Annotated in this window: 53 protein-coding genes (1 of these 53 cut by a window edge); 15 read left to right on the forward strand and 38 right to left on the reverse strand. The window is 68.9% G+C overall.

Going from position 1 to position 57671, the window contains the following annotated elements; genetic code table 11:
• From mraY to rsmH, 6 genes are all read right to left on the reverse strand, one after another.
• Positions 1–653, reverse strand: the 5' portion of a protein-coding gene (gene mraY, locus BLQ75_RS07820) for a phospho-N-acetylmuramoyl-pentapeptide-transferase (RefSeq protein ID WP_092600074.1). Its footprint begins 424 nt before the window's first position; only the first 653 of its 1077 coding nucleotides appear in the window; it begins with the start codon at positions 651–653; its stop codon lies off the left edge, out of view.
• Positions 650–2158, reverse strand: a complete 1509-nt coding sequence (locus tag BLQ75_RS07825) for a UDP-N-acetylmuramoyl-tripeptide--D-alanyl-D-alanine ligase (RefSeq protein ID WP_092600077.1) — start codon at positions 2156–2158, stop codon at positions 650–652. The genes mraY and BLQ75_RS07825 overlap by 4 nt, the downstream gene beginning before the upstream one ends.
• Positions 2155–3783 (reverse strand): UDP-N-acetylmuramoyl-L-alanyl-D-glutamate--2,6-diaminopimelate ligase, encoded by a 1629-nt coding sequence (locus BLQ75_RS07830; protein ID WP_244515319.1) that lies wholly within the window; start codon positions 3781–3783, stop codon positions 2155–2157. Before BLQ75_RS07830 ends, BLQ75_RS07825 begins: the two co-directional genes overlap by 4 nt.
• Positions 3784–4044: 261 nt before the next feature.
• Positions 4045–6006 carry a peptidoglycan D,D-transpeptidase FtsI family protein gene (locus tag BLQ75_RS07835; protein ID WP_170837390.1) on the reverse strand — a complete coding sequence of 654 codons (1962 nt, stop codon included), beginning with the start codon at positions 6004–6006 and terminating at the stop codon, positions 4045–4047.
• A gap of 6 nt (positions 6007–6012) precedes the next feature.
• Entirely contained in the window at positions 6013–6792 is a 780-nt protein-coding gene (gene ftsL / locus BLQ75_RS07840; protein ID WP_092600083.1) for a cell division protein FtsL, read from the reverse strand.
• On the reverse strand, positions 6789–7811 hold the full coding sequence (rsmH, locus tag BLQ75_RS24160) for a 16S rRNA (cytosine(1402)-N(4))-methyltransferase RsmH (RefSeq protein ID WP_244515320.1): 1023 nt from the start codon (positions 7809–7811) through the stop codon (positions 6789–6791). The genes ftsL and rsmH overlap by 4 nt, the downstream gene beginning before the upstream one ends.
• A gap of 936 nt (positions 7812–8747) precedes the next feature.
• Here rsmH and BLQ75_RS07850 point away from each other — a divergent pair.
• The 3 genes from BLQ75_RS07850 to BLQ75_RS07860 are packed head-to-tail and all read left to right on the forward strand — an operon-like array spanning position 8748 to position 13302.
• Positions 8748–9803: an AAA family ATPase gene (locus tag BLQ75_RS07850; RefSeq protein ID WP_211481231.1), complete on the forward strand. Its 1056-nt coding sequence runs from the start codon at positions 8748–8750 to the stop codon at positions 9801–9803.
• A 2-nt stretch (positions 9804–9805) separates the two neighbouring features.
• On the forward strand, positions 9806–11068 hold the full coding sequence (locus BLQ75_RS07855) for a DUF58 domain-containing protein (RefSeq protein WP_092600502.1): 1263 nt from the start codon (positions 9806–9808) through the stop codon (positions 11066–11068).
• Entirely contained in the window at positions 11065–13302 is a 2238-nt protein-coding gene (locus BLQ75_RS07860) for a transglutaminase TgpA family protein (RefSeq protein ID WP_092600089.1), read from the forward strand. Before BLQ75_RS07855 ends, BLQ75_RS07860 begins: the two co-directional genes overlap by 4 nt.
• Before the next feature lie 138 nt (positions 13303–13440).
• Here the strand turns inward: BLQ75_RS07860 and BLQ75_RS07865 are convergent, their stop codons facing one another.
• Together BLQ75_RS07865 and BLQ75_RS07870 are read right to left on the reverse strand one after the other, a co-directional pair.
• A complete protein-coding gene (locus tag BLQ75_RS07865) occupies positions 13441–13851 on the reverse strand; it encodes a DUF3040 domain-containing protein (RefSeq protein WP_092600092.1) in 411 nt (136 codons plus the stop codon).
• A 182-nt stretch (positions 13852–14033) separates the two neighbouring features.
• Complete coding sequence (locus BLQ75_RS07870; RefSeq protein WP_092600095.1) at positions 14034–14780, reverse strand: class I SAM-dependent methyltransferase; 747 nt, start codon at positions 14778–14780, stop codon at positions 14034–14036.
• Between the two features lie 98 nt (positions 14781–14878).
• Between BLQ75_RS07870 and BLQ75_RS07875 the strand changes: the two genes are divergently transcribed.
• Positions 14879–15727, forward strand: coding sequence for a ParA family protein (locus BLQ75_RS07875; protein ID WP_092600098.1), 849 nt, complete (start codon positions 14879–14881; stop codon positions 15725–15727).
• An 84-nt stretch (positions 15728–15811) separates the two neighbouring features.
• Here BLQ75_RS07875 and BLQ75_RS07880 read toward each other — a convergent pair whose 3' ends face one another.
• From BLQ75_RS07880 to pgsA, 6 genes are all read right to left on the reverse strand, one after another.
• Positions 15812–17119: a uracil-xanthine permease family protein gene (locus BLQ75_RS07880; RefSeq protein WP_092600101.1), complete on the reverse strand. Its 1308-nt coding sequence runs from the start codon at positions 17117–17119 to the stop codon at positions 15812–15814.
• A gap of 276 nt (positions 17120–17395) precedes the next feature.
• Positions 17396–18280: a phage shock envelope stress response protein PspM gene (gene pspM, locus BLQ75_RS07885; protein WP_092600104.1), complete on the reverse strand. Its 885-nt coding sequence runs from the start codon at positions 18278–18280 to the stop codon at positions 17396–17398.
• Between the two features lie 6 nt (positions 18281–18286).
• Positions 18287–19117: a PspA/IM30 family protein gene (locus BLQ75_RS07890; protein WP_092600107.1), complete on the reverse strand. Its 831-nt coding sequence runs from the start codon at positions 19115–19117 to the stop codon at positions 18287–18289.
• Positions 19118–19375: 258 nt separating this feature from the next.
• Positions 19376–19882, reverse strand: coding sequence for a helix-turn-helix domain-containing protein (locus tag BLQ75_RS07895; protein WP_092600110.1), 507 nt, complete (start codon positions 19880–19882; stop codon positions 19376–19378).
• Between the two features lie 206 nt (positions 19883–20088).
• On the reverse strand, positions 20089–20586 hold the full coding sequence (locus tag BLQ75_RS07900; RefSeq protein WP_244515322.1) for a CinA family protein: 498 nt from the start codon (positions 20584–20586) through the stop codon (positions 20089–20091).
• Positions 20583–21221 (reverse strand): CDP-diacylglycerol--glycerol-3-phosphate 3-phosphatidyltransferase, encoded by a 639-nt coding sequence (pgsA, locus tag BLQ75_RS07905; RefSeq protein ID WP_092600116.1) that lies wholly within the window; start codon positions 21219–21221, stop codon positions 20583–20585. The genes BLQ75_RS07900 and pgsA overlap by 4 nt, the downstream gene beginning before the upstream one ends.
• Positions 21222–21545: 324 nt before the next feature.
• Between pgsA and BLQ75_RS07910 the strand changes: the two genes are divergently transcribed.
• Both BLQ75_RS07910 and BLQ75_RS07915 read left to right on the forward strand, forming a co-directional pair.
• Positions 21546–22082 (forward strand): amino-acid N-acetyltransferase, encoded by a 537-nt coding sequence (locus tag BLQ75_RS07910; protein WP_092600119.1) that lies wholly within the window; start codon positions 21546–21548, stop codon positions 22080–22082.
• Positions 22083–22214: 132 nt separating this feature from the next.
• Positions 22215–22733: a phospholipase gene (locus tag BLQ75_RS07915; RefSeq protein WP_092600122.1), complete on the forward strand. Its 519-nt coding sequence runs from the start codon at positions 22215–22217 to the stop codon at positions 22731–22733.
• Positions 22734–22858: 125 nt separating this feature from the next.
• Here the strand turns inward: BLQ75_RS07915 and BLQ75_RS07920 are convergent, their stop codons facing one another.
• Entirely contained in the window at positions 22859–25492 is a 2634-nt protein-coding gene (locus tag BLQ75_RS07920) for a DNA translocase FtsK (RefSeq protein WP_170837391.1), read from the reverse strand.
• 438 nt (positions 25493–25930) lie between these two features.
• Between BLQ75_RS07920 and BLQ75_RS07925 the strand changes: the two genes are divergently transcribed.
• Positions 25931–27517 carry an alpha/beta hydrolase gene (locus BLQ75_RS07925; protein WP_211481233.1) on the forward strand — a complete coding sequence of 529 codons (1587 nt, stop codon included), beginning with the start codon at positions 25931–25933 and terminating at the stop codon, positions 27515–27517.
• A gap of 299 nt (positions 27518–27816) precedes the next feature.
• Here the strand turns inward: BLQ75_RS07925 and BLQ75_RS07930 are convergent, their stop codons facing one another.
• From BLQ75_RS07930 to thyX, 5 genes are all read right to left on the reverse strand, one after another.
• Positions 27817–28065: a hypothetical protein gene (locus tag BLQ75_RS07930; RefSeq protein WP_342028291.1), complete on the reverse strand. Its 249-nt coding sequence runs from the start codon at positions 28063–28065 to the stop codon at positions 27817–27819.
• 448 nt (positions 28066–28513) lie between these two features.
• The gene (locus tag BLQ75_RS07935) at positions 28514–30205 is read right to left on the reverse strand and encodes a ribonuclease J (RefSeq protein ID WP_170837400.1); all 1692 of its coding nucleotides are present in this window, start codon (positions 30203–30205) and stop codon (positions 28514–28516) included.
• A gap of 32 nt (positions 30206–30237) precedes the next feature.
• A complete protein-coding gene (gene dapA / locus BLQ75_RS07940) occupies positions 30238–31182 on the reverse strand; it encodes a 4-hydroxy-tetrahydrodipicolinate synthase (RefSeq protein WP_092600131.1) in 945 nt (314 codons plus the stop codon).
• A gap of 305 nt (positions 31183–31487) precedes the next feature.
• On the reverse strand, positions 31488–32114 hold the full coding sequence (locus BLQ75_RS07945) for a TIGR03085 family metal-binding protein (protein ID WP_092600134.1): 627 nt from the start codon (positions 32112–32114) through the stop codon (positions 31488–31490).
• Between the two features lie 89 nt (positions 32115–32203).
• A complete protein-coding gene (gene thyX / locus BLQ75_RS07950) occupies positions 32204–32956 on the reverse strand; it encodes an FAD-dependent thymidylate synthase (RefSeq protein WP_092600137.1) in 753 nt (250 codons plus the stop codon).
• Positions 32957–33220: 264 nt separating this feature from the next.
• Between thyX and BLQ75_RS07955 the strand changes: the two genes are divergently transcribed.
• Both BLQ75_RS07955 and BLQ75_RS07960 read left to right on the forward strand, forming a co-directional pair.
• Positions 33221–33766, forward strand: a complete 546-nt coding sequence (locus BLQ75_RS07955) for a toxin-antitoxin system HicB family antitoxin (protein WP_092600140.1) — start codon at positions 33221–33223, stop codon at positions 33764–33766.
• A gap of 47 nt (positions 33767–33813) precedes the next feature.
• Positions 33814–34767, forward strand: a complete 954-nt coding sequence (locus BLQ75_RS07960; protein WP_092600143.1) for a DUF4097 family beta strand repeat-containing protein — start codon at positions 33814–33816, stop codon at positions 34765–34767.
• 30 nt (positions 34768–34797) lie between these two features.
• Here the strand turns inward: BLQ75_RS07960 and BLQ75_RS07965 are convergent, their stop codons facing one another.
• Positions 34798–36009, reverse strand: coding sequence for a winged helix-turn-helix domain-containing protein (locus tag BLQ75_RS07965; RefSeq protein ID WP_092600146.1), 1212 nt, complete (start codon positions 36007–36009; stop codon positions 34798–34800).
• Between the two features lie 105 nt (positions 36010–36114).
• Here BLQ75_RS07965 and BLQ75_RS07970 point away from each other — a divergent pair, with 105 nt between their 5' ends.
• Positions 36115–36672, forward strand: coding sequence for a GNAT family N-acetyltransferase (locus tag BLQ75_RS07970; RefSeq protein ID WP_092600149.1), 558 nt, complete (start codon positions 36115–36117; stop codon positions 36670–36672).
• Positions 36673–36779: 107 nt separating this feature from the next.
• Here the strand turns inward: BLQ75_RS07970 and BLQ75_RS07975 are convergent, their stop codons facing one another.
• The 8 genes from BLQ75_RS07975 to truB all read right to left on the reverse strand — a co-directional run bounded on the left by BLQ75_RS07975 (position 36780) and on the right by truB (position 44721).
• Positions 36780–37262 carry a hypothetical protein gene (locus BLQ75_RS07975; RefSeq protein ID WP_092600507.1) on the reverse strand — a complete coding sequence of 161 codons (483 nt, stop codon included), beginning with the start codon at positions 37260–37262 and terminating at the stop codon, positions 36780–36782.
• Positions 37262–38011 carry a 4-hydroxy-tetrahydrodipicolinate reductase gene (dapB, locus tag BLQ75_RS07980; protein WP_244515323.1) on the reverse strand — a complete coding sequence of 250 codons (750 nt, stop codon included), beginning with the start codon at positions 38009–38011 and terminating at the stop codon, positions 37262–37264. The genes BLQ75_RS07975 and dapB overlap by 1 nt, the downstream gene beginning before the upstream one ends.
• A 311-nt stretch (positions 38012–38322) precedes the next feature.
• The gene (locus BLQ75_RS07985) at positions 38323–40578 is read right to left on the reverse strand and encodes a polyribonucleotide nucleotidyltransferase (RefSeq protein ID WP_092600152.1); all 2256 of its coding nucleotides are present in this window, start codon (positions 40576–40578) and stop codon (positions 38323–38325) included.
• A 284-nt stretch (positions 40579–40862) separates the two neighbouring features.
• Complete coding sequence (gene rpsO / locus BLQ75_RS07990; protein ID WP_092600154.1) at positions 40863–41132, reverse strand: 30S ribosomal protein S15; 270 nt, start codon at positions 41130–41132, stop codon at positions 40863–40865.
• A gap of 213 nt (positions 41133–41345) precedes the next feature.
• A complete protein-coding gene (locus BLQ75_RS07995) occupies positions 41346–41921 on the reverse strand; it encodes a 2'-5' RNA ligase family protein (RefSeq protein WP_092600157.1) in 576 nt (191 codons plus the stop codon).
• A 98-nt stretch (positions 41922–42019) separates the two neighbouring features.
• Entirely contained in the window at positions 42020–42529 is a 510-nt protein-coding gene (locus BLQ75_RS08000; protein WP_092600159.1) for a helix-turn-helix domain-containing protein, read from the reverse strand.
• A gap of 136 nt (positions 42530–42665) precedes the next feature.
• A complete protein-coding gene (locus tag BLQ75_RS08005) occupies positions 42666–43646 on the reverse strand; it encodes a bifunctional riboflavin kinase/FAD synthetase (protein WP_092600162.1) in 981 nt (326 codons plus the stop codon).
• A gap of 163 nt (positions 43647–43809) precedes the next feature.
• Positions 43810–44721, reverse strand: coding sequence for a tRNA pseudouridine(55) synthase TruB (truB, locus tag BLQ75_RS08010; RefSeq protein ID WP_244515324.1), 912 nt, complete (start codon positions 44719–44721; stop codon positions 43810–43812).
• A gap of 130 nt (positions 44722–44851) precedes the next feature.
• Between truB and def the strand changes: the two genes are divergently transcribed.
• A complete protein-coding gene (def, locus tag BLQ75_RS08015; protein ID WP_092600168.1) occupies positions 44852–45352 on the forward strand; it encodes a peptide deformylase in 501 nt (166 codons plus the stop codon).
• Between the two features lie 46 nt (positions 45353–45398).
• On the opposite strand, the gene BLQ75_RS08020 is transcribed toward def, so the two are convergent.
• Positions 45399–46736 (reverse strand): MATE family efflux transporter, encoded by a 1338-nt coding sequence (locus BLQ75_RS08020; protein WP_092600171.1) that lies wholly within the window; start codon positions 46734–46736, stop codon positions 45399–45401.
• Positions 46737–46800: 64 nt separating this feature from the next.
• Here BLQ75_RS08020 and BLQ75_RS08025 point away from each other — a divergent pair, with 64 nt between their 5' ends.
• Positions 46801–47313: a CGNR zinc finger domain-containing protein gene (locus tag BLQ75_RS08025; protein WP_092600174.1), complete on the forward strand. Its 513-nt coding sequence runs from the start codon at positions 46801–46803 to the stop codon at positions 47311–47313.
• A gap of 131 nt (positions 47314–47444) precedes the next feature.
• Here BLQ75_RS08025 and rbfA read toward each other — a convergent pair whose 3' ends face one another.
• From rbfA to rimP, 6 genes are all read right to left on the reverse strand, one after another.
• Positions 47445–47933, reverse strand: a complete 489-nt coding sequence (gene rbfA / locus BLQ75_RS08030) for a 30S ribosome-binding factor RbfA (protein ID WP_092600177.1) — start codon at positions 47931–47933, stop codon at positions 47445–47447.
• Between the two features lie 143 nt (positions 47934–48076).
• Positions 48077–48370, reverse strand: a complete 294-nt coding sequence (locus BLQ75_RS08035) for a DUF503 domain-containing protein (RefSeq protein ID WP_092600511.1) — start codon at positions 48368–48370, stop codon at positions 48077–48079.
• Positions 48371–48442: 72 nt separating this feature from the next.
• Complete coding sequence (gene infB, locus BLQ75_RS08040; protein WP_092600180.1) at positions 48443–51655, reverse strand: translation initiation factor IF-2; 3213 nt, start codon at positions 51653–51655, stop codon at positions 48443–48445.
• Positions 51656–51735: 80 nt separating this feature from the next.
• Entirely contained in the window at positions 51736–51999 is a 264-nt protein-coding gene (locus tag BLQ75_RS08045; protein WP_244515325.1) for a YlxR family protein, read from the reverse strand.
• Between the two features lie 149 nt (positions 52000–52148).
• Complete coding sequence (gene nusA / locus BLQ75_RS08050; protein WP_092600183.1) at positions 52149–53228, reverse strand: transcription termination factor NusA; 1080 nt, start codon at positions 53226–53228, stop codon at positions 52149–52151.
• Positions 53225–53782, reverse strand: coding sequence for a ribosome maturation factor RimP (rimP, locus tag BLQ75_RS08055; protein ID WP_092600186.1), 558 nt, complete (start codon positions 53780–53782; stop codon positions 53225–53227). Before rimP ends, nusA begins: the two co-directional genes overlap by 4 nt.
• Positions 53783–54035: 253 nt before the next feature.
• On the opposite strand from rimP, the gene BLQ75_RS08060 reads away from it, so the two are divergent.
• Complete coding sequence (locus BLQ75_RS08060; protein ID WP_139182942.1) at positions 54036–54527, forward strand: hypothetical protein; 492 nt, start codon at positions 54036–54038, stop codon at positions 54525–54527.
• Complete coding sequence (locus BLQ75_RS08065; RefSeq protein ID WP_092600192.1) at positions 54524–54976, forward strand: ferritin-like domain-containing protein; 453 nt, start codon at positions 54524–54526, stop codon at positions 54974–54976. Before BLQ75_RS08060 ends, BLQ75_RS08065 begins: the two co-directional genes overlap by 4 nt.
• A gap of 54 nt (positions 54977–55030) precedes the next feature.
• Here BLQ75_RS08065 and BLQ75_RS08070 read toward each other — a convergent pair whose 3' ends face one another.
• Both BLQ75_RS08070 and BLQ75_RS08075 read right to left on the reverse strand, forming a co-directional pair.
• Complete coding sequence (locus tag BLQ75_RS08070) at positions 55031–55768, reverse strand: hypothetical protein (protein ID WP_244515326.1); 738 nt, start codon at positions 55766–55768, stop codon at positions 55031–55033.
• A gap of 332 nt (positions 55769–56100) precedes the next feature.
• Positions 56101–57129 carry an aminotransferase class V-fold PLP-dependent enzyme gene (locus tag BLQ75_RS08075; protein ID WP_092600513.1) on the reverse strand — a complete coding sequence of 343 codons (1029 nt, stop codon included), beginning with the start codon at positions 57127–57129 and terminating at the stop codon, positions 56101–56103.
• 131 nt (positions 57130–57260) lie between these two features.
• Here BLQ75_RS08075 and BLQ75_RS08080 point away from each other — a divergent pair, with 131 nt between their 5' ends.
• Positions 57261–57671 (forward strand): YjbQ family protein, encoded by a 411-nt coding sequence (locus tag BLQ75_RS08080; RefSeq protein WP_092600198.1) that lies wholly within the window; start codon positions 57261–57263, stop codon positions 57669–57671.

Here is a 57671-nt window from a genome sequence, read left to right on the forward strand (position 1 = left end):
CCCGCGTCTTCCAGCAGGGCGCAGGAGTTGCGGAACTGCCAGAACCCGATCAACACGTAACTGGCCAGCACCATCGCCGCCGTTCCCCCCGCGAGACCGTCCATCCCGTCGGTGAAGTTCACCGCGTTGGACCACCCGCTGATGGCGATGTAGGCGAAGATGATGAAACCGATGACCCCGAACGAGACCACGCTGATGTCACGGATGAACGACAGGTGCGCCGATGCGGGCGTGATGCCGTTGCGGTCCTTGAACTGCAGGGCCAGAATCGCGAACAGTACCGAACCCAGCATCTGGCCCACCAGTTTGGCCGTCTTGTTGAGACCGAGGTTGCGGCGTTTGCGGATCTTGATGAAGTCGTCCAGGAAGCCGACGATGCCGAGCACCGTGGTCAGCCCCAGCACCAGCAGGGCCGTCACGCTGGGGAGGGTCTCGGAAACCGTGAGGTGGGTGGCCAGGTAACCGGCCCACATGGCGACGAGGATCGCCATCCCGCCCATGGTGGGGGTTCCTCGCTTCGCCGAATGGGACTTCTGCACCTCCTCGCGGATCTCCTGACCGAAGCCCTGCTTGGAGAAGACCCGGATGAGGTACGGGGTGAAGAGGATGGAGACGACCAACCCCACGGCGGCCGCGATCAGGATGTGCTTCACGCCGTACCACCGTCCCGTCCGGTGGCGTCCTCGGCCGAGTCCGGCTCCGCGGAGCGCGTGAGCTCCTCGGCGACGCGCCACAGCGCGGCCGCGTTGGACGCCTTGACCAGCACCACGTCATCCGCCCGCAGTTCCTCGCGCAGCAGCGCGAGAGCGGAGTCCACATCGGGCACCAGGACCGATTCCTCGCCCCAGGAGCCCTCCAGCGCGGCACCCTGGTGCATGGCGCGTGCCTGGTCACCCACCACCACGAGACGGTCGATGTTCAGCCGCACGGCCAAGCGGCCTATCTCGTCGTGCGCCTCGACGCTCTCGTCCCCCAGCTCTCCGATGGCGCCGAGCACCGCCCAACCCCTGCCGGGCCTGTCGTGGGTCATGGCGGCGAGCGCCTTCAACCCGGCACGCACCGACTCGGGGTTGGCGTTGTAGGAATCGTTGACCACGGTCACCCCTCCGGGGGTGGTGGTGACCTCCATCCGCTTGCCGGACAGCTGCTCGACTCCGCCGAGCCACTCGGCGACGTCCTCGGTGGTGGCACCGAGTTCGAACGCCACGGCGGCGGCCGCGAGTGCGTTGCCGACGTGGTGCTCGCCGTGCAGCGGCAGCCGCACGGGGGCGTGCCCACCAGGGGTGACCAGTGTGAAGCGCGGGCGGGCCAGTTCGTCCACCTCGACGTCCTCGGCGCGAACCTCCGCGTTGGGGTGTTGCCCGAAGCGAACCACCCGTGCCTCGGTGCGCTCGGACATGGCGGCGACGACGGGGTCGTCGGCGTTGAGTATCGCCACACCTCCCGCCGCGGCGCTCGGCAGCGCTTCGACGAGCTCGCCCTTGGCCCTGGCCACCGCTTCCCTGGAACCGAACTCACCGAGGTGGGCACTGCCGACGTTGAGCACCGCCCCGACACGGGGCGGCGCCGACTCGCACAGCTCGGCGATGTGTCCCGTCCCGCGAGCGGAGAGCTCCAGCACCAGGTGCCTGGTCAGCTCGTCGGCACGCAGGACGGTCCACGGATGACCGAGCTCGTTGTTGAACGAACCGGGTGGGGCCACGGTGGGCCCCATCCTTTCGAGCAGCTGTGCGATCAGGTCCTTGGTGGAGGTCTTGCCCGAGGAACCGGTCACTCCCACGACCGTCAGCCCTTCGAGCTTGTCGACGACCGAACGGGCGAGCCGGGCCATGGCCACCAGCACGGCGGCTCCGGAGCCGTCCGAGTCGGCGGCCAACGCCATCGCACGGGACCGCTCCGTCGCCTCGATCGGAGGAACGATCACCGCCGGAGCGTCCACCTCCCTCGCTGCCAACACCGCGACGGCGCCGTCGGCGACCGCCTGCTCCGCGAACCGGTGACCATCGACCTGCTCGCCCGGCATCGCCACGAACAGCCCACCGGGTCGTATCTTCCTGGAATCGAACTCGACGGCCGCGGTGACGACCTCGCTACCGTCGGCGCGGTGCAGTCTGCCGCCGACCGCCCCAGCTACCTCGTCGAGGCTGAGCCGGATCACCTTGCCTCCTCGTTACTTCCCCGCTGGTTGTCGGGGGTTCGACCAGTGGGGACGGTTTCCGTTCGTTGCGGACTCCCGAGTCGTCCACGCAGTGCCGCGGCCACTTCGTCACGGTCGGAGAAGGGGTGAACCACACCGGCCACTTCCTGACCGGTCTCGTGTCCCTTTCCCGCGACCACCACGACGTCACCGCTCCCGGCTCGCCGTATCGCCTCCGCTATGGCCGCACGCCGGTCACCGATCTCGTAGGACTCGGCGCGTTCGGAAGGCGGGACCCGCGTGGCCCCCTCCAACACGGCGGCGCGGATCCGGGCGGGGTCCTCACCGCGCGGGTTGTCATCGGTCACTATCAAAACGTCTGCCCGACGCGCGGCCGTGGCGCCCATTACGGGACGTTTGGCCGTGTCCCTGTCACCACCGCAACCGAGTACGACGAGCACCTTCCCGGCCGCCTGGGCACGTGCCGCCTCCAGAACCGCACCGACGGCGCCCGGTTTGTGAGAGTAGTCGACCACCGCCGTGAAGTCCTGCCCCAGCGCCACCCGTTCCATCCGTCCCGGAACATCGACCTCTCCGAGTCCACGGGCGATGTCGGCGCACTCCACGCCGACGGCGCGCGACATCGCGACGGCCAGCAGGGCGTTGGCGACGTTGAAGGCACCGGGAAGTCGCAGTTCGACTTCGGTGCGGACACCCTCCGGCCCCGCCGCGGTGAAGCGCTGCGCACCGGTAGGGCTGGTGAGCACGTCGGTGGCCGTCCAGTCGGCGGTTCCCTCGGTGGCCACCGTGACGGTGCCGGAGCCGACCAGCCGCCTTCCCCACTCGGTGTCGGTGCACACCACTTCCCGGGCGCAACGGCCGTCGAACAGCATCGCCTTGGCGGCGAAGTAGTCCTCCATGTCCCGGTGGAAGTCCAGGTGCTCGCTGGAGAGGTTGGTGAAGCCTCCCACCGCGAAGCGGACTCCGGACACCCTGCCCAGCACGAGCGCGTGACTGGAGACCTCCATGACCACGTGGGTGACTCCCCGCTCGACCATCACCGCCAGCAGCGCCTGCAGGTCGGGAGCTTCGGGGGTGGTGAACGCGCTCTCCAGTCGAGAGCCCGCCACCCGCGTCTCGACAGTCCCGATCAGGCCGGTTACGAGCCCCGCCGAGCGCAGCGCCGAATCGAGCAGGTAGCTGGTGGTGGTCTTGCCGGAGGTGCCGGTCACTCCGAGCACCGACAGCCTGTCGGAGGGATGGCCGTAGATCTCGGCCGCGAGCTCACCCAGCACACCGCGCGGGTCCGGGTGCACCAGCAGCGCGACCTCACCGCGTGCCACGGCCGGGTGTTCGAGCAGCGAGGGGTGAGCCGCCCCCGTTTCGTCCGTGAGAACGGCGACGGCCCCCGCGTCCAGGGCGGTGGCGGAATGCTCGGCGCCGTGAGTTCTCGCGCCGCGCAACGCGGCGAAGAGATCACCCGGCCGGACGTGCTGAGCACGCAGTGTCACACCGGTGATGTCGAGGTGAGCGCGGGAGTCGGCGAGGCGAACGAGACGGGCACCGATCGACTGGGCCAGCTCCTCGATCCGCACCGGCTCGACGGACGAGGGACGCGGCGGAGAACTCGCAACCGGGGAAGGCACGGCGGAAAGGTTACCGGTACCGCTCGCCGGAGCAGCTTTACGGTAGGCAGGTGCGTCGCGAAGCGGGCTCGCCTGCTCGAACGTTTTCCACCCGTTCGAGTGAGACACTGCTCATCACACGAACGGCGGTTCCGCCCGGGAAGGAACGGGCTCCGAGGAGGACGGAGCAGCCGAGTCGGCCGGGCACTCCGACAGGCGGCCACCTCACCACTACCGCACCGCCACGGCTTCCCGTCACCACTCGCGAGGAACGCGGCCGGGCTATCTCACCCGCAGCGTCATCTCGGGGGCCCGCTCGGAGGACAGCGGGATGTCGTAACGACGTGTCAGGTCAGCGGCGACGTCGTGGAACAACGGGGCGGCGGTCAGCTGCCCACCGTCGGGATCGTCGATCATGATTCCGATCACGTACCGCGGACTGTCGGCCGGAACCATCCCCGCGAAGGTCGCCCAGTGCTGGGAATTGCTGTAACAACCGCAGGAGGGGTCGGGTTGCTGTGCGGTGCCGGTCTTGCCCGAGACCTGGTAGCCGGCCAGCGCGGCCTGCGGAGCGGTGCCGCGCTGGCCCTCCTCGTCCTGCACGACGGCGCGCAGCATGTTCTTGACCGTGTCCGCGGTGCTCTCACTGACCACGCGAACTCCCTCCGGGCGGGGAGCCTCGTGGACCTCACCGTCCGGGCCGGTGGTGGACTCGACCACCCGGGGCGGAATCCGCACCCCGTCGTTGGCGATGGCCTGGTACATCCCGGCCATCTGCAGCACTGTCATGGACAGTCCCTGACCGATGGGCAGGTTGGCGAACCTGGTGTCCGACCACTGGTTGGAGGGAGGCACCACTCCGGAACTCTCCCCGGGCAGGGCGATGCCGGTCCTGCTGCCCAGTCCGAACTTGTCCACCAACTCGGCGAAACGCTCCTTGCCCAGTCGTTTCGCCGTCATCAGGGTTCCGACGTTGGACGACTTGGCGAGCACCCCCGTGAACGTGAGCGGCACGGTGCCGTGCTCCCAGGCGTCGTTGACCACCGCCCCGCCCATCTCGATGCTGGACGGCACGCGCAGCACGGTGTCGGGTTCCACGATCCCGTGCTCGATGGCCCCGGCGGCCGTGATGATCTTGTTCACCGAGCCGGGCTCGTACGGTGTGGTGATGGCGGGATTGCTCAGATGCCGGGAGGCACGGTTGCCCTCCGAGGGGCCGGCCGAGGGCGAGGAGTTGGCCAGCGCGCGAACCTTGCCGGTCCGTGCGTCCAACACCACCGCGCTACCGCCTTCGGCGCCGACCTCCTCGACGTAGGAGTCCAGTTTCCGGTCGAGCACGAACTGCAGGTCCGAGTCGATGGTCAGCCGCACGTCCGAACCCGACCGCGCGGGCCGAATGGTGCGCTTGGTTCCGGGAATGACCAGGCCGGTGCTGCCGAGCGCGGTGTGGGAGAACCTGAGGCCGTCCTCACCGGAGAGCGTGTCGTTCAGCGAGCTCTCCAGACCGACGTTTCCCAGGATCTTGTTCTCACCCTTGCGCCAGGAGGCCGAGCCGACGATCCCGGCCCCCACGTCTCCGGAGGGATACTGGCGCACGGCCCGGTACTCGGAGCCGATCCTGTTGTACTTGTCGTGGATCTGGCGAGCCTTGGCGGGCTCGATCAACGGACCGAAGTACAGGAACTGCTCGTCGGAGAACAGCGCCTCCAGGGTTTCCCGCTCGCTGACCTGCCCGTTGGTCACCTCGTCGATGTAGGCCGCGATCCGGCGCTTCTTCACCGCGGCGGTCGGCAGATCGGGATTGTTCTTTCTGGCTTTGCGCTGCTGCTCGTCGAACAGCGCGGGATTGGCGAAGAGCTGGCGGGACTCGCTGCTGAACGCCAACACCCTGCCGTTGCGGTCCAGTATGGAGCCCCGCTGGGCGGGAATCCTGGTCTTGGTCAACAGCTGGTCGTCGGCCTGCTCGGACAGTGCGCTGGCCTCGAACCCCTGCACCACGACCAGCTTGACCCCGGCGGCCACCAGCGCGAGCACCAGCACCATCCGACCGAGGCCGAACCGCCGCCTGCTGGCGGCCAGCCCCGACCGGGTGCGCCACGAACCGCGCTTCCGGGCACCACCGCCCGCCGAGCCGCGAGCGAGTCCGGCACCACCCCGGGAGGTGGTGGTCTCGCGCCCCTTCGTCCGGCGCGGCTGATCGCCACGTGGGCGGGAGCTGCCGCGTTGCCTGCCACGAGAAGCCATGTTCAGTCACCCCACCGAGGGTTCGTTCGACTCGGGTCGGTCGGGATCGGCCGAGGACTCGCTCCCGTGCTCCGGCGGGGGCTGGTTCGACCGCTGCTCCTGCCCATTCCCGCCGTTCTCGCCCTCCGGAGGGCCGGTGTCGCGCTCGTCGGGAGGCGCTTCCGCCGGTCGCGGCTCACCGACCACTCGTACCGAGCCGTCCGGCTGCGGCACCAGACGAGCCACCTCGGAGACCGGAACCATGTTCATCTCCACGGCCCGGCGACGTATCTCGGGGATCGAGCTCATCCTGCTGACCGACCGCAGCAGGTCTTCCTTGCGCTCGGACAACGCCTGGACCCGCTGCTTGGACTCCTGCATGCGGTAGGAGTTGCCCACCGCGGCGATGGAAAGCCACAGCGTGGCCACTATTCCCGTCACGAGCACGACGACCACCGTGCCCACGAAGGGGACCCGGGAGGTGGCGATCGTGTTCGTCAGCGCCCGGAAGGCCTCCCTGCCGGAACGCAGCGCCCCGGAACCGAGCAGGACCTCACGCGCGGATGGTTCCCGCGACCTCGCGTCGACACCACGTCCCTTCGACCGCTTCGCCTCACCGGACGACGGTGCCCCCTCCGAGGAACGACGACCGCGCTCGCGCTTGCGCTCGTAGGCACGTTCCCCGGAGGAGGAACGCACCCGGCGGTTCGTGCGGGTGTTCGCCCCGGCCTGAGGGCGCCCGTCGGCACGCTGCCGCTTCCTGCCGCTGTTCTCGGACCGGTCACTACCGGTCGCGGATGCCGTCATCGCCTCTCCTCGATCCGTTCGGCCGCGCGTAGTCGCACCGAACTCGCCCTCGGATTGGCCGCAGCCTCCGACTCGTCGGCGAACTCGGCACCACGAGTGAGCAGCCGCAGCTGTGGTCCATGCCCCGGCAACTCGACCGGCAGATCGACCGGGGTCCGTGACTTCGACCGCTCGGAGAACGTGCGCTTGACCGTCCGGTCCTCCAACGAGTGGTAGGACAGCACCACGGCACGGCCACCTGGGTTCAGCGCGTCGATCGCCTGGGGAAGGGCCCTGCGCAGCACCTCGAGCTCCCCGTTGACCTCGATGCGCAGTGCCTGGAACGTGCGCTTTGCGGGGTGGCCACCGGTCCTTCTGCTCGCGGCGGGAACGCTGTCGTAGATCAGCCGCACCAACCGCTCGCTGGTCACGAACGGCTCCCGGTCACGCGCTCGCACGATTTCCGAAGCGATTCTGGCGGCGAACTTCTCCTCACCGTACTCGCGGAGAATCCGGATCAACTCGGCTCGCGAGTAGGTGTTGAGCACATCAGCGGCGGTTCTCCCTCCGGTGCTGTCCATACGCATGTCCAGCGGTGCGTCCCTGGCGTAGGAGAATCCCCGTTCGGACTCGTCGAGCTGCAACGAGGACACCCCGAGATCGAACAACGCGCCGTCGATCCCGGTCACGCCCTGTTCATCGAGGATCTCGTCGAGCTGATCGTCCACGCCGTGCACCAACCGCACACGTCCCTCGAAATCCGCCAGGCGTCGCCGAGCCAGCCGGAGCGCTTCCGGATCCCGGTCCACCCCGATGACGGTCACGTCGGGGAAAGCACGCAACAGCGCCTCGGCGTGCCCTCCCATGCCGAGGGTGGCGTCGAGGACCGTGGCACGCCGATCGCGCAGCGCGGGCTCGAACAACTCCACGGTCCGTTCCAACAGAACCGGGAGATGCCGCTGCCGTGCCGTTTCCGGATCGGACTTCCCCGCGGCCGAGTCCCACTCGGGTTCGGCGGTGGGGTCCGGGTTCTCTGGCACGCTGGCCTTCCCTTCCTGTTCGAATCGAGTCGTGCCGTGGACAACGGCGATTCCGAGAGCCCTCAACCAGCCGGACGGCGCGGCCGGTCCGAGCGCGGCGAGCCCTCCCCCTGGGATGTGACGGAAGCGGTGCGCGGCGAACCCCGACGAGATGGCGCGCCGAGCGGCGTCGGCTCCCGAGCGAAGGAACTCTCCCGGCCCCGGGCTCAGCGCACCGGAGTCCGGTCGGCCGGAGACGTCGCGAGCTCTCGGAGAGCTCGGCGCTCCCCTTCCCCGGCGTGCACCGCGCCGCGTCGGGGCTCGGGGCCGTCTCCCACCCGAAGGGACGCCGAGTCGTATCGCGAGGGCTGTCCGAGTCGGACGGACACCGATGACCTTCGTCTCCGGGACCGTGACCGGTGAAACCCATAGGAAAACCACCCCCTGCCGACGAGGACCGGGGGCGATACGGTCAGCTCCCCCGGAAAACCACCCCTGGCGAGATCGCTCCCGCGAGGCCGTCCGCGCGAATCCGCCACCCCGCGTGTCCGATTCCGCCGACACGGCGACACCGAACTCCCCACTCGGGCTCACATTACCCCACCGCCTTTCGACGTCAACCGGAAACGCCGGGACCGCGTGGGGCCCGCAGAAACCGTTCGACGTGATCTCCCCGAACCGGAGCGGGACGAGCACGGCCGGACTCCGCGCGGAGCTCCGCCGCGGGATCATTCATCTCGGTGGTGGATATCGCCACGACAAGGGACCACGAAGGAGCGAAAGAACGCCGCCGACGAGACGTGCACACACACTCGCCACTCACGTCGAGTTTGAGAGACTTCCCGCGAATCGGGTGACAGTAGGCGAAGCTCCACGGAGAGCCAGCCGGGACGACTGGTTCACCCGTGACAGCACGTCCGGCTGTGACGTCCGGGCGGGACGGTATCTGGAGGTTGCGTGACGCCCGAGACCAACTCCGCGAACAGCGCCGCGTCCACCACGGTCGGCGACGGGACGGCGGGCGGGGGCACGACGACCGCGTTGGACGACATCCCGATCCAGTGGATGCACGACACCCTGCGGCGCGTCAGCACCAACGTGGAAAGCGTGCTGGTCGGCAAACCCGAGGTGGTCCGCCTGGCCATGGTGACCCTGCTGGCGCGAGGACACCTGCTCGTCGAGGACGTTCCCGGGGTCGGCAAGACCTCGTTGGCCAAGGCGCTCGCCCGTTCGGTCGACTGTACCGCCAGCCGGATCCAGTTCACCCCCGACCTGCTGCCCAGCGACGTGACGGGGGTGTCGATCTACAACCGCGGCCGCGAGGCGTTCGAATTCCGGGAAGGACCGGTGTTCGCCAACATCGTGGTCGGCGACGAGATCAACCGGGCATCCCCGAAAACCCAGTCGGCACTGCTGGAGTGCATGGAGGAGAACCAGGTCACCGTGGACGGGCACAGCTACGACCTGGAAACCCCCTTCATGGTCATCGCCACCCAGAACCCGGTGGAGCTGGAGGGGACCTACGCTCTGCCAGAGGCGCAACGGGACCGGTTCACCTGCAAGATCTCCATCGGCTACCCAGATCCGGCGGCGGAGTTGGCCATGGTCGACGAACACGCCGGGACCGAGCCGCTGGAGGAGCTGGAACCGGTCACCGACGCGGCCGAGGTGGCGGAACTGCTGGCCGCGGTGCGGCGGATCCACATCGCCACCGAGGTGCGTCGCTACGCGATCGACCTCGTTGCCGGAACGCGCGACCTGTCCGAGCTGCGGCTGGGGGCGTCACCGCGAGCCACTCTGCAACTGGTCCGGGCGGCGAGGGCGCAGGCGGCCATGACGGGGAGGGAGTTCGTCGTCCCCGACGACGTACAGGCGGTGGCAGTGCCGGTTCTGGCGCACCGGCTGGTGCTCAGTGGCGAGGCCAGGGCCGCGAGGCGAAGCGGGGCCGATCTCGTCGAGCGATTGCTGGAACGAGTTCCGGTGCCGGACGGTACCGACCGACCTCGGCGGTGACCGTGTTCTCCGGCCTGAGCATCCGCGGCCGCTGTCTGCTGGCCGCTGCCGTGGCGTCGGCGGTCTGCGCGCTCGTGCTCGACGAGCGGGACCTGCTCCGCGTGGCCGCTTTCCTCGCGGCGCTGCCGCTGTTCGCCTCCGCCGTCTCGGCACGGGGTGGAAGCGGGTTGACCGCTCACCGGGAGCTGGAGCCGCGACGGGTCGAGGTGGGTGCGACGGCTACCGTACGACTGCGGTTGACCTCCCGTTCCGGAACACCGCTCGGTGAGATGCGGCTGACGGACGATGTCCCGGCCACGCTGGGGGGCGACGCTCGTCGTGCGCTCCACAGCCCGACACGCCGGAAGGGGGCCTTCGTGGAGTACCAGGTCCACGCCGAGCTGCGAGGGGTGCACCACATCGGACCGCTGCGTTGCCGCGCCGCGGACCCCTTCGGGCTCTCGTCCTTTTCCCGGGAACTGCTCCCCACCACCCGGTTCACGGTCGTACCCCGGGTATTCGAACTGAGCGGTCTGCCGAACGGGTTCGGCTCCGGGGCGGGGGAAACGGGCTCCGGAAACGCGAGAGCGGGCGAGGGAGCCGATGACAGCACCGTCAGGGAGTACCGTCAGGGCGACGACATCAGAAGAGTGCACTGGAAGACCACCGCCCGTCGCGACGAGTTGATGGTCCGAACCGAGGAACGCCCGGAGCGGGGCGGCACCACCGTCCTGCTCGACCAGCGGGCCGCGGCCCATCGCGGCACGGGCAAGCACTCCAGTCTGGAGTGGGCGATCTCCGCCTCGGCCAGCATCTGCTCGCACCTGCGCCGGAACGGCCTTCGGCCACGTCTGGTCGGCGCGGGTGGAGCCCCCGTACCCGAGGACGGACGGACTCATCCCCACCTCTCCGGTGAGGCGGGGGAGAACCTTCTGCTGGAGGCACTCGCGGCGTTGCAGCCCTCGGCGCGGCGGGAGCTCACCGACGGTGCGGATCCGGCGGAGGGCCAGAACCTCGTAGCGGTGCTCGGACGAACCACCCTGACGGGAGCCAACGAGCTGGCCTCGCTGCGTCCCGCCGGAGCTCGCAGTCTGGCGCTGCTGCTGAACACGGAGAGGTGGAACACCGACGGGCGCGGTGACGAGCAGGCGGCCGTGGCGCGGCGCCTGCGGGACAGGGGGTGGACCGTCGTCACGGTCGACGGACCGGTTACTCCGGTAGCGCGGGCATGGGAGAGTCTTTGCGGGCAGAGTACGAGACCGGACGTCCTCTGGACCGAACGATGAACCGGACCGGAAGCGACCGCCACCTCACCGGGCTACTGGCGCTGTCGGCCGTGCTGCTGACCTCGACCGCATTCTCGGCCGTGCTGGCCGACTGGCGCTGGTTCCCACCCGCCGCCATGACGGCGGTGGTCGTCTCCTGCACGGGAATCGCGACCCGCATGAAGCGTGATTCCTGGTGGAGCGCTCCGCTGCAGCTAGCCGCGCTCGTGTTCATGCTCACGGCGCTGTTCGGCGGGAGCGGATTCCTCGGGCTGATCCCCACGCCCGCCACGTTCGCAGAACTCGCACACCTGCTCGGGGACGCGATCGAAGTGGTTCGTACCGGAATACCACCGGTCCCCGCCGAAACCGCCATCAGTTGTCTGATCTGCCTGGGAATCGGCGTGGTCACGCTCCTGGTGGATCGCATCGCCGTCACCGGCCGCGCACCGGCGGTGGCCGGACTGGTACTGCTGTGCGTGTTCGCGGTCCCCGCCTCCCTGGCGGACCGGATGCTGCCGTGGTGGACCTTCCTGGGAAGTGCCGCCGGATTCACCGCCATGCTCTCGGCCGGGAGCGGCTTCCGCCTCACAGCGGATAGCCGGTGGTCGTCGGTGAGGCGGTTCTCCGAACCCGTCGCCGTCACCTCCGTGGCCTGTGTGGTGGCGCTGTTGACGGGAACGGTCTTCACCGGCGTCGGAACCCAGGGCAGGCTCCCGGGCTCCGACCCGGACCAGGCAGCCCCGGACACCGGTGAGATCGGTTTGCGGCCGTTCACCTCGCTGCGCGGGCAACTCGACCGGGACGAGCCCGTGGAACTGTTCCGGATCGAGGGTTTGCCCCGGGAAACCTACCTGCGCGCGATGACGCTGAGCCGGTTCGACCCCGAGCGCGGATGGCGACTGGGCAGCCTGCCCGAAGGGATTCCGGCGCGGGAACGTCTGCCACTGCCGCCTGGAACGAAACAGCGGTCCTCATCGCCCACCCATCGCGTCGAGATCGAACCGGTCGGTTACCGCGACGCCTGGTTGCCGGTGTTCGGAGTACCACGTCGGGTACTCGGGATCGGGGATGCCTGGCGCTACGACCCCGCTTCCGGAATGATCTTCACCCGCAGGACCGATGACACCGACAGCTACACCGAACTGGCCGCTTTCCCGGACCCGAGTAGGGAGAAGCTGCGCGCCTCCTCGGGAGACTCCCCCGTCGACCAGGTCTACCTCGAAACCAGCGGTGCCGGTGAACGGGTGCGCGAACTGGCACGCCGGATAACCGCGAACGCGGAGAACCGGTTCGACCGGGCCGTCGCGCTGAACGACTACTTCACCGACCCCGCCAACGGTTTCACCTACGACCTGAGCACCGCCCCCGCCTCCTCGCACGACGCCCTCGAGGACTTCCTGTTCCGGGGCAAGCGCGGTTACTGCGAGCAGTTCGCCTCCGCCATGGCGGTGCTGCTGCGTGAGGTGGGCATCCCCTCCCGGGTCGCCGTCGGTTTCACCTCGGGACGCGACGAGGGCGACGAACGCGTGATCACCACCGAGGACGCGCACGCGTGGGTGGAGGCCCACTTCCCCGGCCACGGGTGGATAACCTTCGACCCCACTCCGCTGCGGGAGGGGCGGGGTTCTGTACCGCCTTATCTCGCCCCCTCCCGGCAGCGGGAGGAGGGCGAGCGGTCCTCGGCTCCCACGGGCGAGCCGACGACCCCCTCCGCCACCCCCGACAGCGACGAGGAGAAGCAGGACACCTCCCGGACCGCTTCGGAGGAGCCCGGCCATTCCGGTGTGCCGGTCGGCGCACTGCTGACGGGCGGTACGGCACTGCTGCTGGGGACGGTGCTCACCGCTCCCGCCGCCATGCGAACCCTGCGCCGCCGAAGGCGGTGGAGTCTGGCCTCCTCGGGTGGGATCGGGGCCGCGGGCAACGCCTGGCGGGAACTGCTCGACGAGTCGATCGACCGGGGAGACGTGTCACCCCCACCCGGAGAGACTCCCCGGCGCACCGCCGAGCGGGTGATCGAGTCGTACGGGGTGCCCCCGGAGGCCGCCGAAGCCTGGCACGAGCTGGCGAGTGCGGTGGATCGGGAAAGGTACGGCCCGCCGGGCGGTCGGGAGACCGGATCGCGACGAGAAGCGCTGCACAGGGCGGTCAGCGGTCTGCGAGCTGTCAGACCACTCGATTTCCGGGAACGGCTGTTGCCGAGGTCGACGAGGGTGTCGAGCACACGGCGGCGCCCCCCGGCGCGTCGGTGACCCGCCGGGGCGCGAAGACCCCGCGGTCGTGGACCCGCGCGCCCTGCCGAAAACGGAAACGCCCGGATCACGCGGTGATCCGGGCGCACCACCCCTTACCTCGGGCCGACGGAAGCCGTCCCGAGTCGCGGGTGGATACTACCTTTCGAAGCGCTTCCGGAAGCGATCCTCCATGCGCTGCGTCAGGGAGTTCCGCTCCCCGCCCTTGCGTTTCGCACCGGACGAACCACCACCGCCGTCACCCGACTGCGACTCCGGGTCCTCCGCACTACCGCGCATCGCGAACAGAATGATCACTGCTCCGCCGAACATCACGAGGAAGCCGACCACGCTCACAATGGGTATACCGGCTGCCGTGACCGGAATAACCACGCCGAGCACCAGTAGGATCAACCCCAACACGAACACGGCGGCGCCCTGGAGACGACGCCGTCTGGAGGGTCGATGCAACCGCCCTCCACGCACGTTGGAGGCGAACTTGGGATCCTCGGCGTAGAGCGCGCGCTCGATCTGGTCGAGCATTCGCTGCTCGTGCTCGGAGAGTGGCATGGCTCCTCCTCCGGCACACTAGTCCGTGTCACCGAAGCCCCATTCACTTCGTTTCACGAAGCTCCGGTGAACGCTTTTTGGGGGCGTCACAATCGAGGATACGGCCCCAGCGACGAGACGACTACCCGGTCCCACCCCCGCGGTCGCAATAATCCCCCAACATCATCCTGTAGGGGTATTCCTCACTGCACCGTGTGATCGGCGGGCACCCGAGCCAACGCGTGCAGCCTGGTGGCCACATCCCGCAGCGGAGGGTGTGCCGCAGCCACCAGCTCCAGTTCCCGCAGCGCATCCCCGTTGGCGGAAGAACCCTCCAGCAACGAGCCGGGAACGAGGTCGGAGATCACGCCCTGCCCCTGGAGCAGCTCGACGTCCAAGCCGGCCTCGCCGAGCACACCGCGTAGCGAATCGGTGTCGAAACGACGCCGCACGGTTTCCCCCGCACGCCGGTCCAGCCGACCGTCCGGCGCGTTGAACAACCGCAACGCCTCGGACACCCGCCCGGTGAGCGCCCGGGCCAGCACGGCCGCGTACCTGTTGGCGACCAGCACCGAGACCGACCCGCCGGGAGCGACCGCGGCCCCGAGCCCCCGAACCGAATCGGAGACGTCGTCGACGTACTCCAGCAGACCGTGCCCCAGGACGAGGTCGGCCCCTCCTTCCGGCCCGACTCCACGCAGCGCGTCGGTGTCGCCTTGCACCGCGACCACCCGCTCGCTCACTCCCGCCTCGTCCGCCCTCCGGCGCAGGGCCGCCAGTGCGTTCGGGCTGGGGTCCACCACGGTGACCGAACATCCCGACACCGCCAGCGGTACCGCCCAGACACCACTGCCACCCCCGATGTCCAGGACCTCGGGAACACCGCCACGACGGCGGCGTGCGTCGATCAACTCGGTTTCCAGCACCCGGTGCACGGCGTCGGACTTCATGGGGGCAGCCTAATCTCGCCATTCGGCACGACGACATCCGACCGGTCGGCCACGGAACAGCTCACCCGTCCGACTCGCGTGATCCGTAGGCTACGGGCGTGCACACGGTGGCGGTACTGAGTCTCAAAGGTGGCGTGGGTAAGACAACAGTGGTGCTGGGCCTGGCCTCGGCGGCCATGCGCAAGGGCGCACGCACCCTCGTGGTGGATCTGGACCCACAGTGCAACGCGACCGCTTCGCTGGAGCCGAGGCGGACCGAGTGCGGGCTGAGCGACGTGCTCGCCGACCCGGCTCCGGAAACGGTCTCACGAGCGGTGGCGCCGAGCGCGTGGGGCGAGGACGTCGACGTGCTCGTCGGCTCCGAGGACGCGGAGATCCACAACGGGCAGGGCACCACCGAACGGGGCCTGACCCGCCTCACCGAAGCGCTCTCGGCACTGACCGAGGCCGCCGCGGCGGAGGACTTCCCCTACCAGCTGGTCCTGCTGGACTGCCCGCCATCACTCGGGCGTCTGACCCGTTCGGCACTGATAGCCGCCGACAGGGCGCTGCTGGTCACCGAACCGACCATATTCGCCGTCTCCGGCGTGCAACGGGCGTTCGAGGCGGTCCAGGCCGAGCGGGAGGCCAACAACCCGGACCTGCAGCCGCTCGGGGTGGTGGTGAACCGGGTTCGTGCCCGCTCACACGAGCACCAGTTCCGAATCGACGAATTACGCGACATATTCGGACCACTGGTAATGCCGGTGGCACTGCCGGACAGGCTGGCCGTGCAGCAGTCGCAGGGAGCGTGCGTTCCCCTGCACCAGTGGGGAACCCCCGGCGCCCGGGAGGTGGCGCTGGCGTTCAACCTGCTGTTGGCGCGCACCCTGCGTGCGGGGAGGGGGCAGCGTGCTTCCGACGCGGAGGACGAAGCTGCTCACGACGACCCGCCGAACGAAACGTGAGCCCGTTCCGGCGAGGCGTTCGGGCGGGAGATCCCGCCGCCGGACGAGCCCCCTCAACCACCGGCCGCCCGGAGGCCCCTCCACTCACTCACGCGACCTGCCGCGCAGCTCGTCGACCAGGGTTCGCAGCAGTGGGTAGGCCAGCACGAGCAGGAGCGAGCCCCACACCACACCGCTCAGCCGAACACCGCCGAGGGACAGTGTCGGGTTGGTCACGCCCACCAGTGACGTGGTCACCACGACCCCCAGGTCGAGCGGGTCGGTGAAATCGACCCGGGCGCGCAGCCAGAGCCGCACCCCGATCAGGGTGACCATCCCGAGCAGCACCACCGTCGCCGCGCCGACGACACCGATCGGGACGGTGTCCAGCAGGGCGACGAACTTGGGTGAGAAGGCCAGCAGCACGGCGCCGAGGGCGGCGGCCACGCAGGCCGCGGTGGAGAACACCCTGCTCGCGGCCATCACCCCCATGTTCTCCGCGTAGCCGATCAGCCCACCCCCGCCGACCGATCCGGAGAGCGTCGTGGCCATCCCACCACCGATGAGGGCGTCCCCCACGTTGCCGTCGAGATCGCGCCCGGTGGTCGCGGCAACCGCCTTGACCACCCCCACCTGCTGCGCGGCGAGCACGATCACCAGGGGCAGCACGACCGGAACCACCGAGATGTGCAGCTGCGGCGCGACCAGGTCGGGCACGCCGAACCAGGAGGCGGTTCGCAGCGACTCGATCCGGGCCTGGTTGATGCCTCCGGCCACGACGGCGTAGAGCCATCCCGCGGCGATCCCGAACAGCACGCAACCTCGGCTCAGCATCCCACGCCCGAACAGGGCCGACAGCACGATGGCCAGTGCGGTGATCACGGTGGCCAGCGGAACCGGCTCGAAGGAGGGGAGGTCGTGGGCGGCCTTCCCGAACAGCACGACCGAGTGGGTGGCCATGCCGAGACCGACGAGAACGATGACTCCGCCGGTGACCACGGGGGGCATGGCGGTCTCCAGCAGCCGCACCCCCAGCGCCTTGACGGCGATGCCGATGGCCGTGACCAACAGTCCCACGACCAGGATCGCGCCCACCATGCCTCCGGGGCCCGCACCGGACCGCTCGGCGGCCGCCCCCAGTGGCGTCACGAACGTCACGGAGGCCCCCAGATAGGCGGGCACGCGGTTGCGCGTCAACAGCAGAAACAGCAGTGTCCCCGCTCCGGAGGCGAGGAGGGTCGTCGCCACGGGCAGCCCGGTCAACCTCGGTACCAACACCGTCGCACCGAACATGGCGAGAAGGTGCTGGAGGCCGAGCCCCATGGTCAGTGGCCAGCTGAGGCGCTCCTCCGTGGCCACGTCCTCGCCGGCCGACGGTTGTCGACCGTTGCCGTGCACGGCCCACAAAGCCACATCTTCCTCCCGTCCAGGAACCGTGCGAAACGTTTCCCGCGCCGTCGTACCGCTGAGCGGCGCCTTCCCACTGGGAGTCCCGTGACGGTCCCCCGGTACCGCGCTGACGCGGGCAAGATCACGTCAAGCGGCAACCGCAAAGATTACTATTTCACAACGGTCCGGAAAACCGAGGGGGAAGAACCGGGGGTACGCGGTGGCATCGGATCGGAAAGCCGTCTCGCCCCCTCATTCCGGACGCACGCCAGGGACGCGAGGTTGAGTCTTGAAGAGTTCTCACTCGGGAGGATTCCCACGCCGCCGATCCGGGCCCGGTTCCTCGGGGCCGGGCTCCTCGACACCCGGCTGCTCGTTCCCCGCGAGCTCACGCAGCGCCGAGGCCAGTCCGGCGAGCCGGTCGGTGGCATCCCGCAGCTGATGGCCGTACCGCTCTTCCGTCCCGCTGGCGGCGATCGCACGCCCAGCGGCGGCGACCAGGGCACCGTAACGCTCCACTCCCTCGTCGAGCTCGGCACGCATCCGTCGCACGTCCGCACGCAGTCGGGTCCGCTCCTTCTCCGGGGCGTGTTCGACCGTGCCCTCCACCGCGACCAGGCGATCGGCGACCGAACGCAGTCTGGCCGCCACTTCGGCGGCGGTGCCGCGCGCCTCACTCACCGGTTCGCCGGCCTGTCCAACACTCTCGGAGAGCCGCCCCAGCGAGACGTGCAGGCTCTGTTCCGCGTCACGGAGCCGTCGCATCGGGTCGTGGGCGGCGGAGTCGCGCGGCGGTAGGGCGACCGGCTGCGGCGGCGGTTCCGGCAACGGCGTCCGGCGAAGTCTACGGTAGTGGCGGATCGCCCCCACTGTGCCTACTCCGGCGGCCAACGCGATCCCACCCAGACCGAGCGAAGCCAGGTCGAACAGGAAGTCCCCGGCGGGATCAGGGGGTAGTCCGACGGTCTCCGGAGCGTAGGTCAAGTAGGCCCCACCGCCGAAGACACCCGTGGTCACCCCGCTGCCCACGGCGGCCCGCTTCGCCCTGTTTCGCCTGCGGATCAACCGTGCGCGCGGGTCGCGCCAAGCCGCGATCCTGCGTCGAACACCGGTCAGCACCGGCCCGCGCAGTTGCCGGAGCGCGTAGTCGCTCCACTCACCGAATCCGTCACCCCGCCCGCGCACGGTGGGTCACGCTTGGCCGGACTGCGGGTTCCGCTGCTGCGAGCCCTGCGGCTGCTGTTGCGGCGCGGGTGCCGATTCGTTCCGATCCGCACCCCCGGTGACCTGCTGTTGGCCGGCACCACCCATGGAGGCCCTGATCTGGGCGAGCCGGTTGACTCCAGCCGCGTCCGTAGCCGCCTGCTGGACCTCCATCATCCGTCCCTGCACGCTGTTCTGCGCCAGATCGGCCTCGCCGAGCGCGGTGGTGTAACGCTGCTCGATCTTGTCCCGCACCTCGTCCAACGAAGGGGTGTTGCCGGGAGCGGCCATGTCGTTCATCTGTCGCAGCGAGCCCGCGACCTGCTCCTGCATCTTGGCCTGCTCCAGCTGGCTGAGAAGCTTGGTCCGCTCCGCGATCTTCTGCTGTAATACCTGCGCGTTGCGTTCGACGGCCTGCTTGGCCTGGTCGGCCGCCTGCAAGGACTGGTCGTGCAGGTTCTTGAGGTCCTCCACGCTCTGTTCGGCCGTGACCAGTTGGCTGGCGAGCTGCTGAGCGGTTTCCTCGTACTGCTGCGCCTTGGTCTCGTCCCCCTCGGCACGGGCCTGGTCGGCCATGGTGACCGCCTGTCGCGCCGATCCCTGCAGCTTCTCGACCTCGTTCAGCTGCCGGTTGAGCTTCATCTCCAGCTGCCGCTGGTTGCCGATGACCGAGGCGGCCTGCTGCGACAGCGCCTGGTGCTGCCGCTGTGCTTCCTCGATGGCCTGCTGGATCTGCACCTTGGGATCGGCGTGCTCATCGACCTTGGACGAGAACGACGCCATCAGGTACTTCCAGAACTTCACGAAAGGGTTGGCCATCTCCTCCGCCTGCTTTCTGTCCTACCGGTTACGCCCTGGTCGGGATCCACACCGACGGAACGCCGCTACCGGCCCGTTCAAAGGGCGCGGACCCGGCTCGCCGAACCGTGAACCCGCTCACGCAGCGGGCCGGAAACGCCTGTACCGACTCAGCGTCTGCCCCCATAGTGTCAGCTCGGTCGAACGGCTTCCACCAAGACCCACGGATCTCCGACAGAAATCCGGAGATCCGCGGGCGATCCGGTCGGCTACGGCTTCTCAAGCGGCCACTACCACCCCGTTGGAAGTTCGCTCCGGCGGGCTGATGCGCTGACTGAGCACCGGCTGCAGCCGCCAGTCCTGCGATTCGGGGTCCTCCTCCACGTCGAACGAGTCCGGGCCGGCCTCGGCGCGGGCGGGCACGGGTTCGCCGTCCCCTTCCGCCCGTTCCGTCTCCACGAACTCGGACTCGATCAGGCTGGAGACCAACCGGTCCCCCTCGATTTCGGCAGGCGTGGCCTGCTCCACGACCGAAGGCGCAACCACCGTCTCCGAGGAGTCCAAATCCCCTGCCACGGTCACGAGCAACTCGGGCAGTGGAAGATCGAGCGCGTCGCAGATCGACCCGAGCAACTCGCTCGAAGCCTCCTTGCGGCCGCGTTCCACCTCGGACAAATAACCAAGACTCACCCGGGCTGCGCGCGAAACCTCCCGCAGGGTGCGGGACTGAGCAGCCCGCGCGCGGCGCAGTCGCTCTCCGACCGCCTCCCGCAACAACACGGTCATCGCGCGCCTCCATTCCGTCGCCTACATCCTGCGCGACGCGTCAACGCCCCACACTACTCAACGCAACGCCAACGCACGGCTCGCTCATCACGAGTCCGCCGAGGGCGAACGCGTCTCATCCACAAGAAGGAGCTCGCGACCCCAATATCTCATGAAGCGAGACGGCACGCGTGGCTGCTGGTCGTAACGTCGAGTTCTCCCCCGGTTCAACGCAGCAGCCCCGCCAAGTGTTCCAGGGCGCACGAGGCGGCTCCGCGCCGTACCTCCCCGCGGTCACCGCTCAACCGCCGCGTCCGGATCACGGACCTCTCCGGCCCCACGAACCCCAGATGCACCGTGCCGGGCGACACCCCGTCCTGCCAGTCCGGCCCGGCCACACCGGTCAAACCAACCCCCCAGTCGGCGCCACACCGCCGACGAGCCCCCTCGGCGAGTTGTTCGGCCACTTCGGGGTGAACGGCACCGTGCCGGGCCAACAGCTCGGGGCTGACACCGGCCAGCGAACTCTTCAGGTCGGTCGCGTAGACGACCAACCCGCCCCGCACCACCGAACTGGCTCCGCTCACGCTGGTCAGTAGCATGCTGAGCATGCCCGCCGTCAGAGACTCGGCGGTGGCGAGCGTGTGTCCCCTCCGCCGAAGCGACTCCAGGACGATGCTGACCAGCTCCTCGTCGTCCGCGTTCTCCCGACGAGGCGAAGTCACGCGCCTGCCCCACGGGCACGCGGACTCAACGAGCGCAGCCGGAAGGCACGCACCGCGTAATCCACTCCAGTGATCACCGTCGCCAGCACGGCGGCTCCCATGACCACCCATTTCAGCGGGTCGGCGGCACCCCCGAGCGGCAGCAGGTAGAGCCCGATCGCCACCGCCTGCAGCATCGTCTTGAGTTTGCCTCCCGGACTGGCCGGAATGACACCGTGCCGGATGACCCAGAATCGCAGCAGCGTCACCGAGACCTCCCGCAACACGATGACGCCGGTCACCCACCATCCGAGCTCACCGAGCGCGCTCAGCCCGACCAGCGCGGCACCGGTGAGCGCCTTGTCCGCCAACGGGTCAGCGACCTTGCCGAAATCGGTGATCAGACCTCGACGGCGCGCCAGCTCACCGTCGACACGGTCGGTGACAGAGGCGATGACGAAAACCGCGGTGGCGATCCAACGCCACAGCGGTTCGTGACCACCCGCCCAGAACAGCACGACCAAAAAGACTGGGACGAGCAGCAGGCGCGAGGCGGTCAGGGCGTTGGCGATGTTGACCAACGGGACCGTCCGCTCGGCACCGGCCTCGCCCGCGCCGGACGCAGGCCGGTCCGACGCCGCACTGTCCGCTGTCATGGCAACTCCTCGAACCGATCCTGTCCACTACGGGCGTCGTGCGTCCTACCGCCCCCAGGATCAGCGACGACGACCGCACCGTCCACCGCAGGGGTGGTTTACCGGGCAAACCTCTCGAACGGCGGCCGCGGAGCTCGATCGCCGCGGTTTCGATCGCGCGACGAGGACCCGACCACCACTCGTCGGCCAAGCATAGCGGCCGTCCCGAGGTAGACCATCGGGGAAACCGGGGCCGTGGGCAGCACTGCTCCGAAGGCCCCGTGCCGGTCCACCAGCGGACGAACACCCCCGAGCGACCGGTCGGGTTGCGATAGAATCACGAATATGCATGATTATGCGAAAAAAGGGATAGCAATTCGCCGCGCTCGGATCGGCGACGTCCGGACCATCAAACGACTCGTCGACACTTACGCCGGACGGGTGCTGCTGGAAAAGGATCTGGTGACCCTGTACGAGAGCGTGCAGGAGTTCTGGGTGGCCGAACGCTCCGACCGGGAGCCGGGGGAGATCGTGGCCTGCGGCGCACTGCACGTGCTCTGGGAGGATCTCGGCGAGGTACGCACCGTCGCGGTGGATCCCTCGGTTCGCGGCCAGGGGGTGGGCCACCGGTTGGTGAACGGTCTGATCGAGCTCGCCGGAGAGCTGGGGTTGCCGAAGCTGTTCGTCCTGACATTCGAGACCGAGTTCTTCGCCAAGCACGGCTTCGAACCGATCACCGGTACCCCCGTCAGCCCGGCCGTCTACGAGGAGATGCGGCGCTCCGCCGACAGGGGGGTCGCCGAGTTCCTCGATCTGCCCTACGTCAAACCCAACACGCTGGGCAACACACGTATGCTGCTGCGGCTGGACGGACAGCACTGACCACGACGGAACATTCCCCACCCGGCTGAACGGCGAGGAGCACCGGACAACACCCGATCGCACGAAGCGTGCGCGCCCCCGAGGCGATAGGACTGGATCCGCCAGAGATCATCCGTCGCTAGGGGACGATCCGTGCTCGCAGGGAAAAACCGAAACCGATCACGCCTACCGCTGACAGTGCTGGCTGCCTGCTTCGCCACGCTGCTGACCGGGACCGGTGCGCACGCCACGACGACCGACTCGGAAATCCGCCGGACCACCGACCACTACCTGTTCGAAGTCACACTGGACGAATTCCTTCTGATACGTTCCGAACGTCCCCACCCCGACCGGCTCGACTGGTCCTCGGACGCCTGCTCGTACTCCCCCGACTCCCCGTTCGGCTACGAGTTCACCGCGAGTTGCCAACGACACGACTTCGGATACCGCAACTACAAGTCGCAGGACCGGTTCACCGAGCGGAACAGAACGAGGATCGACGACAACTTCCGCGCGGACATGTACTCCAGCTGCGCGGGTGACTCACTCTGCGAACGCGCCGCCGACGTGTACTACTACGCGGTCAGGCAGTTCGGAGCAGGCAGCGGCAGTACCGCCGAGTCCCTGCGAAAGGCGCGGATCGCAGCGCAGCGCGACCTCACCCCGAAATAGTTCGCTCCGGACCGGGGCACCGCCTCGGTCGAACGGCACGACCGCCGGGCGAGGCCCACTGCGCCGCCACGGCGTGGGACCGCCCGGGGAGGAACCGGTGCGGCGCGTTCGCGCACCGCACCGTCTCACTCGGACTCCTGCTGCGGCGGCCCTCCCCTGATCGAGCTCAGCGCACCGTCCAGATCCTCCGGTTTGACCAGCACCTCGCGCGCCTTCGACCCTTCCGAGGGCGCCACCACACCACGGGACTCCAACAGGTCCATCAGCCTGCCGGCCTTCGCGAAGCCGACGCGCAGCTTCCGCTGCAGCATGGAAGTGGAACCGAACTGACTGGTGACGACGAGTTCGGCGGCCTGCAGCAACACGTCCAGATCGTCACCGATGTCGGAGTCGACCTCTTTCTGCTTGCCCTCCTTCGCCGCCGTCACCCCCTCCGCGTAATCCGGTTCGGCCTGGTCCTTGGTGTAGCCCACGACACGGTGTATCTCCTCGTCACTGACGAAGGAGCCCTGCACCCGTCCCGGTCGCGAACCCCCCATGGGCAGGTAGAGGCCGTCGCCCATGCCGATCAGCTTCTCCGCCCCCGGCTGGTCGAGGATGACCCGCGAATCCGTCAGCGAGGAAGTGGCGAACGCCAGCCTGGAGGGAACATTGGTCTTGATCAGGCCGGTAACCACGTCGACCGAAGGACGCTGGGTAGCCAGCACGAGGTGGATTCCGGCCGCCCTGGCCTTCTGCGTGATCCGCACCACGGCGTCCTCGACGTCCCGGGGAGCGGTCATCATCAGATCGGCCAGCTCGTCGACGATGGCGAGTATGTAGGGGTAGGGGCGGTACTCCCGTTCACTGCCCGGCGGGGTGGTGATCTCGCCGGAACGCACCTTGGCGTTGAAGTCGTCGATGTGCCGCACCCGGTTCGCCTGCATGTCCTGGTACCGCTGTTCCATCTCGTCGACGAGCCACCCCAGCGCGGAGGCCGCCTTCTTGGGCTCGGTGATGATGGGGGTGATCAGGTGTGGAATCCCCTCGTACGGCGTGAGCTCCACCATCTTCGGGTCTATCAGGATCATCCGGACCTCGTCCGGCGTGGCTCTGGCCAACAGCGACACCAGCATCGAGTTGACGAAGCTGGACTTGCCGGAACCCGTGGAACCGGCGCAGAGCAGGTGGGGCATCTTGGACAGGTTGGCGGTGACCATCTGCCCTTCGATGTCCTTGCCCAGGCCTATCACCAGCGGATGCGTGTCACTGGCCGCCGTCGCCGAGCGCAGCACGTCGCCGAGCCGCACCATCTCGCGGTCGCTGTTGGGAACCTCGATACCCACCGCGGACTTTCCGGGTATGGGCGCGAGCAGCCGAACGTTGTCGTTGGCGACGGCGTAGGCGATGTTCTTGGTCAGCGCCGTGATCTTCTCGACCTTCACGCCCGGACCCAGTTCCACCTCGTAACGAGTGACGGTGGGGCCCCGGACGAAACCGGTCACCTCGGCGTCGATCTTGAATTGCCGCAGCACACCGTTGATCGCCTCGATCATGGCGTCGTTGACGCTGCTGTGCCGCTTCGCGGGATCACCCTCCTGCAGCGCGTCGAGCGGCGGAAGGTGGTAGTCCCCCTCCACGGTGCGGCTGATGGTCAGCTGCTGCGGTTCCTCGGGAGCGGCTCCGGCGGTGGGAACGGGATCGGCCCGCTTGCCCTTCCGGTCCTCGGGTCCACCGCTCTTCGACCGCCCCTTGGCAGAGCTATTGGGAACCACCTCGGTGACAGCCTGCTCGGACGCGGCGGAGTTCCCGCCGGTGCCGTCCTGCCCGAGTGCCTCCTCGGGCTCGTCCCGGACGGCGGAGTCCGTCATGGACGCCTGCCTGCGCCTGGCCGGGCGGCGGAGGGTGGTGCCGTCCGGCTCGGACGATTCGCCCGCACCGGCCCGCTCTGCGTCGTCGGGATGGGCGAGTTGACGCAGCCGTTCGGGCACATCGCGCACCGCGGTCCCGGTCAGCAGCAGTACCGCGAACAGCGAGACGAGCACCAACACCGGAATCGCGACGGCGCCCGTCATGCCGTTGGCCAGGGGGCCACCCGCGGCGTATCCCAGCAGCCCCCCGGATTCGGGCCATCCGGCGGCTCGCCGCGGCGCTCCCGTCACGATGTGCAGCACGCCGAGTCCGGCGAACAGCAGCAGCGCGGTTCCCACCACCATCCGTGGGCGCGCCTCGGGATTGGTCTCGGTGCGCATGAGCAGCACGGCCACCCCGAACAGCACCAGCGGCAGCACCAGAGCGGCCGAACCGACCACCGAGCGCAACAACCAGTCGAGCCAGTGCCCGACAGGTCCGCCCGCCCGCCACCAAACGCCCGCAGCGGTGATCACCGCGACGGCCAGCAGAATCAGCGCCACGCCGTCCCGCCGGTGGGCGGGCTCCAGTTCCCTGGTGCGGCCCAAGGTGCGCAGCAGAGTACCGGCCACCCGCGCGATACCGCCCGCGAACTCGGAACCGCCACCGCCCCGGGAATCACGAGGACTCCCCCGTTTCGAACTCGCCGACCGGTTCGCCTTCGAGGAACGCGAACCGTTCCCCGCGGTGCGCTTGGTGGTGGCGGAGCGCCTGGCCGAGGAGCCGGTGGAACGCGTCCCGTTGCTCTTCCGGGGCCCGGAGCCGGATCCGCTGGAGTTGGACCTCTTCGTGGCCGATCCGGAGGAACCACGTCGCTCCCCACCGCCACGCGTGTTCGACCGCCCCTTGCCCGTCGTGCCACTGGCCATACCGCACACGGTATCGGTGTCCCACCCCTCGTGTAACACCAGCCGAACCGGCCCGTCCGGCTGTCCGCCGGGTCGGAGCCACTACTCGTACTCGTCACCACGAGGTGCCGAGCCCCGGACCGACACACCGTCGGGTGGATTTTCGCCCACCGGACGTGGTGAGCGAAGAGGACGGTGGCCACCGATCGGCCCCGGCGGGAACCACGCCCGACACTAGGCGGGCGGGAGCGCCCGGAACCCGGCCGGTGCGAAAGAGGCAGCCAAGACACGCCGTCGGTTGTCCGATTCGGAGGGATCATTCCGTTCGAATCCACTCGGACGGGTGAGCACGGTCGCACGCCGCGCTGTCAGTCCGGCCCGTCCGAGTGCCGATAACAGGAAGTGTCGGCGGTTCGCCGAACCACCGCGGACCGAAGAACACCGAGCGAAGGGAAACGCGTGCGCAAGCACCTCGCCGTGGCACTGACCGCCGGGATGCTCGCCGGAATTCCGGCACTGACCGGCAGTGCCGGAGCGGACGTGGCTCCGGATTTCGACCCCGCCCCCATCCGGTGGGAGGAGTGTCGGGACGAGCGACTGCGGCACGCCGGGGCCGAGTGCGGCTTCCTGCGGGTTCCGCTGGACTACACGGAGCCCAACGGCAGGATGATCTCGCTGGCGGTCTCCCGGATCGAGCACACCTCCCCGGAACGGGACTACCAGGGGGTCATGGTGGTCAATCCCGGCGGACCGGGAGGTTCGGGGCGGAAGCTGTCGCTGCTCGGCGATTCCGTTCCCGACGGGGCGGGGGCCGACTACGACTGGATCGGGTTCGACCCGCGCGGGGTCGGCGCCAGCGAACCGGCGCTCTCCTGCGACGCCGACCACTTCTCGCCGCCGCGCTCCGCCTACGTACCCTTCCGCGAAGGTGTCGAACGAATCAGGCTGCGACGCGCCGCGGACTACGCCGCTGCCTGCGAACGCGCCGCACCGGAACTGCTGGAACACCTCAGGACGACCGACACCGTTCAGGACCTGGAGAGCCTGCGTGAGGCGTTGGGCCGCGAACGGATCAACTACTACGGGTTCTCCTACGGCACATACATCGGGCAGGTGTACGCCACGAAACACCCGCGACGCCTGCGCCGCCTCGTCATGGACGGCGTGGTGGACCCCGGCGAGGTGTGGTACCGCTCGAACCTGAAGCAGGATCTCGCCTTCGACCGCGTCTTCGGCGTCTACACGGACTGGATAGCCGAACACGACTCGGTGTACCACCTGGGTGATACCGGTGACGAGGTCCGGCGGCGTTACTACGAACGGCTGGCCGAACTGGGCCGACACCCCGCCGGAGGAGTGCTCGGCCCGGCGGAGTGGACCGACGTGTTCCTGCCTGCCGGCTACGGCAGGCACGGCTGGGAGAACATCGCGGAGGCGTTCTCCGCCCTGGTGCACCGGGGCGATCCCGAGCCGGCGCTGAAGCTCTACGAAGCCGCGAACGGCCCGGGTGACAACGGCTACGCCATGTACCTGGCGACCGAGTGCACCGACGCCGAGTGGCCGCGGCTGTGGAGCACCTGGCGGGCCGACCACTGGCGAGCCTTCGCGAAGGCACCGTTCGAGACATGGGGCAACGCCTGGTACAACGCCCCGTGCCGTACCTGGCCCGTACCCGCAGGCGAACGGGTGCGCGTGGACGGCGACGCGGTGGACAGTGCTTTGCTGGTCAACCAGGAGTTCGACGCCGCCACGCCGTACAGCGGGGCGCTGGAAGCGCGGGAACGCTTTCCGGAATCAGCGCTGGTCGGAGTGTCCTCGGGGGTGACGCACTCGGGATCGCTGGGGGGCAACGCGTGCGTGGACGACCGGATCGCCGCGTATCTGGCGGAAGGCACCCTTCCCGAGCGGAAAGCGGGGCGACGTGCCGATGTGACGTGTGAACCGCTCCCCGCTCCGCGACCGGAGTCGGGCACCGCTCGGCGGGAAACCCGTTCGCAGCGGCAGCCCGACGTGCTGCGCGCCGCGCTGCGGAACGCTCGGCGTTGAGGTCCCCGCCCACGAGAAAGCGCTCGGCGCCGCACGATCCGTGCGGCGCCGAGCGCTCCCCCTCCCCTGGTGTGACTTCGAGTCCTCCTGACCCCGTCCGGTCGTTCCCCACCTCGGTACCCACCCCGACGGCACCCGTGGGGAAGCGTCACCGGGACGAGCCGGTGGTCTGCCACGTACCCGCGACTCCCACGTCACGCGCGTACTCGGACACCGACTCGCCGTCCCCGAGGACTCCGTCACACGCTCTCGGGTGACCCGTGCCTGCCTCCGTCGAACCCGGAGACCGGCCGGTCACCTCAGAACTTGGCGTGGTCGACTATGGGGGCGTTGACGCAGTAAGCCGACTGGCTCCCCAGGAGATTGCCGGCAGCACCGAGCACGCCGACATTGTTCCCGCAGGCCTGGATCGGCAGGATGCTCACGTTGTTGTCGTTGAGGATGTTTATGCCGTCGTTGTCATAGCTGTCGGCCATGGCGGGCGATCCCACGGCCATGAGACCGGCGGCAGCTGCCGACACCGTCAGGAAGCGAAGCGACTTACGCACGATCGGACCCCAATCTGCAATCTGCTGTGACTGCGGTGAACGCCGCACCGGCGGAAAAACGAAGGCTTCCGCGCGAACTTTCCGCCGACCGGCTGTTTCCAGATTGGCATCAGAAGCCCGAGGCAGCGCGCGCAGTCACACTATCGAGGCAAGATGATCACACGAAAGTGCTGTTGCAAGCCGAACGTGTCCAGAGTATCTAGCGGATTCCCTTCAGAGTCACCCGAAAGTGACTCTGAAACCGGTACGGAGGTTCAGCACCGCGTCACCGAACCGAGCACCGACGGGGTGGGACCACCGGACGCGCCCCCACGCGTGTCCGAGTGGCCCGGAGAGAGCGGCTCCCCCGTTCCGCCCTCTTTTCCGGGCCCGCTCGCTCGCAGAGCCGCTCTCGGTCGCCGGGCGCGCCGAAGCGCACGTGGTTGGCCGAACACTCGACAGGAACCGCTCAGGAACTCACCGGAAGCACGTTCGGCACGATCATGGGACGACGCCGGTAGGTGTCGGCGACCCACTTGCCGACCGTGCGCCGCACCGTCTGCGCGATCCGGTGGGTGTCGGTGATGCCCTCCGCCTCGGTGCGGGAGAGTTCCATCTCCACGAGCGGAACGACCTCGTCCAACGCCTTGGGATCGTCCGAGAACCCCCTGCCGGACACCGTCGGAGGGGAAACCGCCCGTCCCGTGCCCGCCTCCACCGCGACCGTTATGGAGATGAATCCGCCTTCGCCGAGCACCAGCCGGTCGGACAACGTGGACTCACCGACGTCACCGACGGAAAGCCCGTCCACGTAGACGTGTCCGACCTCGACCCGGCCCGCGATGCTGGCGATCCCGTCGATCAGGTCCACCACCACGCCGTCCTCGGCGATGGCCACCCTGTCGGGTTGTACCCCGGTAAGCGTGGCCAACTCGGCATTGGCCCGCAGATGCCGCCACTCCCCGTGCACCGGCATCACGTTGGCCGGGCGCACCGCGTTGTACAGGTAGAGCAGCTCACCCGCAGAGGCGTGGCCGGAAACGTGCACCTTGGCGCTGCCCTGGTGCACCACCTCGGCCCCCAGCCGAACCAGGCCGTTGACCACGCCGAACACGGCGGTCTCGTTGCCGGGAATCATCGAACTGGCCAGGATGACCGTGTCGCCGTGCTGGATGCTGATCTGCTTGTGCTCACCCCGCGCCATCCGCGACAGGGCCGACAACGGCTCTCCCTGCGAGCCCGTGGAGACGAACACCACCGACTCCGTCGGCAGCTGCAGGGCCTCTTCCAGGTCGACCAGCGCGCCCTCCGGCACCCGGAGAATCCCGTGATCCGCCGCGATCCCCATGTTGCGCACCATGGAACGCCCGACCAGGCAGACCTTGCGCCCGTAGGAGGCGGCCACGTCGAGAACCTGCTGCACTCGGTGCACGTGACTGGCGAAGCAGGCGACGATCACACGCTGCGTGGCACGTCCGATCACCGAGTCCAAGACCGGCCCGATCTCACGCTCCGGGGTGACGAATCCCGGCACCTCGGCGTTGGTGGAATCGACCAGGAACAGATCGACCCCCTCAGCCCCCATCCGGGCGAATCCGGCGAGGTCGGTCAATCGGCCGTCCAGCGGGAGCTGGTCGAGCTTGATGTCGCCGGTGTGCAGCACCGTTCCCGCCGGGGTTCGAATGGCCACGGCCAGCGCGTCCGGAATCGAGTGGTTCACCGCGAAGAACTCGAGATCGAACTCGCCGTGACTGCTGCGCTGCCCCTCGGCGACCTCGACGAGCTTCGGCGACAATCGGTGTTCCTGGCACTTGGCGGACAGCAGCGCGAGGGTGAATTTGGAACCGACCACCGGAAGATCCGGGCGCTGCCGCAGCAGGAAGGGGATGGCCCCGATGTGGTCCTCGTGTCCGTGGGTGAGCACGACCGCCTCGATCTCGTCGAGACGGTTCTCGATCGGTCCGAAGTCGGGCAGTATCAGATCCACGCCGGGCGAGTCGTCCTCCGGGAACAGCACACCGCAGTCGACCACCAGCAACCGACCGTCGTACTCGAAAACGGTCATGTTCCTGCCGACCTCACCGATACCGCCGAGGGCGACCACTCGCAGTGCGCCCTCCTCGAGCGGAGGCGGCGCGGGAGTAGCCGACGTCGGTGTCAGGGGATGTTTCTCGGTCGACGTTGCGCGTGCTGTCAACGCGATGTCACCTCGGTTGCCGCATCGGGATTGACCAGGACCAGACCAGCATCCCACAGGTCGCTGGCGATGATGCGCACCTGTTCGTCCGTGGCCGAGGGCAGCGGGAGTCGGGGCTGGCCCGTCTCGTAGCCGCACAGGCGCAACGCGGTCTTGGAGAAGATGACACCACCGACGAAGTTCATCGAACGATAGACCGGCAGCAAGCCGTAGTGGATCTCCCTCGCGGTGTCGACGTCACCGGACTCGTGGGCGTCCAGCATCTGGCGCAGCCGGTCACCCACCACGTGCCCCACCACGCTGACGAAACCGACGGCGCCGATGGACAGCCACGGGAGGTTCAGCGGGTCCTCCCCGGAGTAGTAAGCGAGATCGGAGTTGGCGATCACGTCACTGCCGGCGAACAGGTCGTGCTTGGAATCCTTGACCGCCTTGATCCGGGGGTGCTCGGCGAGCCGCTTGAGCGTCTCGGTCTGGATCGGCACCACCGAACGCGGTGGAATGTCGTAGAGCATCACGGGGAGTTCGGTCGCGTCGGCCACCGTCGTGAAGTGCGAGTACAGCCCTTCCTGCGGTGGCTTGGAGTAGTACGGCGTCACGACGAGCAGCCCGTGCGCTCCGGCCTTCTCGGCGGCACGCGCCAGTTCCACGGAGTGTGCGGTGTCGTTCGTTCCCGCGCCCGCGACCACGGTGGCACGATCCCCGACCGCCTCGGACACGGCACGCAGCAGGCGTTCCTTCTCCCCGTCGGTGGTGGTGGGGCTCTCACCAGTGGTGCCGTTGACGACCAACCCGTCGTTGCCCAACCGGTCCACCAGGTAGCAGGCCAGTTGTTGCGCGAGGGCGGTGTCGAGGTTCCCCTCCGTGTCGAACGGGGTGACCATGGCTGTGAGAACGCGCCCGAAAGGACGACTTTCGGTAGCTGTGGGACTGACGGTCATGACTGCTGACGCTACCTCCCGAAAAGATCGTCGCACGTGCCAGTGCCGGAAGGCGGGTCCGAGAACGGTCGGGCGCCGGAAACATCACCACGATTCGCGCTCCGGCAAGGCGTTGTTTGCCCGCGGAGGGGCACACACTCGGATTCTTTCACGACTTTCGGATAGTGATACACGTCACACACATATGTGCGGGCGGCTCCCACCCCGGAATCCGCCCGGGCACTCGTGCGCGGATTCGGGCGTTCGGCCGCGAGGGAGGAAGGGTTCCTCCGGTGGACGGCCGAACGAGTTCCCGCGAGGATCGCTCAGACACTGCGGCGCAGGTCCTCCACAGCGAGCACGTCGGCCTCGTTGCCCTCGAAGTTGACCTGTGCGGGTTTCCTGCCGAACGCGTGCAGCAGGAGCTCCTCGGGAGATCCGAGGACGCGTACCGTGCGCGGCCCGCTCTTGGCGGCTATCTCGCGACCGTCCGGGCGGCGCAGCACCACTCCCACGGGGCTGCGGCCGTAGAAGTACCTGGCGGTGCGGGACAACGCCTTCCAGAGGGCTTCCGCCCGCTCCGGATCCTCCGGACGAGGCTGCCAACCCGGCTGGGCACGGCGGACATCCTCGTGGTGCACGTAGTACTCGGCACTGTTGACGATCTCGTTGACGGCCCCGATCCCCAGCGGATTCCACTTCGGCGGCCCCTGGCGCACCCGGTCGACCAGCTCCTCCCACCGCAGTTGGGCGAGCTCGCCGCGCACGCGCTCACCGCGATCGGCCAGCGCCTTGAGCAGTTTTCCTCCCGCCGCGTCCGGACGATGCTCCCGCACCACCAGGTGAACGGCGAGATCCCGCGTGGACCAGCCGTCGCACAGCGTCGGCGCCTCCGGCCCCAACCGCTCGAAGAGATCACACAGTTGCTGACGTTCGTCGTTCGCGACACCCATGCCCGCACTCTAGCCGGGAAAACGCGAGGCCGTCCTTCCGAGGTGGTGATCCGCGCCCATCGCGGACCACCCACATCACCGGAAGCCGATCATCCCTCGGTGACGTACGGACTCGAAGCCACCTCGGTTCCGTCCCGGAGCTCGGTGATCTCGAAATCGCCGAAGACGTTCGGGGCGACCCCGCGCAGCTGCCTGAGGCACTCGACGGCCAACGCCCGGATCTCCACGTCGGCGTGCTCGCTGGCGCGCATCGCGACGAAGTGCCGCCAGGCGCGGTAGTTACCGGTGACCACGATGCGCGTCTCGGTGGCGTTCGGCAGCACGGAACGGGCCGCCTGCCTGGCCTGCTTGCGGCGAAGCGTCGCCTTGGGCTCGTCGGCGAACTTCTCCTGCAACGCCTGCTGCAGGTCCGCGTAGGCCTCCAGACCGGCCTTGGTCGCCGCGACGAACTTCTCGTGCAGTTCGGGGTCCTCGGCGATGATGTCGGGCTCGACCATGCCCGCGTCCCGTTCGGGGACATAGCGCTGGGACAGCTGCGAGTAGGAGAAGTGCCGGTGGCGGATGAGCTCGTGGGTCAACGAGCGCGAGACACCGCTGATGTAGAAGGTCACGGTCCCGTGCTCGAGCACGGACAGGTGCCCGACCTCCATGATGTGGCCCAGGTATCCCGCGTTGGTCGCGGTGGCGGGATTCGGTTTGCTCCAGGACTGGTAACAGGCACGACCCGCGAACTCCGCCAACGCCTGTCCCCCGTCGGCGTCGGTCGACCAGTCCACGTCTTCGGGCGGGAAGAACTCGGTCTTGCCGATCAGCCGTACCTTCGGCGGAACGATCTCGGTCACGGCGGGCGAACCCCTTTCCTGCGTGCTGCGGCCGGCGTTGTTCTTCCGGCGATGACTCCCCTGGGGGCTGCCACCGGCGATCGGCGTGGCGCCTCCCCTCGCCGAACACCCTAACCGGCGGAGAGGTATCCCCCCGACGCGCGGTGCGCGGTGGGTGTTCGAGGTCATCGTGGTTCTCCGCGGGCCTCCCCGACCACCGCTGGGGGCAGCGGAAGACACCACGCTCCCCTTGTCGTGACACCAGAATGACGTCATGGTGATGTCATGGATCTGAGCTCGCACATCAACCAGCTCCGGGAAGATCTGAACGCGGCGGCCTCGGTGGGCGACGAGAACACACGGCACGCCGCGACGCTGCTGTCCGGGGCGCTGGAGCCCGCGATGCGGTTGACCCTCATGAACGCGCTGTCGGATCTGGCCGCGGAGGTGACCACCCAACTGGACGGCCGCGTGGTCGACGTGCGCCTGGAGGGCAGGGACGTGCGCGCGGTGGTCAGCGGCGGAGAGGAACAGCGCCAGGTACCTCCGGAGGAGGGACCGCCGCAACCACCCCCGACCGGTGACAGTGGCGACATCAGCAGGATCACGCTGCGGCTGCTGGACGAGATCAAAGGGCAGGCCGAGCAGGCGGCCTCCACTCAGGGAGTATCGCTGAACACCTGGGTGGCAAGGGCGGTGCAGGGAGCCCTGCACGGAACCCGACCCCACGGCGCCTGGGGCGGCAGCGACCCCGAACAGCCGACAAGCACCGGCGAGGCTCCGCAGGACGCTCCGTCGTCGTCCCGCCTGCGGGGGTGGGTCAACGGCTAGGCCCACCGAGCTCACCCGCGCGGATCTCACCGAAGGAGAACAACACCTTGAGCGAGCATTCGGAACCACCACCCGAGGAGCTGCTGCGCACCCGCGACTTCCGTGCGGCGGGGCCGGTGGAGCTGGACCTGAGCAACGGTGTCGGCCCGGTCGAGGTCGAGCTGGACGACTCCGAATCGGTGCACGTCGAAGTGAGACACGAACCCGAGCACGGCTACCCGGACTGGCGCGGCGGACTCAGCGGACTGCTGAACTGGGTCAGCGAGCAGTTCAACGAAACCGGGATCAAACCGGGCAACGGACGCGGCAACGGCGGGGGGCGAGAGGGGGACCGGGCGCTGAACGCGGCCGCGGAGGCGGTCCACCAGACGCGTGTCGACATGACCAACAGCAGGGTGGCCGTGCACCCACCGACCACGGTGCCGCTGCGTTCGGTACCGCTCGCCGTCCGGGTACGCGCGCCGAGCGGTTCGCGGGTCAACACCCGAACCGGCCCGGGGTCGATCCGGATCGCCGGCCGCGCCGGCCGGATGAGCCTGCAGAGCGGTTCCGGATCGGTGCTCACCGACGAGGCGAGCGGTACGGCCACGGTCCGGACGGGGTCCGGGCTGGTCCGACTCGGGCGCATGGCAGGAGGAGTGCAGGCCCGCAGCGGCAGCGGCCGGATCGAGATCGCGTCGATCGAGGCCGCCTCCTCGGTGGTGACCGGCAGCGGCAGCGTGTGGCTGGGCAGTGTCGGCCACGACCTGCTGGTACGTTCCGGGAGCGGCGACATCACGGTGGCCGAGGGCACCTCGGGGCAGGTGGAACTGATCACCGGCTCCGGGGAACTCCAGTTCGCCGTGGGGCGCGGGGTGGCCGCGGAGGTCGATCTGACCTCCTCCACCGGCAGCATAACCAGCGAACTGGAAGTGGCCACGGAACCACCGGCCACACCGCCGCCGCTGAGGCTCTTCGGCCGAACCGGCAGCGGGCAGGCACTGCTGACCTCGGCAGTTTGACCCTCCGGACCACGCCCCGGAGGGGCCGAACTACGACACCGGGCGCAGTTTCGGGGCGAGATCGCCGTGTTCCCCGATCACCACGTGCTCCAGCTCGAGCCAGTCGGCCATCTCCCGCAGGGCGAGCCCCAGCTCGGAGGCCACCCGGTTGCGGTCGACGTCGGGCTCGGCGAACGCTCCCGGCACGCGCAGCACACCCGCTCGGCGGTCCGCCTTGATGTCCACCCGCGCCACGAGGCGGTCGTCCAGCAGGAACGGAAACACGTAGTAACCGTACTGGCGCCGCTCCGCGGGCAGGTAGATCTCGATGCGGTACCGGAAGCCGAACAGGCGCTCGGCCCTGGGGCGGAACCAGACCAACGGGTCGAAGGGGCACAACAGCGCGCGAGCTCCCACCGAACGAGGTGCCCACGCGCCGCGGACCACATAGGCCCGATCCGCCCATCCCTCCACGGCCACGGGGAGGAGCTCGCCCTCCGCCACGAGCTCCGCCACCGCCGCGCGGGAGCGCGCCGGGGGCAGCCGGTAGTAATCCCGCAAGTCCGGTTCGGTGGCGACCCCGAACGCCCGGGCGGCACGCAGCACCAGCGCGCGTACAGCCTCCTCCTCCGGTGGATCCTGCCCCAGAACCTCCGGAGGGAGCACGCGCTCGACGAGCTCGTAGTGGCGTTCGAAACCGCGTCGGGTGGCCGTGGTCAACTCACCGGCGGCGAACAGGAGTTCACAGGCGTGTTTGGTGTCCGAACGGTTCCACCAGGTGCCCGATCCCGTCTTGGCGTCACCGATCCCGCGTTCCAGTTCCCCCGCGCTGATAGGCCCGCTCTCCTTGACCGCCGTGCGCACCTCGTCGACCAGACCCGGCGCGCGCTCCGCCAACCGACGGTACCGAGGCCGCGAGGGATCGGCGTAGGCCCGCATCCGCCAACGCAGCAGGGGCCAGTCGGCGAGCGGGACCAACGATGCCTCGTGCGCCCAGTACTCCACGAGCAGGCGGGGGCGCCGAGAGTCCGGGTTCCAGGCCGCGTCGTCCAGCAACGACCTGTCGTAACCACCGATCCTGCTGAAAACGGGCATGTAGTGGGCACGCACCGCCACGTTGACCGAATCCAGCTGCAACAGGTTCGTCCGGTTGAGCACACGACGCAGCTGTCGCCGGTCCGGTGAACCGGAAACCGGGGCGTCGGCGAACCCCTGGGCCGCCAGTGCGATGCGTCGGGCCACCGCGATGCTGATCTCACGCATACACCGGGATCATGCCAGCGAGCACCGACACGCCACGCGGCCGTGGGCGGAACCGGTTTCCGACCACCACGGAATCGGTCGGCACGGACACGTTAGGTTCCCGACATGGCCGACGCTGAGGTACGGACCGCCATCGCCGCGGACGCGGCGGAAATCGCTCGAATCCAGCTCGGCACCTGGCGCAGTGCCTACTCGGAGCTGCTACCGCCCGGGGTGCTGGACGAGCTGACCGAGGACACCGCCGAACAGCAGTGGCGGGAGGCCATCGAGGAGAACTCCACGACGGTGCTGCTGGCCACGGAGGGCGACTGGTCGGTCGGGTTCTGCGCGGGCGGCACGGCACCCACGGGTGAGACGGCCGCCGCGGACGGCTCCGTGCCGGAGGACGCGAACAGCACGGTTCTCGTCAGCACCCTGCTCGTGGAACCCCGCTGGGGGCGCCGGGGGCACGGCGGCAGGCTGCTCGGCACGCTGGCCCAACAGCTGCGGCAGGCCGGCAACACCAGAGGCATCAGCTGGATCCCGGAGGCCGACGAAGCGTCCATGGCCTTCTACCGCGGCGTGGGTTGGGAACCGGACGGGACGGTCCGGACCCTCGACGCGGGGGGCAGACCACTGCGTGAACTCCGCGTCACCGGAACCCTGGAGCTGCGTTTCCAATGAGAGCGGGGAGTACTCGTTCCTCACCTTCCGCGAGGGCACCACGGAGCGGATTCCGGCGAGGGGCAGCCGGGTAACTGGTCATCCAGGACAGGGGCCTCCGGCCGGTCTCACTCGGGGTCCCGCCGCTCCAGCTCGATGGCCCTGCGCATGGCCCGGCGGCCACGATTGCGGTCGTCCGCCAGGTCGTAGGCCTGCGCCAGCGCGTACCACGCCCGCCAGTCCTCTCCGGCACGCTCCAGCTCGGCGCGCTTGGCCTCGAACCACTCGTCGGCGGCCTCCCGCTCCACACGTCCGGAAGGACGCAGTGGCAGGTGCGAGACGTCCGGAAGCCTCCCCTCGGCCCGCAGGCGCCTCGCGAGACGCTCGGTGCTCATACCGAAGCGGATCTGGTCGACCACCAGCAACGCACCGAGCACCGGCAGCACCAGCACCGCGACTCCGAGGACCACGAAGACGGGGGAACCGCTGAGCAGCATCGTCACCGCCCTGCTCCCCAGCAGCACCAGATACACCGCGAGGACGAGCGCGAGCAGCAACGCCGAGCCGCGCGCACCCGTCAACCGCGAACGGCTTTTCGCGCTCTCGGACATCACAACCCCAGCAGGGTGTCCAGCCCCACGGTGACCCCCTCGCGCTCGCCGACCTCACGCACCGCCAGCAGCAGGCCGGGCATGAACGAGCGACGATCGTAGGAGTCGTGCCGCACGGTCAGCGTCTCCCCCTCGGTACCGAACAGCACTTCCTGGTGGGCGACCAGACCGGCCATCCGCACCGCGTGCACGTGAACCCCGTCGACCTCCGCGCCACGGGCCCCGTCCGGATCCTTGGTGGTCGCGTCGGGCATCGGGTCCAGTTCGGCCGCGGCCCTGGCTCCGGCGACCAGCCGCGCGGTGCGGGTGGCGGTTCCGGAGGGGGCGTCGGCCTTGCGGGGATGGTGGGACTCGACGATCTCGGCCGACTCGAAATACCTGGCCGCGATCTCGGCGAACTTCATGGACAGCACCGCGCCGATGGCGAAGTTGGGAACGACGATCACGCCGGTGCCCGGTCGTTCACCGAGCCACCCCCGTATCGTGTCCAGCTCCCGTTCACCGATTCCGCTGGTACCGACCACCACGTCGATGCCGTGCTCCACGCAGAAGGCCACGTTGTCCATGACCGAGTCCGGGTGAGTCAGGTCCACCGCGACCCCGGCTCCGGCCTTCGGCAGCGCCCGCAGCGAGTCCCCCCGGCCGATCTCGGCTACCAGCTCGGTGTCGTGCGCCTCGCCCACGGCGCGAACGGCCTCGGTCCCCATTCTCCCGCGTGCACCGAGCACGCCGACCCTGATCGGCTCCACCGGCTCGACTCCTTACTCGTACGCTGAACGATCCCGGCCACCGGCACGATATTGCCCATCCGGGGCCGGTCCGTACACCGCCCCGGCTGATGGTTCCCGCCACTGGCGAGGCCGGGCCGGGCGGGGAGCACGGTGGGGCACACCGCGCGGACCGGTTCGCCGGTGTCCCCGCCTACGTCGGATGGCCGCCGCCGCACCGAGATCCTCCCCGGTCTTGTGGAGCGGTGCCGGATTCCGGGGGGGGCAACCGGGCGCCGAGACGCCCAGGGCCACCACCCCGGTTTCCCGCGACACGCTCGGCGAGTTCCCGGTCAGTCGGCCTCGGCGGGCTGCTGCACGGAGGCCTCGTCGGCGTTGACCGCCTCGGAGGACTCCTCGTCGACGGGAACGAGGCTGATCTTGCCCCGGCTGTCGATGTCGGCGATCTCCACTCGGAGCTTGTCACCGACGTTGACGACGTCCTCGACCTTGCCGATGCGCTTGCCGTTGCCCAGCTTCGAGATGTGGACCAGACCGTCCTTGCCCGGCATCAGGGAGACGAACGCGCCGAAGGCGGCGGTTTTCACGACGGTCCCGAGGAAACGCTCGCCGATCTTGGGCAGCTGCGGATTGGCGATCGCGTTGATCCGATCGATGGCCGCCTCGGCGGAGGGGCCGTCCGAGGCACCCACGTAGATCGTGCCGTCGTCCTCGATGGTGATCTCGGCGCCGGTCTCCTCGGTGATCGTGTTGATCATCTTGCCCTTCGGGCCGATGACCTCGCCGATCTTGTCCACCGGCACGTTGATGGAGGTCACCCGCGGGGCGTGCGGGCTCATCTCGTCCGGCGAGCCGATCGCCTCGGCCATGACGTTGAGAATCGCCAACCTGGCGTCCCTGGCCTGGCCCAGGGCCTGGCCGAGGACCTCGGAGGGGATGCCGTCGAGCTTGGTGTCCAGCTGCAACGCCGTGATGAAGTCCTTGGTGCCCGCGACCTTGAAGTCCATGTCGCCGTAGGCGTCCTCGGCACCCAGGATGTCGGTCAGCGCCACGTAGTGGGTCTGGCCGTCGACCTCGTCGGAGACCAGCCCCATGGCGATACCGGCCACGGGGGCCTTGAGCGGCACACCAGCGTTCAGCAACGAGAGCGTGGACGCGCAGACCGAGCCCATCGAGGTGGAGCCGTTGGACCCGAGAGCCTCGGAAACCTGGCGCAGCGCATAGGGGAATTCCTCCCTGCCAGGCAGCACGGGGACCAGCGCGCGCTCGGCCAGCGCACCGTGCCCGATCTCGCGCCGCTTCGGCGTACCCACCCGGCCGGTCTCGCCGGTGGAGTAGGGCGGGAAGTTGTAGTGGTGCATGTAGCGCTTGCTGGTGTCCGGCCCGAGACTGTCGATGGTCTGCTCGAGCCGGAGCATGTTCAGCGTCGACACGCCGAGGATCTGGGTCTCACCGCGTTCGAACAGCGCGGAACCGTGTGCCCGGGGAACCACACCGACCTCGGCGGAGAGTCCCCGGATGTCGGTCAGCCCGCGCCCGTCGATGCGGACCTTCTCCCGGATGATGCGTTGCCGGACCAGCTTCTTGGTCAGCGCCTTCAGCGCGGCACCGAGTTCCTTCTCCCGGCCCGCGAAGGCCTCTCCCTCCTCGACACCGGCGCGCTGCAGGGTGATCTCCTTCAGCTCGTCGAGTCGCTGCTCGCGTTCCTGCTTACCGGCGATGGCCAGTGCTTCGGCGAGTTCGTCGGAGACCGCCCGCTCCACAGCGGCGTAGGCGTCCTCGGCGTAAGCCGGGTAGACGGGGTATTCCTCCGTGGCGACGCCCGCGGCGTCGGCCAGGCTCTGCTGCGCCTCGCAGAGAACCCGGATGAAGGGCTTGGCAGCCTCCAGACCTCCGGCGACCACTTCCTCGGTCGGGTTCTGAGCCCCCTGCTCGACCAGCTCACCGGTCGCCTCGGTGGCCTCGGCCTCGACCATCATGATCGCCACGTCGTCACCGACGATCCGCCCCGCCACGACCATGTTGAACACGGATCGCTTGAGCTGCTCGTGGGTGGGGAACGCGACCCACTGGCCGTCGATGAGCGCCATGCGGGTTCCTCCGACTGGGCCGGAGAAGGGCAGTCCGGACAGCTGCGTGGAAGCGGAGGCGCCGTTGATGGCGAGGACGTCGTAGGAGTCCTCGGGGTCCAGGCTCATCACCGTGACCACGACCTGCACCTCGTTGCGCAGGCCCTCGACGAAGGTGGGGCGCAGCGGCCGGTCGATCAGCCTGCAGGTGAGGACCGCGTCGGTGGAGGGACGCCCCTCCCTGCGGAAGAAGGACCCCGGGATGCGTCCCGCCGCGTACATCCGCTCCTCGACGTCGACCGTCAGCGGGAAGAAGTCCAGGTTTTCCTTGGGCTGCTTGGAGGCCGTGGTGGCCGAGAGCAGCATGGTGCCGTCGTCCAGGTACGCGGTCACGCTGCCCGCGGCCAGCTTCGCCAGCCTGCCGGTCTCGAACCGCACGGTGCGCTTGCCGAATTCGCCGTTGTCCAGCACGGCGGTGCTTTCGTACACACCGTCGTCGTACGACTGCGAGTCTGTCATCGTTACTCCTAGGAGAGGTGTGGGCTCCTGGAACGCAGAGGCCACAACAACCGCTCGCAGCGTGGTCCGACGGGGCCGGTCATCGATCGAAGCCCAGGGGATGTTCGCTCCGACACCCCCTGCGGCCACTACCGAGGACCGGCGAAGGCCCCTGCTTGGCAGCGGTGTGGACTCTGTGTAGGCAACCCTGTGTCACTTGCCGGTTGTCGTCCGGAGCTCGCTCGTGGAGTCACACTCCATACAGCGAGGGGAGTGGCAGCGCGGCCACTCCCCTCGGCGAACTGTCAGCGGCGCAGTCCCAGTCGCTGGATCAGCGAGCGGTAGCGCGTGATGTCGACCCGCGTCAGATAGTTGAGCATCCGACGGCGGCGGCCGACCATCAGCAGCAAGCCACGACGGGAGTGGTGGTCGTGCTTGTGCTCCTTGAGGTGCTCGGTCAGCCCGGAGATCCGGTGGGTCAGCAGGGCGATCTGCGCCTCGGCCGATCCGGTGTCGGACTCGTGCAGACCGTACTCGGACAGAATCTGCTGCTTCTGAGTAGTGGACAGCGCCACGAGTGAGTCTCCTTGTTTCGTGTCCCGTGCCACCGATGCCGCATCGCGCACGACATCGGATTACATATCGTCACCGTCCGGTCGACGCCGAACCACTCGAAGTCGGCGATCACCCGTCTGGTTGATCCCCGGCCGCCACGGACCGCAGCCGAAGGTTGCCACCGAGCATAACAGGGAGACCGGTGAAAAGCGGGATACCCGCCGCGGGGCGTGTCACGGATCCAGCGGAACCCGGCACACCGTCCGGTAAGTCAGCTTCCCCGCGTGCCGTTCACTGGCGACCACGTCGAGTGACCTCACCGACCATGCCGGTCCCACGTAGTCGTTCAGCCGACCGGTGATTCGGTTCGGGTCAAGCCTACCGCGTGACCACCTGGCGACAGTAACGTGTGGGCGGAAACGTCCCTCGTCCGCACCCGCCAGCAGCGCGAGCCTGCGCAACGCGGGGTCGGGCCCGAGCGCGGCGACATCATCCTCCGGAGCCACCCCCACCCAGAGCACCCCGCGGAACGTCCCCGCCCCGGCCAGGCACAGCGGGGGAACCACGAACCCCGGATCGGCCGCGCGGAGCTCGCTCACACCGGCCCGCAACCGGGCCGCGACGACCTCGGGATCGGCGCCGTCACCGTGGAAGCACAGCGTCATGTGCCACAGTCGAGGCGGGACCGGGCGGAACCCGCTCAGTCCCTCGGTCGGCACCGGCCACTTCTCCCGCCGGTTGCCACCCAACACGGCGGACAGGTCCGCGACGGCCGCTTCGGAAGGCCACAACGCGGTGAACAAACGCATCGGGCGGAGTCCCACAACCTGGCAGGGGCATCACACTTCCGCCCCAGGATACTTTCCCGGCACAACGCTCCCCGCCTTCCGGGACGGGCTGTCGCCGCTCAGGCCGATCCGCTGTCCTCGGCTCCACTCCCGCCGCAGGCCGCTCTGCGAAGCAGCCCCGCCAGGGCGGGATGGTAACCGTCCAACAGGTCGGCCGCCCATTCCAACTCGTGCGGCTGGGCGATCTGCCGCAGGGCGGGCCAGGCCACTTCCTCGTTGTTACCCGCCTGCCTGACGGGCACGCTGTCCCGACCGAGGGCCGGACGAGAGCCCTTCACGTCCTCCAGGGCCTGCTGCACCGCTTCGGACTCACCGGCGGCGACACCGGGAGTGAAGACCTTGCGTTCCAGCATGACGAGCCTGGCCAGCACGGAGGGGTTGCCGATCTTGGCTCGCCTTCCGCTCATCACCTGGCTGAGCATGGGAGCGCTGATTCCCAGTACCTCGGCCAGCTGGGCCTGCGAAGTCCGGTAGGCGACCACCAGTCGCCGTACCCGATCGCCCAACGGTTCCCCGTACCACTGGCGCTGCAGCGCCAGATTCCGCTGGACGACCTCGCGTTCCCGCACGTTGGCTCCCCCGGCTGCCGTTCGGACAGATGACCCCTTTCGGTTTCCGAATATTGCCAGTCCGGCAACACACGCGGGGGCGGAATCCGAAAAATGTTTCATAACAGCTGGACAGCCGGTCGCGCGGTGGAGGCCGTCACTCCACCCCGAGGAGGGCACGCGTGTCGGCCACGTCCCGAGCCATCTGATCGACCAGCTGTTCGGCCGAATCGAAACGGACCATGCCACGCAGTCGGGAAACGAAATCCAATTCGGCGTACTCACCGTAGAAATCGCGGTCCACATCCAGCACGAAGGCCTCCACGGTGCGTTCGGTGCCGGAGAACGTGGGATTGCTGCCCACCGAGACAGCCGCGGGCAGGGTTCGCTCCGGTTCCTGGGCCCCGCGCTGCCGATGCGTGAACCAGCAGGCGTACACCCCGTCGGCGGGAATCGCCGCGAACTCGGGGGTGGACAGATTGGCGGTCGGGTATCCGAGCTCCCTGCCGCCCCTGCCGGTACCGCGGACGACGATCCCCTCCAATCGGTGATAGCGCCCCAGAGCGGCGGCCGCGGCGGCCACGTCGCCCGCGTCGACGCGGGAACGCACGAAGGTCGAGGAGAACGTGACCGGTGGTTCCCGACGATCGACACCGTCGGTGTAGCCGGTCAGCAGATCGGCGGACTCGACCTCGAAGCCGAAACGCTGCCCCAGCGTGTGCAACAGATCGATGTTGCCGGCCGCCTTGTGGCCGAAGGTGAAGTTCTCGCCCACGACGACGACGGCGGCGTGCAGCCGGTCCACGAGGACCTCGTGGACGAACTCGTCGGCGGGCATTCGCGACAGTTCCGGAGTGAACGGCAGCACGCAGAAGACGTCCACTCCGAGCCACTCGGCCAGTTCGGCCCGGCGCTGCAACGTGGTCAGCTGGGCGGGATGACTCCCCGGCCGGACCACCTCGGCCGGATGAGGATCGAAGGTGACCAGCACGCACGGCAACCCACGTTCCCGGGCACGCCGAACGGCCTCCCCGATCAGTTGCTGATGCCCCCGGTGCATCCCGTCGAAGACTCCGATGGTGACCACACACCGGCCCCACCCACTGGGAAGCTGCTCCAAGCCACGCCAACGCTGCACGGCTTCCCACCTTATCTAGCCGTGCTCGGCGCACGGGTGGGACCTCGGCGTGTCGCGATCGAAGCGCTCAGCGGGGGCGCCGAGGAGAGCTCGGGCCCCGAACGGAGTCGGTCCGAAGACGCCGCGACACACCCGCACACGAGGCCGTCGAACGATCTCGCCGTCAACCCGCGGGCCGCAGCACCAGCACCGGTTTGGCACCACTGCCCCGATCCCGCAGCAACGCCACGGCACGCCCCTCCGGGTCGAAGGAGGCATAGGTTCCCTCGAATCCCGCCCCCCGCACGGGTTGGCCGTGCGAGAGAGCGCGCGCGGTGTCCGCGCCGACATCCACACGGGGAAACGCCGTGGCGACGGCCTCGTCCAGTTCCATGGACAGTTCGGGGTGTTGTTCGAGACTTTCGAGGGTACGAGCGGTGGACAGGCCGAACGGACCCACCCGCGTGCGGCGCAGCCGGACCAGATGCCCCCCGACCCCCAGGTCGCGCCCCAGATCACGGGCCAGCGCACGGACGTAGGTACCGGAGGAGCACTCCACCATCACGTCGAGATCGAGGACATCCCCGTCGTGGTGCGTGGCGAGCAGGTCGAACCGCGAAACGGTCACGGGGCGGGCGCTCAACTCCACTTGCTCGCCCTGCCGGGCGAGTTCGTAGGCCCGCCGACCGTTGACCTTCACCGCGCTGACCGCGCTGGGAACCTGCTCCAGGTCACCGGTCAGGTTCGCTATCGCCGACCTCACGGCGGACTCGGTCACCCCAGAGGCGTCCGCGGCCGAGAGGCACTCCCCCTCGGCGTCATCGGTGCTGGTCGAGGAGCCCAGTCGAACGGTGGCGAGGTAGGCCTTGGTGTCCAGGGCGAGGTGGCCGAGCAGTTTGGTGGCGCGCTCCAGCCCCAGGACCAGCACGCCGGTGGCCATCGGGTCGAGTGTGCCCGCGTGCCCGACTCTACGGGTGCCCATGGTGCGGCGGACACGCGCGACGACGTCGTGCGAAGTCATCCCCGACGGTTTGTCCACGACCAACAAACCGGGGGGCACTGTCTGCTGCGAGGAAGTTCGGGTCTGACGCGGCACGGCGCCCCATCCTGCCTGATGTCGGTAACGGGCCCGGAACGGGTCACCCGCGCGCCGGTCCCGACCCGGGCACCACGCGCGGGCCACACCTCGCTAACGTGGTGCGCGGCGACGAGCAGGAGGTTCCACGGTGACGATCAGGCCGATCCGGCGGTTCGGCGACCCGGTGCTGCGTACGATGACGGACCCCGTCACCGTCTTCGACGACAGAATAGTCTCGCTGGTCACGGATTTGTTGGACACCGTGAGTGAGCCGGGCCGGGCCGGTGTGGCGGCGCCGCAGATCGGTGTGAGCCTGCGGGCGTTCAGCTATGACGTCAACGGGGACAAGGGTTACGTCATCAACCCGGAGCTGGTGGAGACCGCCGGGGAGCAGGACGGCGAGGAGGGCTGCCTGTCGGTCCCCGGGCTGAGCTATCCGACACGCCGCGCTTCCTACGCGAAGGTGCGTGGCGTGGACCTGCGCAACGAACCGGTCACCGTGGAGGGCCACGACCTGATGGCACGCTGCCTGCAACACGAGACCGACCACCTGGACGGGATCGTCTATCTGCAACGGCTGGAGGCCGAAAAGCGCCGGGCCGCGCTGAAGGAGGTACGCGCCACCGACTGGTTCTGGAACGGCGGCTGATCCGGTGACGGTGCTCGCCGTCCTGTCTTCGAGCGGCGCACTCCGGTCAGTGAGCCGCGGAATCGCTGGGCGTCCGGGTGGCTCCCACCACCGCCCAACGACCGGAGCGCGCCCGCGAAAGCAACGTGAGCAGCCTGCCCAGCATGAACAGGCTCAGACCGGTCCAGATGCCCGACAGCCCCCAGTCGAAGACGAGTGCGAGCCAGATCAGCGGAAGGTAACCGATCGCGGCGCTGAGCATCGTGGCCGTCCGCAGATAGGCCGCGTCACCCGCCCCGAGCAGCACACCGTCCAGGGCGAAGACGACTCCGGCGACGGGTTGCAGGGCCACGAAGAACCACCACGCGTGGGGGATCTCGGCCAGCACCGAGGAATCGCTGGTGAACGCGGACGGCAGCACGGGGAACAGCACCGTGAACAGCACTCCGAGCAGCACGCCGAACCCGAGTCCGTACCAACTGACCTGTCTACCGATGGCTCTCGCGGTGCGGGCCGCCTCCCTGCCCAGCGCCGCCCCCACCAACGACTGGGCCGCGATGGCCAGCGAATCGAGCACCAGCGCCAGAAAGCTCCAGAGCTGCCACACGACCTGGTGCGCCGCGGCGGTGTCCGCACCGGTCCGAGCGGCCACCGAGGTCGCGGACAGGAAGCATGCCTGGAACGCCAGGGTGCGCAGGATCAGATCGCGTCCCAGCGAAAGCTGCGCGCGCATCATCGCGGTGTCCGGGCGGAAAGCGATGGCTCGCTCGGTCAGCAGCGCCCGGACGAACAGGCCCGCCGCCACGGTCTGGCCGACGACGTTGGCCACGGCTGAGCCCTCCACCCCCCAGCCCACGGGGTAGACCAGCACCGGACACAGCACGAGGGAGACACCGTTGCCCGCCAGTACGTAGCGCAGCGGGCGAACCGTGTCCTGCACCCCGCGCATCCAGCCGTGCCCGGCGAGGCTGATCAGCACCATCGGGGCGCCGAGCAGGGCGATGCGTAGCCAACCGGTGGCCGCGTCGGCTAGCTGTCCACCACCGGTCATCAGCCGCACGACGGGATCGGCGAGCGACTGCGCGAGCAGTAGGATCACCAGACCGACACCGGCGCCGAGCCAGCTGGCCTGGATCCCCTCCGCGACCGCGTCGGAGCGTCGTCCCGCTCCGTGGAGTCGAGCCGCACGAGCCGTGGTGCCGTACGACAGGAAGGTCAGCTGACTGGAGACGACCGTGAACAGCGTGCCGCCCAGTGCCAGCCCGGCGAGCGGAACCGCCCCCAGATGGCCGACCACGGCGGTGTCCACGAGCACGTACAGCGGTTCGGCGGCCAGCACTCCCAGCGCCGGGACCGCCAACGCGAGCAGTCGCCGCACCGGAACCCGCTCAGCGACCTCGGACACTCCATCTCCAGTAAGCTGCTAAAACGAAAATCGACCCTTACGGAGGCTACGGTAAGGATCAGCCATGCACAACGCCGATTACACGGAGAGTGCGCTCCGTCTCGCCAACGCGGACCTGACGGGGCCGGAGACGCTGAGCACGGCACTGCGGGACGCCCCCTGGTGGTCGGAACGGATCTCCGAATCCGACATGGCGGTGCTGCGAGACGTCGCGGCCACCATCCGGCGGGCGCTGGCGGCGGCCACGGCGGGGGACACCCCGACCGTGAAAGCGGCGACGAACGAACTGCTGAGCAGCTACCCGCCACTTCCCTGGCTGTCGGACCACGGCTCGGAATGGCACATCCACGTCGCCGACGTCGACGCGGGCCCCGCCCGCGAGATCGCCGCGGTGGCCTCCTGGGGACTCGCACAGGGAATCGTGCGACACGGCACCGAACGTTGGGGGAAGTGCGCGGCGCCGCACTGCGAAAACTACTTCCTGGACACCTCGGCCAACCGGACCAAGCAGTTCTGCTCCACTCGCTGCGCCAACCGGGTGAATGTGGCCGCTTTCCGAGCCCGCCATCGCTCCTGAACGAGCAGCACCACCACGGAAGGCATCCGACTCACCCCTACGACGAAACCGGTAGGGGCTCGTGGCACCGGTGAGCCGGGCTCCGGCCGACCAGTTCCCGGTCGGAACCGCTCCCAGCCGGTAAAACCTCGTCAGGCCTCCCGATGACCGGGCTCCCGCTCCTCATCCGTGGCCGCGGCCGATTCGGTGTCCTCCTCGCCCTCGTCCGGCCTGCGGTAGGGGTCCACTTCCCCCGCGGGGCTCGCGGTCGAGGCCAACCTGGCCACCTCGGCATCGGCTTCCTTCGCCTGGGCGAGGACCTCGTCCAGCCTGCGAGCGTTACCGGGAATGGAATCGGCGACGAACGTCAACGTCGGCGTGAACCGCACCCCCGTCTGCTGCCCCACTCGGGAACGCAGCACACCGGTGGCGCTGTGCAACGCCGCCGCCGTCGCACTCTCGTCGGTGTCGTCACCGAAAACCGTGTAGTAGACAGTCGCGTCACGCAGATCGGCGGTGAGTCGCGCATCGGTGATGGTGACCATGGCCAGCCTCGGGTCCTTGACCTCGTGTTCCAGCCCGGAAGCCACGATCTGCGCGATACGTTTGGCCAGTCTGCGGGCGCGCGCCGAATCAGCCACGGCGCACCTCCTCTGCAGGTCGGTCCCGCCCGGGGCCGACCATCGTCGTATCCGTCCGACAACCCACGTGGGTACCGGACCCACGGGCATGCCCGTCACCCCACGACGGGCAGCAGAACACATCCCGCTCAGCGGGAACGCGCTCAGTCCTCCGGACCGAGCATGCGCTGCCGGGCCGAGAGCAGTTCCAGCTCGGGATGTCCCACGACCGCGCGCTCACACGCGTCGAGGATATCGCGGACCTGCCCGGCCTCCGCCGAGACGGCCGACACCCCGACGACCGCACGACGGTAGAGATCGTGTTCGCCCACCTCGGCCACGGCGACGTCGAAACGACGCCGCAGCTCCGAGACGAGCGGGCGGACGACCGCGCGCTTCTGCTTCAACGACTGTACGTCACCGAGCAGGAGATCGAGTTCGAGCGCACCCACGTACATCAGCTGTTCACCCCGATTCGGCGAACCCACGCGTGTGGGGACCGCCTTCGCGGTCCCCACACGCGACGGGCCTCAGACTCGAGGCTTCTCCCGCATCTCGTAGGCCTCGATGATGTCGCTCTCCTTGATGTCGGAGTACGAGCCCAGCGTCATACCGCACTCGAAGCCCTCACGCACCTCGGTGGCATCGTCCTTGAACCTCTTGAGCGAGCTCACCGTGAGGTTCTCGGCGACGACCACGTTGTCTCGCAACAACCGCGCCTTGGCGTTACGACGCACGATGCCGCTGAGAACCATCGACCCGGCGATGGTGCCGACCTTGGAGGACTTGAACACCTCGCGCACCTCGGCCCTGCCGAGCTGCACCTCCTCGTACTCGGGCTTGAGCATGCCCTTGAGAGCCTGCTCGATGTCCTCGATGGCGCGGTAGATGACCGAGTAGTACCGGATCTCCACACCCTCGCGGCCGGCGACCTCGGCCGCCTTGCCCTCCGCTCGGACGTTGAACCCGAGAACGATGGTGTTCTCGGCCGTGGCGAGGTTGATGTCGCTCTCGTTGATGCCACCGACACCGCGGTGGATCACACGCAGCTCGACCTCGTCACCGACCTCGATCTTGTTCAGGGACTCCTCCAGGGCCTCGACCGTACCGGAGTTGTCACCCTTGATGATCAGGTTGAGCTGGTTCGTCTCCTGCAGGACCTTGTCCAGGTCCTCGAGGCTCACCCGCTTGCGCTTGGCGGCGTTCTGCGCCTCACGGGTCCTCGCGGCTCGACGATCGGCGATCTGCCTGGCCACTCGGTCCTCGTTGACCATGAGGAAGGTGTCACCGGCACCCGGCACCGAGGTGAACCCGACGACCTGGACCGGCTGCGAGGGCTTGGCCTCGGTGACGTCCTGGTCGTGCTCGTTGATCATCCGACGCACCCTGCCGTGCGCCCCGCCGGCCACGATCGAGTCCCCGATCCGCAACGTGCCGCGCTGCACCAGCACCGAAGCCACCGGGCCACGACCGCGGTCGAGGTGCGCCTCGATCGCAACGCCCTGCGCCTCCATGGTCGGGTTGGCACGCAGGTCGAGAGTGGCGTCCGCGGTCAACAGGATCGCCTCGAGCAGCCCCTCGATGTTCTGGCCCTGCTTCGCGGAGATCTCCACGAACATCGTCTCGCCGCCGTACTCCTCGGCGACCAGGCTGTACTCGGTGAGCTGCTGCTTGATGCGATCCGGGTCGGCACCTGGAACATCGATCTTGTTGATGGCCACCACGATGGGCACGCTCGCGGCCTGGGCGTGGTTGATCGCCTCGACCGTCTGCGGCATCACACCGTCGTCGGCGGCCACGACCAGCACGGCGATGTCGGTGGACTTAGCACCCCGGGCACGCATGGCCGTGAAGGCCTCGTGGCCGGGGGTGTCGATGAAGGTCACCGGACGGTCCTCACCGGCCAGCTCGGTCTGCACCTGATAGGCACCGATGTGCTGGGTGATTCCGCCTGCCTCGCCCTCCTGGACGTTCGACTTGCGGATGGTGTCCAGCAACCTGGTCTTACCGTGGTCGACGTGGCCCATCACGGTCACGACCGGCGGGCGGGAGACCAGCTCGTCGCTGCTGCTCCCCGGATCACCGAAGCTGAGGTCGAAGGACTCGAGCAGCTCCCGGTCCTCGTCCTCGGGGCTGACCATCTCGACCTTGTAGTTCATCTCCTGGCCGAGCAGCTCCAGCACCTCGTCGGAGACGGACTGCGTGGCCGTGACCATCTCACCGAGGTGGAACATCGCCTGCACCAGCGAAGCCGGGTTGGCGTTGATCTTCTCGGCGAAGTCGGTCAACGAGGCGCCGCGGCGCAACCGCAGCGACTCGCCGTTGCCACGCGGCAGCCGCACCCCGCCGACCGAGGGCGCCTGCATGTTGTCCATGTACTCCTGGCGCTTCTGGCGCTTGGACTTGCGCCCACGCCGGGAGGGACCGCCCGGCTTGCCGAAGGCGCCCGCCGTGCCGCCACGGCCGCCGGGACCGCCACCGGGCCGTCCCCGGAAACCGCCACCGGGGCCGCCGCCGGGACCACCGCCACGGCCACCGCCGGGGCCGCCACCGGGACCACCGCCACGGCCGCCACCGGGACCGCCGGGGCCGCCACCAGCGGGAGCGTTGCCGCCACGACCGCGACCACGACCACCACCGGGACCACCGCCACGGCCACCACCGCCGGATCCGCTTCCCGTGCCGCCACCGGGCTTGGGGGCCCGGGAAGGCATCATGCCCGGATTCGGGCGGGGAGGCATCATGCCGGGATTCGGCTTGGGAGCCCCCTCAGTGGGCTGGCCACTCTTGGCGGCAGGAGTCTGCTGCTGCCCCTGGCCGGAACCCTGCTGCTGACCGCCCTGCTTGTCGGCCCGCTGGCCGCCACCCTGCTTCTCGGGACGCTGACCGCCCTGGCCGCCACGGCCGGACTGGCGCTGGCCACCGGAGCCGCCCTGGCCGCCCTGCTTTCCACCCGGACCACGTTGCCCGGGGGAACCGCTGCCGACCCCGAACGGGTTGTTTCCGACCCGGGGGGAGCGCGAACCGGGCTTGGAGGACTGGGGCTTGGGCGGCACCACGCTGCCGTCCGCACCGTCCCCGCCGGACTGCGGCTTGCTGGAAGGCCGGGGCCCGGGCTTGGGAACGTTGCGAGGCCCGGGCTTGGGAACCTGGCGTTCCGTCTTACCGGAACCGCTCTGGGCCTGCTTGTTCGGCTTCTCGGCCGGTGCCTGCTGGGTACCGCTCGGCTGACCGCCGGACTCGGCCGTCGCCGCCCCCTCGTTCCGGGAACCGGACTCGTCCCGGAACTCGGCCGCGGGAGGCCCGGTCTGCGGCCGGGACTGTTGGGTGGCCTCGCCACCGCTCTCCTCGGCGCCGGTCTTGGCGGCCGGCTTCGACTGCGGCGGGCCCGGCTTCGGCCCGGGCTTCGGCCTGGGGCCGGGCTTGGGAATCCGTGAGTCCGTCTTGCCGGAGTCGGACCGCGACGCGCTCCGCTCCGACTGGGCGGGGCCACCGGCGGCGTCCTGCCCGTTCGTTTTGTCCTCGGACTTCGACTTCGTGGTGGTACCACCGTTGTCCGCCGCGGCGCGCGCGGAGGTGTCCGTCTTCGTGAACGCGTCCCGCAACCTGCGTGCCACAGGTGCTTCGACCGTCGAAGAAGCGGACTTCACGTACTCGCCCTGGTCGGCGAGCTTGTTGAGTACATCCTTGCTTGTAACGCCGAGCTCCTTTGCGAGCTCGTGCACACGGGCCTTACCTGCCACTGCTCTCCTCGTCTGGTGAGGCCGGGCGGCAGACCCGCTCGACCTCGTCCTACTGCCGGTGCGCGTTCATGGCTTCAGCTTCACGGCTGATTCATGACGGGTCGACCTGCTTCCTCTAACTGCCTGGTACGGGAAAATCCCGTGTTGGCTTGCTCGTGAGCAACCTGCTCCACATAGGCCTGCACTGTCGTGCTGTCGAGTTGTCCTCGCACACGCAACGCACGTGAAAAGGCCCGACGCCGCTCGGCCGAACGCAGACACGCGGGATCGGGATGCAACCACGCACCCCGCCCCGAACGCCTGCGCCCGGGATCGGGAACGACCCCACGGCCGTTCTCGGCCACTACTCGCAGCAGATCGGAAGCCCACGTCCGGGCACGACAACCGATACACGTCCGAATCGGCTCGTGGCCTCCGCCACGGCTACCGGTCGATCGTGTACGAATTCTCGCTCCCCTCGCGCTGAGCCACCTGTGATTCTAACTCGCCTTCCTCACTCCGCCGAACCCACGGTGGGCAGATCGTTCACCTGAGACACGATTCCCTCCGCATCCGGAGGCTCCGCGTCCGGGTGCCCAGCGGTGGTGGCGGGAGAACTCGGGTCGGCATCACTGCGAATGTCGATGCGCCATCCCGTCAGCCGAGCCGCCAACCTGGCGTTCTGACCCTCTTTGCCGATCGCCAACGACAGCTGGAAGTCCGGCACGATCACTCGCGCGGTCTTGGCGCGCTCGTCGACGACCTCCACCGAGACTACCTTAGCCGGGGACAACGAGTTTCCCACGAAAGTGGCCGGATCCTCGGAGTAGTCGATGATGTCGATCTTCTCCTGGCCGAGCTCGTTCATGACGTTGCGTACCCGGGCGCCCATCGGACCGATGCAGGCCCCCTTCGCGTTGACGCCCTCCACGGCCGAACGCACGGCGATCTTGGACCGGTGCCCGGCCTCCCTGGCCACCGAGGGGATCTCCACTGTCCCGTCGGCGATCTCGGGGACCTCCAGCGCGAACAGCCTGCGAACCAGGTTCGGGTGGGTGCGCGAGAGCGTGATCTGCGTACCGTGCACCGTGCGTGACACACCCACGACGTAGGACTTGATGCGGCTACCGTGCTCGTAGCGTTCCCCGGGAACCTGTTCCGCGGCGGGGATGACCCCCTCGCTGTCACCGACCTCGACCACGATCATGCCCCGGGAGTTGGCCCTGGCGTCACGCTGAATGACCCCGCCCAGGACCTCCCCCTCCTTGGTGGAGAACTCCCCGAAGGTCTTCTCGTGCTCGGCGTCCCGCAACCGCTGCAGGATGACCTGGCGCGCCGTAGTGGCGGCGATCCTGCCGAAGCCCTCCGGGGTGTCGTCCCACTCCTCGGCGATCTCCCCCTCGGACGTGAGGCTGTGAGCGATCACACGAACCACGCCGGTCTTGCGGTCCACCTCGACCCTGGCGTGCGGTTGGTGCCCCTCGGTGTGGCGATAGGCCGTCAGCAGGGCCGACTCGATGGCCTGAAGGACCGTCTCGAATGGGATGTCCTTGTCGCGTTCGATCGCCCGCAGCGCGGCGATGTCGACGTTCACCTCGACTCCTCCGTGTCATTTCCGTCGCCGCCGTCGTCCGCGGCGACGTCAGCAGCCCGATCGAGCTTGACCAATTCCTCCGCCGGTGGCTGCTGAAACTCAACCTCGACCACCGCGCGCTCGATGTCACCGTAAATCAACCGCCGAACCCGACCACCGGCGAGAACCAGCACCCCGCTCTCCGACGCGGGGCCCACCCTGCCGAGCAGTTCCTCGCCAGCGACCGTTCTGATCCTGGCGAGTCTGTTGCGCGCGCGCCTCCAGTGCCGCTGCTTCGTCAGCGGACGATCGACACCGGGCGAGGTGACCTCGAGCGTGTAGGAGCCCGCCAGTACGTGGTCGTGCTCGTCGAGCACCTTGGACAGGGCTCGGCTGACCTCGGCGATGTCGTCGAGGGCCACCCCCTCGTCGGCGTCGATGATCACCTTGACCAGCCGCCGACGACCGGCCTGCTGGATGTCGAGATCCTCGAGGTCGAATCCCACCTCGGCCACGGCCTGCGAAACGGTGGGCGTCAGGCGCGCGACTATCTCGTCCCGCGGCGGGCTGGACACGTTTGCACTCCAAATATCTGCGGCGATTGAAGTTGTCCGGTGCACGCGACGCCTGTGATCTTCCTACGAACCGACGCCGCCGGCTTCGCTGGGGCGGCGAAGCACCACGGTCCCGAAGCACCGACGATGACCGTGGCATCCCAGGGTATCGCGTCCAACCGCTCACCAGCGCGGCGCACGGAGCATCGACGCCGACTCGGACACGAGACCACGCGCGGCCGGTACCGGACACCGACTGGCAATATGTGTGACCGTGGATTTTCCCCTCCGGATCGGCTCCACCGCCCCCTCACCGAACCTGAACAGACGCGGTCTCCTGCGCCTTTCGGCGCTGGCGGCGCTGTCACCGGCAGTGCTGAGTTGCTCCGGCCCGGAACCGGACCCGCTCGTGAAGCTCTCCGAGAGGGCACGCACGGACACCGAGCTGGCCCGCCTCACGGCCGAGCGACATCCCGAACTCGCCGCTCGCGCTCGGGCGGTGGCCGACGCCCGCGCGCGGCACGGGGAGACCCTGCGACGCGAGATCACCCGTGTCGCGGGTGAGGACTCGACGTTCCCGAGTGGGTCCGCCCCCGAGCCGGAGATCGCCGAGACGCCCGAGGGGGCCGCCGAGCGGTTGCGCACCGCGCTGCGCGAGGCGCAACGGCAGGCGGCCGAAACCGCACCCGAGCTGTCCGGCTACCGCGCCGGGCTCGCGGGCAGCGTCTCGGCTGGTTGCGCGAGTCTGGTGGAGGTCGTGGCATGAGCGCGGTCGAGCTCTCCGAAGCGGGCGAACGCGCGGTACGGCAGGCGCTCGGAACCGAGCACGCCGCGGTTTGGGTCCACGGCCTGGCGAAGGCCTTCGTGACCGACCAGAAGGTGGCGGCGGAGCTGCGCGAGGCGGCCACGACCCACCGTGAGCACCGTGATCGGGCCAGAGAGCTGTTGCGCTCGGCGGGAGTCGCCCCACCGGTGGCCGAGCCCGCCTACCGGACGCCGAAACCGGTCACCGACCAGGACTCGGCACTACGGGCGCTGCTGGCCGTCGAGCAGGACTGCTCCGCGGGCTGGCTGGCGGTACTGGAGCGTTCGGAGCCGCGGCGGCTGAAGGAACTGGCGCTGACCTGCCTGACCGACGCGGCCACCAGAGCCACGCGGTGGCGGTTGAAACTGGGCGTGCGCCCCAGCGCGCCCGCCTTCCCGGGACGGGAGTGAGCTCTTCGGAGGCGTGGTGGTTCCGCACGGGGTCACGCCCCGGCGGTGAAGGGCTCACCCCGGTTGTTCGTCCTGCCCTCGTCCCAGTTTCAGGGCCTCGGTGGTGACGTTCTTCAACCTGCCGTCGTCGCTGTCGCTGCGCCCGAAGTAGGAGGACTCGCCGATGACCACCAGCCGTCCCTGGTGCGTGGAGTCGTAGCCGTAGTCGTGGGACAGGGTCGGGTACCGCTCCGGCACCTCCTTGCCCGCCGTGACGAGGTCCTCGATGTTGCCGGTGGCGTTGCGGGTCGCCATCCTCTCCAGACTCTCGGCGGACTCCGCGTCGGGCATGAGCACGGTCACCACCGAGGTGAGCACCTTTTCGCCGTTGTTCAACTGCGTGGTGTACAGCGCACGGGTGAGGTGCTCACAGGGGGTCTCGCCGAAGAAGCGCGCTATCTTGCCCGTCGAGTGGTCCGCGCAGTTGGTGGGCTCGTCGGAGAGGTACTCCGTGAACTCGTACGCGGTTCGCGGCCGCTGGGGGCCTTGGCCGTCCTCTGCCCCGGTCGTGTCCGGCGGCGCACTCGGCTGGAACACCAGCCACAACAACCCGGACACCACCGAAATCGCGCAGAGCACGAGCCCACGTCCGATCCAGCCCAGCGGGGTGATCCGGCCGGACCCGCCTCCCGAGTGGAGGTGGGAACCCTCGTCACCGCTCCGGTCCACCTCGCCGAATCCGTTGTGCCCCGGTCCCCCTCGTGACGGGGCGGGCACCGCGGGCACCCGCTGTCCGGCCGTGGGCGGAGTCACGGGCGGTTGCGGTCCCCTCCACGGCGCCGACCGCGGCGGCGCCGCCTGTGCGGGAGCCTGGTGCCCGCTGTCCGGCGGAGGGAACGTCGGGCGGGTGCTCTCCTCGCCGGAGCTTCCCGAACGGCCGCCCCCACTCGGCCCCGAAGTCGCCCGTTCAGGTGGTCCGCCATCACTCTCCCGGACCGCATTGAGTGGCGCGGTGTCTCCGCGCTCGAAATTCTGCTGCGACCCCGTCATCTGTTCGGGTGCACCGTGGTGATCCGACACGGGCACCTACCGTAGCGGGTAACGATCGTACGGAGAACAGCACATCAGCGCAGTCCTTCCCGGCCTTATCCTCGAAGCGCGTCCAGCAGCACCCGAACGTCCTCGAACGTGTTGTAGAGGTGGAAGGACACCCGCGTCCTGCCGTCCCGCACGGCACACCGGACCCCGGCGGTACGCAGCCGCGAGGCCGCCTCGGGAGTCTCCAGCGAGACCACGGGTGAGCGGGGCTCGGACATCCCGAGCTCCGAGCACAGCGCGCTCGCGAGCCCGAGGCAGTGCTCCCGGACGGCGGCGAGGTCGAGCCCGGCCAGCCATCGCAGCGCGGCGGCCGCCCCCACCTGGGCGAACCAGTCCGGGGAGGAGTCCAGCGAGCGCGCGTCGTCGGCCAGCCGCAGCGGCAACCCGTAGAGGCTCTGCCACGGGTCCCGACCCGCGTACCAGTTCGCCCCGTGGGGACGCGGGAGGAACGCGCGTGAACCGACCGCCAGCCAGGCGACCCCGCGCGGACTCAGCAACCACTTGTAACCGCATCCGACCACCCAGTCCGCCCAGTCCAGTTCCAGCGGCATCCACCCCGCCGCCTGGCTGACATCGAGGAGCACCCGAACACCGTGCTCCTCGGCCAGTTCGCGGAGCCGTGCGGGGTCGATCACCGCGCCGTCACCGGACTGCACCAGGCTGACGGCGACGACGTCGTGTCCGGGCAGGGCGTCGAACAACCGTTCCGGGACCACCTCGGTGACCCGCACGCCGCGGTCGTGCTGCACCGCGAACGGGAACACCACGCTGGTGAACTCTCCCTGTACCACGAGCACCCTGCTGCCCTCGGGCAGACCGGCCGCCACCGAACCGACGAGCTGCCCCACGGAGCCACCGGCGGCGACCCGATCGGGGTTCACCCCCACCAACCGGGCGAAGTCGCGCCGTGCCGAGGCCACGGAGTCGTCGAACTCGGTGGCCTCGATTCGCCCGCCACGCCACCTACCGACGACCTCGGAGAGAGCGTCGGCCGCGAACACCGGCGGCACGCCGATGCTCGCCGTGTTCAAGTACCCGGCGGTGAGCTCGAACTCCGCTCCGAAGGCCTCGCGCATGCCGGAACTGTACTTCAGCCGGGCAAGGACGTAGTCGGAAACGAAGGACATGGCGCTGTCCTCGCGCGGCGCGGTCGAGCGGTTCGCGGACCAGCCGACCGCGGGACGGCACGACTCCTAGACTGCCGGATATGCACAGTGAAGAGGTCGAGATCCGCACCGGCGATCGCGAGGTCGTGCGTGACCTCAGTGCCGAGTGTGAGAGGTTCCTGCGCGGAGCCGAGGGGAACGAAGGGTTGCTGCACCTGTGGGTGCCGCACGCCACCGCTGGGATCGCTGTCATCGAGACCGGGGCGGGCAGCGACGACGACCTGCTCGCGGCACTGCGCGACCTGCTCCCGGCGGACGACCGCTGGCGGCATCGGCACGGTTCGCACGGACACGGACGTGACCACGTGCTCCCGGCCTTCGTCGCGCCGTTCGTCTCGGTCCCGGTGCTCGGCGGACGGATGGCGCTGGGCACCTGGCAGTCGGTATGCCTGGTCGACACCAACACCGACAACCGGGTGCGGCGGGTGCGCCTCAGTTTCCTCCAGGGTTGA

It is taken from the genome of Actinopolyspora xinjiangensis, from assembly GCF_900104475.1.
Taxonomy (GTDB): Bacteria; Actinomycetota; Actinomycetes; order Mycobacteriales; family Pseudonocardiaceae; genus Actinopolyspora; species Actinopolyspora xinjiangensis.

Coding starts and splice junctions, on each gene's coding strand:
- BLQ75_RS07975 (WP_092600507.1), bottom strand. CDS start 37,262: ATGTCCGAGAGCGCGAAAAGCCGTTCGCGGTTGACGGGTGCGCGCGGC.
- BLQ75_RS07955 (WP_092600140.1), top strand. CDS start 33,221: ATGGATCTGAGCTCGCACATCAACCAGCTCCGGGAAGATCTGAACGCG.
- BLQ75_RS07985 (WP_092600152.1), bottom strand. CDS start 40,578: ATGACAGACTCGCAGTCGTACGACGACGGTGTGTACGAAAGCACCGCC.
- BLQ75_RS08025 (WP_092600174.1), top strand. CDS start 46,801: ATGCACAACGCCGATTACACGGAGAGTGCGCTCCGTCTCGCCAACGCG.
- BLQ75_RS07970 (WP_092600149.1), top strand. CDS start 36,115: ATGGCCGACGCTGAGGTACGGACCGCCATCGCCGCGGACGCGGCGGAA.
- BLQ75_RS07995 (WP_092600157.1), bottom strand. CDS start 41,921: ATGCGTTTGTTCACCGCGTTGTGGCCTTCCGAAGCGGCCGTCGCGGAC.
- BLQ75_RS07890 (WP_092600107.1), bottom strand. CDS start 19,117: ATGGCCAACCCTTTCGTGAAGTTCTGGAAGTACCTGATGGCGTCGTTC.
- ftsL (WP_092600083.1), bottom strand. CDS start 6,792: ATGACGGCATCCGCGACCGGTAGTGACCGGTCCGAGAACAGCGGCAGG.
- BLQ75_RS07945 (WP_092600134.1), bottom strand. CDS start 32,114: ATGGGTGTCGCGAACGACGAACGTCAGCAACTGTGTGATCTCTTCGAG.
- dapA (WP_092600131.1), bottom strand. CDS start 31,182: ATGACCGTCAGTCCCACAGCTACCGAAAGTCGTCCTTTCGGGCGCGTT.
- BLQ75_RS07870 (WP_092600095.1), bottom strand. CDS start 14,780: ATGAAGTCCGACGCCGTGCACCGGGTGCTGGAAACCGAGTTGATCGAC.
- BLQ75_RS07895 (WP_092600110.1), bottom strand. CDS start 19,882: ATGACCGTGTTGTTGCGGGAGGCGGTCGGAGAGCGACTGCGCCGCGCG.
- BLQ75_RS08080 (WP_092600198.1), top strand. CDS start 57,261: ATGCACAGTGAAGAGGTCGAGATCCGCACCGGCGATCGCGAGGTCGTG.
- BLQ75_RS07860 (WP_092600089.1), top strand. CDS start 11,065: ATGAACCGGACCGGAAGCGACCGCCACCTCACCGGGCTACTGGCGCTG.
- BLQ75_RS07865 (WP_092600092.1), bottom strand. CDS start 13,851: ATGCCACTCTCCGAGCACGAGCAGCGAATGCTCGACCAGATCGAGCGC.
- BLQ75_RS07920 (WP_170837391.1), bottom strand. CDS start 25,492: ATGGCCAGTGGCACGACGGGCAAGGGGCGGTCGAACACGCGTGGCGGT.
- BLQ75_RS07965 (WP_092600146.1), bottom strand. CDS start 36,009: ATGCGTGAGATCAGCATCGCGGTGGCCCGACGCATCGCACTGGCGGCC.
- BLQ75_RS08075 (WP_092600513.1), bottom strand. CDS start 57,129: ATGCGCGAGGCCTTCGGAGCGGAGTTCGAGCTCACCGCCGGGTACTTG.
- BLQ75_RS08035 (WP_092600511.1), bottom strand. CDS start 48,370: ATGTACGTGGGTGCGCTCGAACTCGATCTCCTGCTCGGTGACGTACAG.
- BLQ75_RS08065 (WP_092600192.1), top strand. CDS start 54,524: ATGAGCGCGGTCGAGCTCTCCGAAGCGGGCGAACGCGCGGTACGGCAG.
- pgsA (WP_092600116.1), bottom strand. CDS start 21,221: ATGACAGCGGACAGTGCGGCGTCGGACCGGCCTGCGTCCGGCGCGGGC.
- BLQ75_RS07835 (WP_170837390.1), bottom strand. CDS start 6,006: ATGGCTTCTCGTGGCAGGCAACGCGGCAGCTCCCGCCCACGTGGCGAT.
- BLQ75_RS07910 (WP_092600119.1), top strand. CDS start 21,546: ATGCATGATTATGCGAAAAAAGGGATAGCAATTCGCCGCGCTCGGATC.